The sequence below is a fragment of the Bacillus cereus group sp. BfR-BA-01522 genome (assembly GCF_022662635.1).
GTDB classification, from domain to species: domain Bacteria; phylum Bacillota; class Bacilli; order Bacillales; family Bacillaceae_G; genus Bacillus_A; species Bacillus_A cytotoxicus.
Genome location: NZ_JAKUDY010000004.1, coordinates 173,014 through 230,684 on the forward strand (window position 1 = coordinate 173,014; position 57,671 = coordinate 230,684).

Here is a 57,671-nt window from a genome sequence, read left to right on the forward strand (position 1 = left end):
TATAGGTGGGATACCATTATGATTGTGATTGGGCGTTCTATTGTACATCCTTATATCATGAATGAAAATGAACCGTTTGCTGCCGAAAAACAACAATTTTTATCGATAATGACCGGAAATCAAGAAGTATACTCCTTTCGAACAGCCGCTGAACTCAGCTTTGATTTAAATGTAAGGATGCATATTATTACCTCTGCATTAGAACTTTTTCAAAGTGGATTTCAGTTCCGTACATTCGTGACATCTTTTTGTAATGAAGAATATTGGCAACGAACAGCACTAGGAGGATTTCAATTGCGTCCCGGTGTATCATCTTCCATTGCAATACGAGATATTTTTAAAAATGGTAAAATGTACGGAACTGAATGTGCAACAGCAATGATTATTATATTTTATAAAGCATTGTTAGAACTATATGATGAAGAAATATTCAACCATTTATTTGCAAATCTTCTATTATATACATGGGATTATGATCGTGATTTAAAATTAATAACAAAGACATCTGGAGATATTGTTCCAGGTGATTTAGTCTACTTTAAAAATCCTCAAGTGAATCCTGCTTCTATCGAATGGCAAGGAGAAAATGCAATTTATTTAGGTAACTCTTTTTATTACGGTCATGGAGTTGGTGTAAAAACAAAAGAACAAATCATTTATCTGTTAAATGATAGAAGAATCCCCTCTGCTTTTATTTCAGCCTATTTAACCGATTTTATTACGCGTATAGATAGCCGCATCATGAGCCAATATGCTTCTCATACTCCACCACAAACCTCACTGGGATTTATCCCTATTAGAGACGATGCAATTGTAGCAACTATCGGACATACAACTACTATCTATTAAAAAAGCATCTGCATTCGCAGACGCTTTTTTTCTACTATTAAGCTTTTACATGTTTCTCATGGCCACATTCACAATGAGATCCACATTTTCCGTAAAGTACTGTTGTTTTTTCTTCTTCAAAGTATGCGATTGTACTTTCACAATCTTGACATACGATTGTTCCCATTTTTCTTTTCCCCCTAATTGAATGGTCCTAAAAACTTTTCTAGCTGCAAAATTTATATACTACTGGGCCTTTGTATGTTCCTTGTGACCACATCCGCAAGATCCACATTTTCCGTAAAGTATTGTTACCTTTTCATCTTCGAAGTGTGCGATTGTACTTTCACAATCTTGACATACGATTGTTCCCATTTTTCTTTTCCCCCTAAGTTTGTAATCCCAAAAACTTTTGTAACCGCTTAACTTTCTGACTCTATTTTAATATGTTATACTTTTAAAGTCAATAGGTTTTTTAGTATAACACATTTTAAATTTTTATTTCGCATTAGTATGAAACAATAATACAAAAAACAACCATATTTCATACGACTGTTTCTGTTTTTTCATTCTTCATGCTCAGCATGTACAGAGGAAGTTTGCGGAACAAGAAATTTAAAAAATTGGGCTAAATCATTTGCTTCTTCTTCTGATACCAATTTAAATATTTCTTGTAAATGTTGGGTATTTTCTACATCATCTGGTCCAAGAAGTGTTGCTCTCCCCGTCTGCATACAAACGACAAGTGGTTTTCCAAAAAACATATTTGTATAAATAACTCCAAAATCATAGCGATTTTCATGCGTCATAAACCCTAAAAAGCGTATATGGACATTCTCATGTTCATCATACAATTTCTCGAACATCTCATTACTCCTTTCAAAAGACCGTCTCCTTCCCGTATATATTAAACGAAAAAAAGAAATAACCTTTTAATTGTCAAAAAATTCAAAGCGATGTTACAATACAATTGTAACTGACATTAGGAGGGATCTTTTATGCAGCATGCCTTTATAAAACTTGTGTCTAAATCTAAAAAACAGTCTGTCTCATTAGATGACATCAAAGAATTTTTCCAATATTATAAAACAATCACTTCACAAACTGGCACGCAAATTCATTACGCATATGCAGACTTTGCCTTTCCTTATGAAATAGTAGATACTTCAGATTCGACGCTAGAACTAAAATCGAATCATGAGCGATATAACTGTATTTATGTAGGAGTTGACTCCGAAAATGACCAAACTTTTATTCAAATTTCTTTGCCTTCTACAGCAACATTCGGAGACAAAGGAAAAGCAAATGAATTTTGCCGTTTTTTAGCAAAAAAATTAGAGGGTGAACTACAACTATTTAATGGAAGAACAATGTATTTTTATAAGCGGTAAGATTTAAAAGAGGTAAGAGATGATTAAAAACACGATGCCATTTATACAAGTGAGAATGAATGCTTGTTTTCTTATAGGAAGCACAACATATGTAATTACATATGCAAGATAGAGAAACATAAAGAAGAGCATTATTTTATAATGAACCTTATCACCACTTGACAAGGATAACACAATAGAAAAACCACTCCATAAAAGAAAATGATAAAATATAACATGTATATATTTCATGGACCGTCTCCTTTGACATGCTCTATTTTATTATAATATATGGGATTGAAAGCAAATCAATTCCATAATAGAAACAAGTTTATTTTCTTAAAACCCCACTCCCTTATAGGGCAACTGCTTTCATTTCACATCTACAAGTTTGTCTCTATACAATTCTCCAATCAAGTGCAACTTTAATGAATAGGAAGGTCTTTCATCCCCCGCTGATTATGAGTCCTCACCAAGCAGGCTACTACTCCCCTAAAATAGCGGGATAAAGACCTTAAAAGTAAGAAAAAAACGCCTCTTACAGAATAAGAGACGTTTTTTTCTTACTTACTATATTATTTTACAATGTGAATTGGCATTCCAAGAGCAACTTCTGCTGCTTCCATTGTAATTTCACCTAATGTTGGGTGAGCATGGATTGTTTGTGCAATATCTTCTGCTGTCATACCCGCTTCGATAGCAAGTCCTAACTCAGAGATAATATCAGAAGCACCTGCACCTGCAACTTGTGCACCTACAAGAAGACCATCTTCTTTACGTGTTACAAGTTGTAAGAAACCGTCTGTGCTGTTTAATGATAATGCACGACCGTTTGCAGCGAATGGGAATTTAGATACAGCTACGCTCATTCCAGCTTCTTCTGCTTGTTTCTTCGTATAACCAACAGATGCTAATTCTGGATCAGTGAAGCATACTGCTGGAATTCCAATGTAATCGATTGCTGCTGCATGACCACTAATAGCTTCAGCTGCTACTTTACCTTCGTAAGAAGCTTTGTGCGCTAATGGTGGTCCAGGAACGATATCACCGATTGCATAGATGTTTGGTACATTTGTACGGCATTGCTCATCGATTTCGATTAGACCGCGATCAGTCATTTTAATTCCAAGTTGCTCAAGACCGATTTCTTGAGTATTTGGACGACGACCTACAGTTACTAATACGTAATCTGCTTCTACAGTTTGTACTTCGCCTTTTACTTCGAAGCTAACTTTTACGCCGTTTTCAGTTTCTTCAACGCCTTTAGCCATAGCTTTCGTATGGATTGTAACGTTTCCTTTTTTCTGAAGAGCACGTTTTACAACTGAGCTCATTGCTTTTTCGAAACCAGCTAAGATTTCGTCACCAGCTTCTACTACAGTAACTTCTGTACCGAAGTTAGCATAAGCAGTACCTAATTCCATACCGATGTAACCGCCGCCGATTACAACAAGTTTTTTAGGAATTTCAGGCAAACTTAAAGCACCTGTAGAGTTGATAACGCGTTTAGAATATTTGAATCCTGGAATTTCAATTGGTGTAGAACCAGTTGCAAGGATTGCATTTTTGAATGTATAAGTTTGTGCTGCATCTTCAGTCATTACACGTAATGTATTTGCATCTACGAAGTAAGCTTCACCGCGAATGATTTCAACTTTGTTTCCTTTAAGAAGGCCTTCTACACCGCCAGTTAATTTCTTAACTACGCCATTTTTCCATTCTTGAACTTTTGTGAAGTCCACTGTTACATTTTCAGCGATAATACCCATGTCATCAGAATGTTTTGCATGCTCAAAACGATGACCTGCATTAATTAACGCTTTAGAAGGAATACATCCAACGTTTAAGCATACGCCTCCAAGGTTAGCTTTTTCAATAACTGCTACCTTTTGACCTAATTGTGCTGCACGAATTGCTGCAACATATCCACCAGGACCTGCACCAACAACGACTGTATCTAATTCAATTGGGAAATCTCCTACTACCATTGTTATTACGCCTCCATTACTAATAATTGTGGGTCGTTTAATAGACGTTTAATTTGGTTTAATGCTTTTTGAGCAGTTGCACCGTCAATTAAACGATGGTCAAAGCTTAGAGATAATGCTAATACTGGAGCTGCAACGATCTCACCATTTTTCACAACTGGTTTTTCAGCGATGCGACCAATACCAAGGATTGCTACTTCTGGGTGATTGATAACTGGAGTGAACCATTGTCCACCAGCAGAACCAATGTTTGTGATTGTGCAAGAAGCACCTTTCATTTCAGCAGGAGCTAAGCGACCTTCACGCGCTTTTGTAGCAAGCTCATTAATCTCACTAGAGATAGCAAAGATAGACTTGCGATCAGCATCTTTAACAACTGGTACTAAAAGACCTTTATCAGTATCAGCTGCGATACCAATATTGAAGTAATGTTTATGAACAATTTCTTGAGTTGCATCATCTAAAGAAGTGTTCAACATTGGGAATTCACGTAATGCAGATGTTAAAGCTTTTACAACATATGGAAGGTAAGTTAATTTAATACCTTTGTCAGCTGCAACAGCTTTGAATTTCTTACGATGAGCAACAAGCTCTGTTACATCTACTTCGTCCATTAATGTTACGTGAGGAGCTGTATGTTTAGAGTTAACCATTGCTTTCGCAATCGCTTTACGGATACCGCTCATTTTCTCGCGAGTTTCTGGGTATTCACCAGCTGGGATTGGTTGTGCTTTTGGCGCTTCTTCTTGAGCCGCTGGAGTAGCTGCTGGAGCTTCTGCTGCAGCTTCAGTAGTCGCTGCTTGTCCACCATTTACAAATGCATCAATGTCAGCTTTTACAACGCGACCGTTTTTACCAGATCCTGCCACTTTATGGATGTCTACACCTTTTTCACGAGCATATTTACGAACAGATGGCATAGCGATTACGCGCTCATTTGTTGTTTCTGCTACTGGAGTAGCTGCTGCTGGAGCTTCTTCTTTTGCTTCCTCAGCTTTTGGAGCATCGTCATGCTCGTCACCTTTAAATTTAAGGTTTTCGTAACCAGGAGCATCAAATTTAACAAGAACATCTCCTACTACTGCAACTGTTCCTTCTTCTACAAGTACTTCAAGTACTTTACCTTTTACAGGAGAAGGGATTTCTACTACTGCTTTATCATTTTGTACTTCAAGAAGTACGTCGTCTTCGTTTACTTCATCGCCTGGTTTAATAAACCATTTTACGATTTCACCTTCGTGGATACCTTCACCGATATCTGGTAGTTTAAATTCAAATGCCACGGAATTCATCCCCCTGATTCATTTCATTATTATGGAATATGTACAAAAGAAATCAACATGTGCTGACTTCTTTTGCACATGAATAACTAAAATTAGAAGTTCATTACTTTTTTAGCAGCTTCAACAATATCTTTATGGTTTGGTAACCATACGCTCTCAGCTTGAGAGAATGGGAATACTGTATCAGCAGCTGCAACACGTAGAACTGGAGCTTCTAAGCTTAAGATTGCGCGGTCATTAATTTCCGCTACAACGTTTGCTGCAATACCAGCTTGTTTTTGAGCTTCTTGGACAACGATTGCACGGCCTGTTTTCTCAACAGATGCAATGATTGTTTCGATGTCTAATGGCTGAACTGTACGTAAGTCAACAACCTCTAAAGAGATACCTTCTTTTTCAAGCTCTTCAGCAGCTTTTAACGCAGCATGTACCATAGCACCGTACGCAAAAACAGATACATCTTTACCTTCGCGTTTTACCTCAGCTTTTCCTAATTCAATTGTGTATTCGCCTTCTGGTACTTCTTGGCGGAATGAACGATATAATTTCATATGCTCTAGGTAAATAACTGGATCGTTGTCACGAATCGCAGAAATTAAAAGACCTTTTGCATCGTATGGAGTAGATGGGATAACAACTTTTAAACCTGGTTGTTGTGCCACTAAACCTTCTAAGCTATCAGCGTGTAATTCTGGAGTATGAACGCCACCACCGAATGGAGAACGAACTGTGATTGGAGCATTCCAACGTCCACCAGAACGATAACGCATACGAGCCATTTGACCAGAGATTGAATCCATTACTTCGTAAACGAAACCGAAGAATTGAATTTCTGGAACTGGACGGAAGCCTTGAAGTGCTAAACCAATTGCAAGTCCACCAATACCAGATTCTGCAAGTGGAGTATCCATTACACGGTCTTCGCCAAATTCAGCTTGCAAGCCTTCAGTAGCACGGAATACACCGCCGTTTACACCAACGTCTTCACCAAAAACAAGTACGTTAGGATCATTTTTCATTTCAACGCGTAAAGCATCAGTGATTGCTTGAATCATTGTCATTTGAGCCATGGCTTACTTCGACTCCTTTTCTTTGTAAATTTCATATTGTTCAGCTAAGTTGTAAGGCATTTCTTCGTACATGATTTCCATTAAATCAGTTACTTTTTGTTTTGGAGCTTGGTCAGCCTTAGCAATAGCTTGTTTGATATCTTCTTTTGCTTCTTCGATTACTTTTTCTTCTTCTTCTTGAGACCATAGGCCTTTATTTTCTAAGAATGCACGGAAGCGTACGATTGGGTCTTTTTGTTCCCATTCATTTTCGATATCTTTTGTGCGGTAACGAGTTGGGTCATCACCAGCCATTGTATGTGGACCATAACGGAATGTTAAAGTCTCGATTAAAGTAGGACCTTCACCATTTACTGCGCGCTCACGAGCAAAAGCAGTTGCTGCGTATACAGCTAATGGGTCCATACCGTCTACTTGAATTCCATAAATACCTGCTGCTACTGCTTTTTGAGCTACAGTTTTTGCTGCAGATTGTTTTTCTACTGGAGTAGAGATTGCATAACGGTTGTTTTGAACAACAAAGATTGCTGGAGCTTTGAACGCACCTGCAAAGTTCATACCTTCATAGAAGTCACCTTGAGATGCACCGCCATCACCAGTGTAAGTAATTGCAACAGATTTTTTACCACGTAATTTCATACCTAACGCAACACCAGCAGTTTGGATAATTTGCGCACCGATAATAATTTGTGGAGGAAGTGCATTTACATTCTCTGGCATTTGGTTACCCATGAAATGTCCACGAGAGAATAAGAATGCTTGGTATAATGGTAGACCGTGCCATACTAATTGTGGAACGTCACGATATCCCGGTAAAATAAAGTCTTCTGCTTCAAGTGCAAAATGACTCGCTAATTGAGAAGCTTCTTGTCCAGCTGTTGGTGCATAGAAACCTAAACGTCCTTGACGGTTTAAAGAAATAGAACGTTGATCTAGTACGCGAGTATACACCATGCGGCGCATTAATTCTTTTAATTGATCATCAGTTAAATTAGGCATTGCTGCTTCATTCACAACTTCGCCTTTTTCATTTAAAATTTGTAATGTTTCAAATTGAGCTGCGATAGCTTTCATTTGCTCATCAACATTAAATAGGGTCTTTTTTGTTTTAGTACCCATTCCGTTCACCTCTTCCTCTCTTGAACCATATTCTGAAACGCTTTCACTAGCATACATCTAGAAAGAAAACGCAATCATGTAAACCGATAGGAATCCTTATCGGCTGAGAATAAATTTGTGTACCTAACAATCTGTACTAATATTTTTTTAGAAGCATATTAATACAATCTTGATTACGTTTTTTAGTTTACAACTATTCTAATCACGATGTCAATTACTTTAATTACGATTTTTTATGAATCACATTGAAGGTTTCGCCATATATACATGTTTTTATTTTCACATCTGTATTAGTAAGCATAAACCTACTGTTATATTATTCCCTGTTTCACTTGTTCTTGACCCTAGAATAATATGTAAACGATGTAATTCTCTTTAGTTTTTCTCTCTTTACAACAAAAATATGCAACCACTTCTTCCTTTTCTAGGTAAATGCCCATACATTTCCCTCTACTCTCCCATACATTATAAGTAACCGCAATATTAGCGGAAAATGATAAAGGAGGTCATATATATGTACGGATACACATATTGTTATCCAACTTGCTCATACCCTTCTTACGGCTACGGCGGTTCTTGCGGCGGATCTGGACGCGGTTTTGCTTTAATCGTTGTATTGTTTATCCTTTTAATTATCGTTGGTGCTGCTTGTATTCGTTAATGTAAGACACAACAACTATGAAAAAGAGGTGTCCCAAAAGTCAGTGAAACGTGACTTTTGGGGCCTTTTTTCCTTCAAGGAATTGAAGTTTTGAACAAGACACTCTGTTCGCAATGTACTACATATGCTTTACCATGACTTTTTTTATTTCCTTTGGTAGACTTAAGGAGAAAGGAGAGATTACAATGCTTACAATGAACGATGTAATTCGTGAAGGAAATCCGATTCTCAGAACAGTAGCAGAAGAAGTACAGCTGCCAGCTAGCGAAGAAGATACACAGACACTAAAAGAAATGATTGAGTTTGTCATAAACAGTCAAAACCCGGAAATGGTTGAAAAATATAATTTGCGCCCAGGGATTGGATTAGCGGCTCCACAAATTGGTATTTCGAAAAGAATGATTGCGATTCATGTTACGGATGCAAATGAAACATTATATAGCTATGCATTGTTCAATCCAAAAATCATTAGTCATTCCGTTGAACGTACATACTTACCAGCTGGCGAAGGGTGTTTATCTGTTGATCGTGAAGTACCTGGATATGTTCCTCGCTATGCAAGAATTACAGTGAAAGCAACAACTGTTGATGGAGAAGAAGTAAAATTACGGTTAAAAGGCTTACCAGCGATTGTCTTCCAACATGAAATCGATCATTTAAATGGCGTCATGTTCTATGATCATATTAATCAAGATAATCCATTTGCTGTTCCTGAAAACGCAAAACCTCTTGAACGCTAAAAAGCAGAAGCTACGCTTCTGCTTTTTCATTCTTATCCAATCGTTCTCTATGAAACAGTTTTTATCTCTATTTTAAATTAAACCAGCCCACTGTAACCCATGATGAATCCCGCCTTCACTCACATCTTTTGTTACATAATTTGCAAGTTTCTTCAGCTCTTCATGACCATTTCCCATTACAATTCCTGTTCCAACTGCTTCAATCATTTCTAAATCATTCAGTCCATCCCCAAAAGCATACACTTGTTCTCTCTGAAATCCTAATTTCTCAATAAACTTTTCGATTCCTTTTGCTTTTGAACCTCCATTAGGAATAATATCCATTGAATATGCGTGCCAACGAATAAAATGAAAATCTGGATAATCATGAATAAACTTTTCTTCTTCACCTGCTTGGCAGAAAACAAGCGTTTGATAAATATCACGATTTTCATGAAAATTAGGCTCATATACTGGGTGTTCAAATTGCAAACTCCCAAAACCTTCTTTTACATAATCATGATATTCTACCGTTGCTTTCATATCTTGATCGTCTAAATAAACAAGTGGATACCCTTCTTGTTTTGCAAATGTTGTAAATTTACGAAGCGTTTCTGAGCGTAGTGGATTTTTAAAGATGACCTCATCCTCAAATACAACATATTGACCATTAAAACTAACATAATTATGAATATTGAGCTCATGACGGATATCTTCAAACATAAACGGAGCACGTCCCGTTGCAATTGCTACATGGACTCCCTTTTCTTGTAAAGTACGCACTGCTTCTCTTGTAGATTGCGGAATTTTTTTATCATGATCTAACAATGTTCCATCAATATCAAAAAAGACAATTTTATCATTCATTTATCAAAACCCTTTCCACTTCTTATATACTTCTAACTTTACTATCACTTTTAAAATACTAAAAAAAAGTATAACATATTAACCATCTTTAAAGTAAGCATTCGTTTCCTAACTTTATCCCTGTCATACATATATATTAATGAGAACGAGTATCGAGGTTTTTCTAAATGAATTTTCTTTTCTCATCTTTCTCATACTATACACATAACGAGTGAAATGACTGTCAATCATGACGTACTATTCAAGCTAGCACTTAAACGAGAAACGATGAATAAGATAATGTAAGAAAACCCGATGAATATATGTGTATGTTTTACAATAAGGAAAGGAAGGAGCAGCTATGCTAAAAAAATTGAAGAAAAAGCTAAAACGCTATTTAAATGATTTAGTACGAAAAAAAACAATGGCTTAAATCATGCCCATTTCGGGCTTTTTCTTCATTCCCATTCGAAAAAACATGAAAAACATGACTATTTGCTTTATAATAGGTAATAGATTATGCAAAACATAGACAAGGAGAGGTTTTTCCAATGATTTTTAAAGTATTTTATCAAGAAAAAATGACTGAGGTTCCAGTACGTGAAAATACAAAAGTTCTATATTTAGAGGCTGACTCTGAAAGAGACGTTCGTGCAAAATTAAAAAAGTTCGCATATAACATTGAGTTTGTTCAGTCAGTGACTGGCGCTCATCTTGAATACGAAAAGCAAAATGCTGATTTAAAACTAACGGAGATTGTATAATTTATGAAATTTCTAAAAAACGATCAGGTTGCCGTATTCGCTCTTGGTGGACTGGGCGAAATCGGCAAAAATACATATGCTGTTCAATTTCAAGATGAAATTATTATAATTGATGCTGGAATTAAATTTCCAGAAGACGAACTTCTCGGGATCGACTATGTGATCCCTGATTACACTTATTTTGTACGAAACGAAGATAAAATTAAGGGCGTCTTCATCACACATGGTCATGAAGATCATATCGGTGGAATCCCTTACTTATTACGCCAAGTAAATGTTCCAATTTACGGAGGGAAATTAGCGATTGCCCTAATTAAAAATAAATTAGAAGAGCACGGTTTACTTCGTAAAGCAAAACTTTACGAAATTCAAGAAGATGATGTAATTAAATTTAAAAAAACGTCTGTTTCCTTCTTCCGTACAACACATAGCATTCCAGATTCATTTGGCGTTGTTGTGAAAACACCACAGGGGCAAATTGTTCATACGGGAGACTTTAAATTTGATTTCACACCAGTTGGTGAGCCAGCAAATTTAACGAAAATGGCTGAAATCGGTAAAGATGGTGTACTTTGCCTATTATCCGATAGCACAAATAGCGAAGTTCCTAACTTTACAATGTCTGAACGTCGCGTTGGTGATAGCATTCAAGATATTTTCCGCAAAGTAGAAGGACGTATTATTTTTGCTACTTTCGCATCTAATATCCACCGTTTACAACAAGTTGTCGAAGCTGCTGTTGAAAACAATCGCAAGGTAGCTGTATTCGGTCGAAGTATGGAAGCTGCCATTCAAATCGGACAAGACCTTGGTTATATTCGTTGTCCAAAAGATACATTCGTCGATGCAGCTCAAATCAATAAACTACCTGCTAACCAAATTGTTATTTTATGCACAGGTAGTCAAGGTGAACCAATGGCGGCACTTTCTCGCATTGCCAACGGCACACATCGTCAAATCCAAATTATTCCTGGGGATACGGTTGTATTTTCTTCTTCTCCTATTCCAGGAAATACAGTTAGTGTAAGCCGTACAATCAACATGTTATACCGTGCTGGTGCTGAGGTCATCCATGGTAAACTTACCAATATTCATACGAGCGGACACGGCGGACAAGAAGAACAAAAACTTATGTTACGTCTCATTAAACCGAAATATTTCATGCCTATTCACGGTGAATATCGTATGCAACGCATGCATATGAGCTTAGCAAATGATTGTGGTATTCCTGAAGAAAATTGTTTTATCATGGACAATGGTGATGTACTCGCCTTGCGTTCAGATGAAGCAAATATTGCTGGAAAAATCCCATCAGGGTCTGTTTATATTGATGGAAATGGAATTGGCGACATCGGAAATATCGTATTACGTGACCGTCGTATTCTTTCAGAAGAAGGACTTGTAATCGTCGTTGTCAGCATTGATATGAAAGAATTTAAAATTGCCGCAGGGCCTGACATTATCTCTCGTGGATTCGTTTATATGCGTGAAAGTAGCGATTTAATTAATGACGCACAAACATTAATTACAACACATCTAGAAAAGGTGATGGAACGAAAGACAACACAATGGTCTGAAATTAAAAATGAAATTACAGATACATTAGCTCCATTCCTATATGAAAAGACGAAGCGCCGTCCAATGATTTTACCAATCATTATGGAAATATAAAAAACATGTTCCAACAGAAATAGTCTTATTTTAATGGAACATATCATAAGAGTGAAAAGACCAATTTGTATAGCAAATTGGTCTTTCTTCATTTATGTTAAAATGATAACAATCCAATGAAACAGTCACTACAAAAAAAGAGTCTATCACCTATATAGAGGTGATAGACTCTTTTTATTATACAGTGGATTTTTTCGTGACCTTATCTACAGCCAAACCTTTTTTCATACGATTCTTTCTATCGTAAGAAATGCTTGAAACGATCTACTTCGTCATCATGGCCAATCACAATTAAAATATCCCCAGACTGGATATTTTCAGTAGCTCGCGGCGAGACAATCACTTCTTTACCTCGTTTTATCGCTACGATATTCAAGCCAAATTTCGCACGAATATCCAGTTCGATTAACGAATGACCATCGATTTTTTTATTAGCAATTATTTCTACAATACTATGTTCATCTGAAAGCTCTAAATAATCTAATACGTTGCTAGAAGCAATATTATTTGCAATACGTTTTCCCATATCACGCTCAGGATGAACAATATGATCTGCCCCTATTTTACTTAATACTTTTTCATGATAATCATTCTGAGCTTTTACAGTAATATTTTTTACTCCTAATTCTTTTAAAATAAGTGTTGTTAAAATACTAGCATTTAAGTTGTCTCCAATTGCTACAACAACGTGATCAAAGTTGCGGATACCAAGACTTTTTAAGACCATTTCATCTGTGGAATCTGCAATTACTGCATGGGACGCAATATTTGCAAATTCATTAATTTTATCTTCATCTAAGTCAATGGCCATTACTTCCATACCTAGTTGTGCTAATTCACGGCAAATGCTGCCTCCAAAACGTCCAAGTCCAATGACAGCAAACTCTTTCTCTTTTTCACTCACACGAATTCCTCCAATAACATCAAATCCAACTTCATTTTATTGTAGCATACTTTATTTTCACTAGCGAACCTTGCCCACTACTACTGCTTTTGTATGTAAAAATATTGTTGTACATACAATGAAATACTACAGACTAGCATTCCAAATACAAAAATATTCCCAAACGAACTAAACGTTTGAAAAACGAATACTAATGTTTCTTGACCAAAAAATGCAAACAACAGTTGCGCAAAAGCAAATAAAAGTGCCCACATATAGTGATGTTGATGAAATAAATAATGTGTCGCTCCTAAAAAAGCCAAAAAGGAAATGATAAATATCCACCATGTTCCGAAAAATAGTTGCCATCCTTCAAAATGATGACCGTTCATAATTACTGCAATAACCACTATTACAAACATTGTTGGCACACTCCAAAATAGTGCTCTCCTTCTAAAAAAGCGAACACCCTTTTGATCCCCTTTTTCATTTGCACAGTACGTCAAAAACGCAGTGCTTATATATAAAACAGAGAGAATTGTTAAAACAATAATTAACCAAAAATGAAGCTGGTAATATTCATGTTCTATATTTGTAACGATAGCAGCAAGCATACATGGAATAAACATCCCTGTCCAACCATCAATTTTCTGTTCATTCCAAAACACAGCATTCCCAATTCGAACCCCTAACAGCATAAAAATAATAATACCGATTCCAAATAAAGTTGCCTTATTTCCGACGAAACTTGTTGAAAACGCAACTAATCCAATAAATAAAAAAAGAACAAAGCCATTCATAATTTCTAGTACAGGGGATAAGTATTTCTTCACCCACTGGTATGTTTCTTTATATTCAACTTTATTAGCTAAGCGATATGCGTAAAAGCTGATACCGAAATATATCGCAGCAATAATAACGTATGTATACAGAAAGAAACATAATATTGCACTACTGATTTGCACCTGACTCCCCACCCTTTTTCAATGTATCACATTGATTTTACACACGTTTTATATAAAAAGTAAAGTAAAGCAAAACATATCGCTTCTTTGCTAACTAATATACCGAATTTACTCCCATTCTAATTTTTCATAGAACATATTTTTAAAATCCTTTATCTACTTCACCGAGGATCGCTCTTTAAAATCGTGCCGTAAAAAAAGAACAGGTCTACCTCCTGTTCCCTTTCCATTTGACATATTGATTTAAAAATTCAATTGCTCGATCAATTGCCGCTTCATTTGGCTTTAGTTTCGCATGATGCAAACCATATTCAGAATCGACACCAAGCCAAAACATAAATCCTGGAATATCGCGAAGCATGTATCCGAAATCTTCTCCCGTCATAGCCTCCTTGCAAGTAACCACATTCATATTCGTATCTTTTAAAGCGAACTCCATAAATTCTTTTGTTAATGCTTCATGATTATATACTTGATGATACATTGCACCATAATCAATAACCGCCTCACATTGGAATGCAGCCTCAATCCCAGCAACAATCGCTTCGATTCTATCTTTCACTCGCTTCATTGATTCAACAGATAATGTTCGAATTGTCCCCTCTAAACGCGACTTTTCTGCAATTATATTTTGAACGGTTCCACCTGTAATTTTACCAATTGTAATCACTGCACTATCCAATGGATTCACATTACGACTAATTACAGATTGAAGCTGGGTCACAAGATGACTAGCTGCAACAATCATATCATTCGCCATATGTGGGTATGCCGCATGTCCACCTTTTCCCTTTAAATCAATATACAATTCGGATGTATTTGCAAAGAGTAACCCTTCTTTTGTAGCAATCGTTCCGACTGGATATTCTGGTGCAATATGAAGCCCAAGAATCATATTTGGTTTCCATTCTTTTAATTCTTCGCTTTCTAACATAGGAAGTGCTCCGCCAGGCCCTTCTTCAGCAGGTTGGAATAGAAAAACAAGGTCATCATCTATTCTGTCATTTACAGTGGCGGTAAGCAATCCTAAACCAATTGTAGTATGAAAATCATGACCGCACGCATGCATCATTCCTTCATGAGTCGAAGCGAATTCATATCCTGTTTCCTCTACAATTGGCAAACCATCCATATCCGCGCGGTAACCAATTGTTTTTAACGGATTCTTTCCCTTGACTTTAACGATAACCCCTGTTTTCCATGTCTTTACTTCAATATGTTCGTTAGGAAGCGTCTCAATATAATTTAAAATATATTGCTGTGTTTTCCACTCTTGAAATCCTAATTCAGGAATTTGATGTAAATCCCTACGGATTTGTACAAATTTACTGATTGTCATGTCTACACCGCCATTTATAAAAAGCGTAAGGGCCTCTTCATTCCCTTACGCTTTTTGCTTTTTTATTTTTCTGGGTTTAATTGACGAAGCTCTTGCTTAATTTCTGTTTTTGCCTTTGTCTTCTCATCAATTTTTTTAATGACACGTGCTGGCGTCCCTGCAACTACTGTATATGGAGGTACATCTTCTGTTACAATCGCACCCGCTGCAACAACCGCACCTTTTCCTACTGTCACACCTTCTAAAACAACTACATTGGCACCAATTACAACATCATCTTCAACGATAACTGGTTTAGCAGAAGGTGGCTCAATAACACCTGCAAGAACTGCACCTGCACCTACGTGACAGTTTTTACCTACTGTTGCACGTCCGCCTAATACAGCATTCATATCAATCATAGAACCTTCACCGATTACAGCACCGATGTTAATTGTTGCATTCATCATAATAACCGCATTATCACCAATTTCGACATGGTCACGAATAATCGCACCTGGCTCAATACGAGCTTTAATACCTTTTAAATCAAGCATTGGAATTGCAGAATTACGACGGTCATTTTCCACAACATAATCTGCAATGTGCTTTTTATTTTCTTCAAGAATCACCTTAATTTCAGACCATTCTCCAAATAACACACCCGCTTTTTTGTTCACAAATGCTTGTACAGTTCCAGGGAATGTTACCTCTTTTAAATCCCCTTTTATGTATACCTTCACAGGAGTTTTCTTTTCACTTTTTTGAATAAATGAAATAATTTCATTTGCATCCATCATTTTCATGCTTGTTGCCTCCTAAATCCATTTATATTGTTACTCTATCAAACGAAAGAGCTAGTAGCAAGATAAGAATCTTATTTTTCCTTTTGAATTTCTTCCATAATTTCTAAAAATGCTTGCACTTGCTTTAATTGTCTAGCAGAATCACTTGTTAATAGCCAAGTTTCTCTTGTTAATTGTACAGGTGTTTTATATGTATTTGTCTTTACTTCTTTTAATACTGTAGAAGGCAACAAAGCATAGCCAATGCCATTTAAAACAAGTTGCTTACACGTTTCAATCTGATCTACAACGATTGTACGTTTAGGCGGATTCGAAAATAGCCCGTACCACCAATTTTGAATTTGTCCATAGTATGTTGAATCACTTTTAAATTGTATAAAAGGTCTATTTGTATCCTTCAGCATAGAAATATCTTTTATTTCTGTATCAACTAAGTATAATTCATCCTCAAATAATTGTTGTTTGTGCCCTTTATATTCTTGCGTTCCTCTTAAAATAGCAACATGGACGTCTCCTTCATAAAAATGCTTTTGCACTTCGCTACTCCAACCTGTAAAAAGCGAAATCTTCACAAAAGGATATTTTTGTACAAATTTTTTCAAAACAGGAGGTAACCAATATTGTCCAATTACAGAAGCAACAGCAATTTTCAATGTTCCATATGTCTCAGTGTGGTAGATTGCTAACTCACTCTTAATCGCTTCTTCTCTTTCTAACATCTCCTTCGCATAACTAGCTACTTTTTCCCCTTCTGGTGTAATTGTCAATCCCTTTTGCGAGCGAATAAAAAATTTCATTCCCCATTGTTTCTCCATAGATTGTAATCGTTGACTTAGTGCAGGCTGCGAAACAAATAAACGCTCTGCCGCTCTTCTCATATTGGATTCTTGCGCTAAGACAACCATCATTTGAAAATCATCGATTTGCAACTTTCTCCCTCTTTCCTTGTCCTACATATAAAACAAACATTAAGTCAATGGAGAATATCCAAGCTGACCTTTCTAACATAAAATCCCTATCGTATTGTCATTACATGACGAAACACTCATCTACCCTCAATATATATGCATTATGTTTATTAACATGCACAGTCTAACTTGTATTTTTCATGGTGAAATAAGTGTAAAGTTTGCTTACTCTTTCATCTTTATTTCTTTTTAAATATAATACATCATTAACAGAGATGCACGATAAAAAAGCGACTTCTTTTTTGTCTACGAAGTCGCTTGCCCTTCACTACCGATTATACTGCCTTACTTTCTTATTTAACAGCTTTAAAATAGCTCGTCGCGTTAAAATGCCTTCAAAGTACTCCTCATCATTTACAACACAAATAAAAGGATGATCAATCGTCATTCCTAATGCTTTCGTAAATGAATCATCTAACTTAAGAAATGGAATATCTCTTTTCATGACTTCTTCCACTTTCATATTCTCAAGTTTCTCAAATTCAATGCGCTCTAATCCTAAAATTCCATCTAAAATCATGGCAGTACTAATGAGCCCATGCAATTTATACATCGGATCTAACACAGGAATTGCAGAATATCCGGACTTCACTAAAACAAGTAACGCATGCTCTAAACTGTTACCAATTTGAACGTGTGCTACCTTTTCTGATGAAATCATTAAATCCTTTACAAGAACTTGTTGAAACTCATCTTTCGGAATACTAATCATTTTACATCCCCCATTTTTATCCCTTTTTCCTGTTCATAACACTTTCCCGTACAGCCTGAAAAACCTTCTATTTCCTTTTTTATCCTGCTATTTTAGGACAGTTAAGATTCCCACTTCAAGATTCAGAGAGAAGCAAAGAAGATAGGTGGGAGTAGGGCTGCCCGTAACATCCTGATTGGTGATGGCTCATAATCAATCGGGATGAAGAAAATCCCTCCTACTGATTAAAGTTTCACTTTATTTCCCACTGTTATTTACATATCATGACAGCGTTTTCACATCATTATGTTATCCGTATCGAATTCCTATAAAATATAATATACATACACCATTTTATCATAGAACTCAAAAAAAAAACTACCTTTCTGGTAGTCCTTAATAACCTTCATTTTTTAATCTATAAAATAACCTTGCGATTCTTTTATATTGGGAAATATTTGTTTTCTTAAGACCGCTTTCAATATCTGACAGCTCAACAGCTAAAATTTCACTTGCATAATTTTGTTGAAATAAAACTTCTAACAGTAACTCTTTTTCTTCATTTGTTAACCCGAATTCTTTTCGCATGTACTCCTCTCCTTACAATCATTTCCTTTTGTTTATTATATAAAATATTTATTTAATTTAATAGACAAAAAAATCATTTTTATTTTGTATATCGATTTGCATAACTAAAGGCCGCATAAGAATCTGGTTTGATTTTAGCGGTCAATCCCATCTCTCTTATTTTTCTTGTCATATCAGAAATAAATTCTTTCGTTAACCCATCATTTCCTATATCCAAGTGAATTTCCATTACAAAACCAGCACCTTCATGAGCATAAGGATGCAATAAATCCCAGATTTTCTGCATCCGTTCCGCTGTAAATAAACATGCAATCTCTTGGCTTAGCTGTGTCTCTAAATATATTTTTTCGCGTAATGTTGGTAATTTTTGATGTATAGCTTTATAGTGCAAGCATCCCCATGCTCCCTTACCAACACGATGAATATGTATCGCTGTCACAAAACGAGTTTCCTTTTGATGTGCTTGTGAATCAGTTCCAATTGATAACCGGTATAAATTCCTCGGATCTCTTTTAATAAAATGACAAATACGAGTAAACACTGTTTCAAAGTCCATGTATCTTTCGGATACATTATAAAATTTATGCTCCCCGTCCATATAGTCACGCCCCCCAATTAGACAGACTTTTTCGTCATTTTATTATATGGGACAAAAATAAAAAATATAACGCTTCTATCCGTACTCGTCTCAATATTTCTTCTAATGCATTGACACGATGAACATGTGTATCTTATAGTCGCCGACGAAGAGGATTGAACGGACGAAGAAGAACGCGTCTCGTTATTAATAGAGAATATTTATGCTTACTTAGGATTTATTGAAAGTAGAGCGATATATGAAATGTATCCTGACGCTAAGGGACGACAATTTGTTATTAGCGTACACGGAAAATATCGTTGTACTGAACACGGTGAAAATTTTTTTTTGAAAAGACCAAGGAAATAGTTACGAAATCTAGATGCAGTTTCCAATATATATATAAGACCCATGAAGAAGGGGAAAATGTAGCGGAATAAAACACAAAGAAAAACACCTTATCATAAGGATTAGCGTTCTTCTTTTACTGTAAATGTATTTAAATTTCTTTTGCTACAATTCCTCCACCGTTTTCATACGCATTAGAATGCGAACCCCCATCGCCTCGATTCATTACTTGTGGAGTAAACATATTTAAACTAACTGTTAAAATACACGCAATTGCTAATCCTGCTATGATTGTACTAATTTTGGAATCTATTTCTTCTTTTCATGATTTTGATTGAATAAAATCTTGTTTTGACATTAATTATACTAACTATCTAATGAGTATTTAATTTGTTCTTTAGTCACTATATACACGCTCATAATAATCCATCTTTTTTTCTAAACATTAACATAATTCTATATATCACCTATCTTTCTCCTTTTAAAACTATTTGAAAAACAATTATCAGAATATTTTCTTGGGAGTAAAAACAAAAAAACAGCCTTCCGTTGGCCATAACCATCAACTTAAGAAAATGAATAAATGGATTAGATTCTAATGGCTTTCTAAAAGAAATGCCATATGAAGTTCTGTTCGAGTATGCCCAAAATACAGGAGTGTATTCAAAGGTTGTAAAAAAAAGTGCCTCCGATGCTTTTAGCATCGGAGGCACTTCTCTAAAGTTGATGGCTATGCCCCTTGGCGATACCTTTTTATATGTATCAAGAAATGATATCGTAAATCTCAATCGCAACCATATCAATGTTATCAAATTGATATACTTGTGGTTTTTCACCTTGTTGATACACTTCTAGCTCATACATTTCACTTTTATCAAAAAATTTCACGCTACATTTGCGTTCACCGTTCACTTCGAAATAGCGTTGTGCTACTTCACCGCTTTCAGCTTGTTCTTGTAGACTAACAAGTCGAGTTAAAATTCCTTGGAGTAGAGACATGAAATCTCTCCTTTCTCTAATCTTCCTATCAATTATGTTTTACAGCTATATTCATTCTATCCGTCATAACAGAAAAAATGTCCCACACTCTAGGATAAAGGTTATTAGCAAGAAACTCAACTAAAATTTGTCGAAATAAGAGGTAAAAAGCAGAAAGAATATCTTTTGTCTTCTTTGTTGCGGTTTTTTAAACTGGAGAATATAATAAAAAACAGAAAATAGGAGGAATCATTATGAAAAAAGTCGAGGTCTATACTCAAACTGATTGCCCACCATGCGCAATTGTAAAAGAATTTTTAAAACATAATAACATAACATTTGAAGAATTTAACATAAAAAAGGATGCAGCTGCTCGTGATCGTTTATTATATGATTACGATTCCTACTCAACACCTACTGTTGTTGTCGATGGAGAAGTAGTCGCTGGCTTTCAAATTGAGAAATTACAACAGTTATTAAACATAGAACAGGAATAGGCAACATGCACTATTCCTGTTCTTTTAACTCTTGTGATTTTGTTATTTCTGTCAAAAGTTCCTGACTTTCATGGTAGCCAGCTAACTTCCATCTTCCATCATCCTTTTGTAACGTAACAATTTGATATTGCTTATTTTTTCCGCGCTCATATACATATAAAAGACGGTACTCTTCATTATAAGCTAGTTTTGTTTGAGAAGAAAAACTAAACGGAGCTTCTTTTGTAGGAAGTAAATATTCACCACTTTGTTTGTCATGATTACTATTTTCATCCGTAAATACTTGTAAGAAGTTATTTGTAAAATATGGTGACAGTACTTCATACATTTTTTCCATTGATAAATGTTTTCCACGAATCGAAAATTGTGCTTCATATCCTTTTTGAATTGTTGTAAATATTTCTTTTTGATTTACTTTTACTTCTTCTTTCCCAAGAACCGTTGTAACACTATACCCAACTAGAAAGGCAACACACAAAAATAGAACAAACCATATTCCATATTTCCTCATTCTCTCACCTTCCTTTACAAGAGCTTGTCTCTGTAGTATTCATTGTAACAATGATTATGCAAAGAAAGTGATGATTTCGTTCGTAAAATCTTTACAATGATAGACAGCATTTTCATCACCATTTTCACTATTACCAATTTATGATAAAAACAAACAAAAAATGCACGAATTGCTTCGTGCATTAAAATAAAACATCTTCTTCATATAAAAATTCATACGATAAATCAATAAATAAGAAATGTTCGTCGTCAATCGGAAAGGAAAATGTTCGCACCATTTCTCCTGTTTCAATATCTGCATATAAATCGGAAAGTCTCGCTTTATTCTCAAATCGCATTTTCATTATATTTTCTAAAAAGTATGGGCGCCAACTCCAATTTTTCATATAATATTCAGGCATAACAATCCATTCCTCATCTTTTTTCATAACGTTTCCTGATTGCTGAAAACCATCTTCATTGCAGATAAAGATCCGGAAGCTAAAATGTGATACATGTTGACTAAAATGTAATAGCCACTCATTCACATTTCCATTCTTTTTTTGCTTTAATAAAATATTTCCAACTTGCTCACGCAACGTTTCGGTGAGCTGATAAATCTTTTGTAACTTCTTCTTTTCCTGTTGAATAAATTGATGACACTCATTACCAAGACGTTCTTTCAAAATAGTTGCTTCAATAAAATCTGGCAAACACTCTTTCAAATAATCCCCTTGATAATATCTTCCTCCATTTTTCCATGCATATTGCAGTTGGTAAAACGCATCAATTTCTTCATATAATAAAGTTGCACCAATTCTTCTTGCAAGTAGGGATAGAGAGTACAAAATATCTTGGTATGATTGTAAAAGGGCTGTTTGTCTTAAATTTGTTAAATCTATTTTTAAAATATCAGGTGCTAACACACTAATTCGTTCCAAATTACTCATACCTGTCCCTACTTTATTGATTGCAATTCGAATGCCATATGTACGATAATACATTAACAAATGATTAAATTGTTCAATGTCTTCCTTACACTCATGCTCCGTTATTTCTAAAACAATATTACTTAAGTTTAATCCTTTTTTTTCGTACATCAATAAAAGCTGTAGTAAACTTTCTTCCTCATCATTCATTAGTACATTTACATTTCGGTGTATAAACAATAAAAAAGATTGATCTGTTTTTAAATATCGATTTAAAGCTTTTGCCACAATATTATTATCTACTTCAAGCTGAAACTCACTTGGAACAGAATCATCATGAAAGAAAGAAGACAGGCTTTGTATCCCTTCTTCTGTTTGGATACGTCCTACTACTTCATATCCAACTACTGTATGTTCATCAGCACTAAAAATAGCTTGATAATAAGGAAGGACTTTATCCAAATTACTCATTACATCTAATGCATCTATCAAACTGCTTCCCTCCCTTTACTTTTCAAAAAATTATAACACGGTATGTATAGAAAAATAATAAAAAATCCCTTCAGTTTTCCTGAAGGGATTAGAGGGGTAAAATGCTAAGGGGAATTAGCAATTCTACTATGAAGAAAAAAGAGGTCTTAAATATACCTCATATAAGCTCTTCTGTAAATACTTTTTCTGATATGTCACAAATTCGTCACATTTTACGATACATAGATCACGGTTCATATCTATGTCCCCATCCCTTTAAAACGGATACTGATGTAAATGTTGTCCACCATCCATTGTCATGCATGTTCCATTTATGTACGCTGCCTCATCAGAGCATAAATAAAACGCTAAGCTTGCGATTTCTTCCGGTGTTCCCAATCTTCCTAGTGGAACACTCTGCACGGTACGCTTTGCCATTTCTTCTGAAATCCATAATTTATCTGCACCACCTGTTCTTTCAATCGGGCCAGGAGCAATCGCATTAACGCGAATACCATATTTACGCCCCCATTCTACAGCTAACGTTTTTGTCATTGCTAGCACTCCAGCTTTCGCTGCCGCAGAATGAATTACACCAGGGCCAGCATCCCATGCATATGTAGCTACCATGTTAATGATATTTCCTTTTATCCCTTTTTCAATCCAATACTTTCCTACTGCTTGACTACAATAAAACGTTCCATTCAATACAATATTAATCACAGCATTCCATCCATTAATAGATAAATCTTCTGCCGGACAAATAAAATTACCTGCCGCATTATTAATCAAAACATCGATACGTCCAAATTCCTTATCAATGGATTCAATCATACGCTGAATATCCTCCGTGTTTCGAACATCCATTTGCACTGTTAAAACCTGTCCGTCAAATTGTTCAATTTCTTTTTTTGTTTCGTCCAGCTTTTCTTTCGTACGCCCTGTAATAACAACTCTTGTGCCTTCCTTCGCAAATTTAGTTGCCATTCCTTTCCCCATTCCACTTGAACCACCTGTTATCACGACTACTTTACGTTCCAACCCTATCCCCTCCTCCAAAAATGAATACAAATTCATTTTACCATTTTATCGGATAGAATTCTTTATATTTTTATTTTTTTCTGATATCTTTATGTACAAGAACTTACTAGAAAGGATAATGAGGTGACCAATTATGAATTTTATTCATATTCCTTATTTCAAAACATGAAACCTATCCGTGATTCTATGAAACAAATGACAAGAAGACATTTTATGAAAACGGGAATACGCACTTGCCTTTATACTTGTATTACAGCTAGTATTGGCTATTACTATGCAAAATATATAGAACCCAATTTTCTATCTTTTACACACTATACACTTCAATCTCCCCTTATCCCTAACAGCTTTCATGGTATGAAGATTATACAGTTTAGCGACCTACATTTAGGTTATTATTTCTCTCTTCAACGTTTATCCAGCATTGTTTCTAAAATAAATGATGCTACACCCGATATCGTCCTGTTTACCGGTGATTTAATAGATAATTATCAAACATATGGCGAAACGCCTTTCGTCTCTGCTATTTTACGTAATATTAGAGCACCATTTGGAAAATTTGCAATCTATGGAAATCACGATCACGGCGGTTATGGCACGGAGTACTATCAGCAAATTATGAATGAATCTGGCTTTGAACTGCTTCAAAACAAAGAAAAGAGAATTCGATTATTCGATGGTACCGAAATCTCTATTGTTGGAATTGATGACATGCTCCTTGGAAAACCAAAAATTGAAGAAACTTTACAACATATCAAACATAATATTTATACAATTGTTCTTGTTCATGAACCCGATATAGCATCAAAAGTCGCCAAATTCCCAGTAAATGTCCAACTTTCTGGACATAGTCATGGCGGCCAAGTTCAAATTCCGTTTCTAGGAGCCGTTGTTACTTCAACACTTGCCAAACAATATATTGAAGGGTTTTACCATATCGATGACTTAGTTCTCTATGTGAACCGTGGTCTTGGCAGAACTAGAATTCCCTTTCGATTTATGGCTCGCCCTGAAATCACCCTTTTCACATTACAGCATACGGAAAGGTAACGCCCTTACGCCTATTTTCATATATCCTTTCTTGTACTCGCTCATCCACGTTTTTCTCCCATATGATAACAATGAGTCCAATAAAGGAGGTTGTTACATGTATTCCTACTATCAGCCCATACCAGTTCGTTCAGCACCTGTTGGTCCAGCAGGCGACTCACGCTTTCTACCGTTTTTTGGTGTTCCGTTTTTAGCTGGAATTGCTGGTGGATTACTTGGCGGGGCATTGGCCTTTGGGCCTCGGCCATTCTATCCACCTTATCCACCAGCACCATATCCTTGTTACGGAGCTTCTTGTCAACCGTACTATTATTAATAACCATCTCCCGTTCATTTCTAAACATAACCGTATTTATGAATGAACCATGCAAGTTTAACAAACTATTTTCTCCATCCACATTTTTAACTAACGATATGGAAAGGAGAAAATAAAAAAGGGTACCTTAAAAGTTATAGGATACCCTTTTTTCAGTACTATATATGTACAACGACGAACTTATATATGATATTTTATTCCGCATCCATCTCTTGATAAGCTAACTTAAATAATTTCACTTGACTATCAATTTTTTCAGCTTTGTTATTTATTACGTAATAATATTCACCGTCTTTATTTTGTTCACGAGTTTTCACATTATCAGCTAAAATAAGCTGCAAAATTGCCTTTATTCTAGCTTTCATTTCAAACTCTAGTATTGGAAAAGATATTTCAATTCTTTTTTCCATATTCCGTGTCATCCAGTCCGCTGAAGATAAGTAAACTTTTTCATGACCATTATGATGGAAATAATAAATGCGACTATGCTCCAAGTAACGTCCAACAACACTAATTACACGAATATTTTCACTTACTCCTTGAATACCTGGACGCAAACAGCATATTCCTCTAACAATGAGTTCGACCTGAACCCCAGCTTGTGATGCTTCATATAACTTTTTAATTAGGGGTTTATCTGTTAAAGAATTCATCTTTGCAATAATACGTCCATTCCCATAGTGTTTATGGTAACGAATTTCTTCATCTATCAAGTCCATAAATTGTTTACGAATATCAAAAGGTGCTACTGAAATCTGATGAAAATGTGGTTTTGTTGTATAGCCACTTAAATAGTTAAAGAAATTTGTTGCATCTACTCCGAACTCTTTTCTAGATGTAATATAGCCAAAATCCGTATATAATTTCGCAGTAGCATCATTATAATTCCCAGTTCCTAAATGTACAAATCTTTCGATTTTTCCGTTTTTTCTCCGGACAACAAGGGTAATTTTACTATGTGTCTTCAAGTGACTCACACCATAAATGACATGACATCCCTCTTGTTCCAGTTCCTTTGCCCAATGCACATTATTTTCTTCATCAAATCGAGCTTTCAATTCAACTAATACCGTTACTTGTTTCCCTTTTTCAGCCGCTGTCTTCAATGCTTGAATAATGGGAGAATCTCCGCTTACACGATAAAGTGTTTGTTTTATCGCTAATACATTCGGATCATTTGCTGCGTCACGTATAAACTCAACAACAGGTTGAAACGATTCAAACGGATGATGCAATAAAATATCATGCTCCGCCACTTTCTCAAACACATTCTCTTCATCAGCTAAATCTCGTGGCGGTTGCGGAATCAGCGCTGGATATACAAGATGTTCATGTAAAGGCGCTAATTCTTTATAAAGTGAAAATAAACATGTTAAATCCAGTGGTCCATCTATCATGTACACATCTTCATCTTTTACCTCTAATACTTCATACAAAAGAGTTAACACTCTTTCATCAACATGATCTTCTCCAACTTCTAAGCGAACAGCCGCGCCCCATTTCCGTTTTTTCAGCTCTTTCTCAATTACTTTTAATAAATCTCGTGCCCCTTCTTCATGTATTGTTAAATCCGCATTTCGTGTAATACGAAAGCGTGTAACAGATGATACTTTATATCCTGTAAATAATTTATGAGTAAAACTACTAATAACATCCTCTAACAAAATAAATTTCTGCTTCTGGCCTTCACTTGGTAAAAAAATAAAACGTTCCAGCAATGATGGCACTTGTACAATGCCAAGTTTCGTCCGATTTTCCTCTTCGACTTGCTTTTCATCATAAAGAATAGTAGCTAAGTTTAAGCTTTTATTTAAAAGCATCGGAAACGGACGGTACGCATCAATCGCTACAGGTGTTAGAACAGGAAAAATTTGTTCGTCAAAATATTCTTCAATAAACGCACGTTGTTCCTTTGTTAAATCTTGAAATTTCAAAGGTTCAATTCCCTCTTCTTTAAGTGCAGGTAATATGACATTTTTAAATGTATCATACTGAACTTCCATTAATTCATGAGCCTTCATAGCAATCTTGTTAAGCTGTTGCTTCGGCGTTAATCCCGCTTTATTTTCCGGTTGATTAAACCCAGCCTTTACTTGATCTTTTAATCCGGCAACACGCACCATAAAAAATTCATCTAAATTTGAACTAAAAATACTGATAAACTTCAATCTTTCTAAAAGTGGATTCCCCTCATCTTTTGCCTCTTCTAATACACGCTCATTAAAAGCTAACCAGCTTAACTCTCTATTATTGTAATAAGCAGTATCATTTAAATTTACTCTATTCCCCTTCAATAATTCCATTCTATTCACACTTCCCCTTGAAACTTTTTCAATATAATTTATGTACATTTATTGTACCAAATTTCAATTTGTTAAAGTGTAAAATTTTTGTAAAGACATCCGTACTTCTTAACATTCCTTTGTAAATATCAACTGAATGTTCATTTTTAATATTTTTTCTAACTGCTTTTTTTGTTTCTCTGCTTCCACTATTTCCGCTAAAACAGCTTGCTTACAAAAGACTTGAAATACAAGTGCATCTTTATTTCGTTCTATGTGTATGTTTTCGATAAGCTGGCTCTGCCTTACATTTAAAGCAGCTGAAAATTGCAATACCGCTCCTAAAAGGCGCATTTTTTTCTGTTCATTTTTGTCAAACCAATCTTCAAATGGTGCTAAATGTTGCTTAAATAACACCTTCGACTTATATGAAGCAATAAGCGCTAATCTAATTCGTTCTTTATGCATCATACCGTCAATCGTTTTATTCGCTAACAAATAAAATGTATGCAAACAGCTTGCTTCTTCATCAATATATTTCCCAATATTAAATACTTTAGCTGCTTGATAAAACGCTTTCCAATCTTGTTCTGATAAAGAAATAAGTCCAGCTTGCTCAAGCTGCTTACAAATAACCGCTCCTTGTTTCATAAGCTGAATAACAAAACCCATATTTATTTCATATTCATGTGACAATAAATATAAGCTTTCTTCTATCACATTTGGATAATAAAAAATTCCAAATCCCCTTGTTAATTCTTCATAAAATACACCTTCTCGCAAACCTTTCCTACTTAATACAAATGCTGGTGCTTCAATTATATTTGTGAGAATATGAAAGACTTCAACCGCTGGAATGATTGTATCTGCTCTGTCTTTTGCTAATCCATCTAACTTTTGTAAATCAGCAAAAGAAAGCTTCATCAACTCTTCTTGTACATCCTTTATATCCTTTTCTTTCATCTTGTATAGATGTAGGCCTGCTAAAGGATAGGAAATTAAGTTTTGATGAATTTTGACCAAATTTCTAGCACTACCACCAATCGCAATAAGGGGTAGTTTTTTTCCTCTTAACCACGGCAATGTTTGAAATTGATCATATAGATAGTTTCTCAATTTCTTCAATTCTTCTGTAGTTGGTATCTCATGCTGAATAAATTGTTGTTTCAAAGAAAGAGCTCCAAATGAAAAACTATAATATTCTACAATTTCTCTATCTTTAAAATATGTAACTTCTGTACTTCCTCCGCCAATATCAACAGTAATCCCTTCACAAAATGAAGTGGAGTTCATGACTGCTAAATACCCATAACGAGCTTCTTCATATTCAGACAAAATCCGAAGTGTAAAGTCTGTTTCTCTCGCAACAACCCTTTTTATTTCCTCTTGATTTTTAGCTTGACGAATAGTCGCTGTAGCAACACAAAGTACATTTTGTATATGATAGAACCTTGTACTTTCTTGAAATTGGCGCAATGTTTGAAGTAATATTTTTGTGCCTTCTTCTATCAATAGACCGCCTCGCAAATAATTTCTTAGACGAGCAACAACTTTTATATTTTCAATCTCCTTATAAAAGCCACCATTTTGCCTTTCATAAATTACCAACCTCATCGTATTCGAACCGATATCGATAATGGCATATTGCTGTTTCAATATATCTTTCATTTTTTTCACTCTTTCATAATCAAATTTCTAAAACCCCTTCCTATCACTATTATACAAAATAGTTGTTTTTTGGAACAAGATTGCTTTAATATTAAGCATATACACAATCATTTTTTGTATATAATAATGACTTATTCTATTTATGCTATAATAGTGAAAAACTAGAAAGGAGATCCATACAATGAAACAATCCCACCCTCAATCTCATTCACCAAAACAATATTCTGTTAATCAATTAGCTCAATCTATTTTTGTTGTAAATCGTCATGCAAAGGCAGCTACAAATCCTAAATATTTATATTGGTTAAAAAAAGTTGCTTTAGAGCGACTAATTGCTGAAAAAAAGGCGATTAAAGAAGGTCTACATTTTTCTCGAAATCCACGCTTCAGTCAACAACAGTCTGACGTCTTGATCCGTCTAGGTGATTACTTTTTCCATATCCCTCCCACAAAAGATGATTTTCGTACTCTCCCACATCTTGGTGCTCTTGAATCTTCCTATCGTAATCCCAAAACTACCCTTTCTTTAACAACAGCAAAGAAGACTCTTCAAAATTTCATCGGTCCTGAAGCCTTAACACAAGAAAAAAAATTGAGCGAAGCTATTCCGTGGTATCGACGTACGTACACAAAAAAATAAGGTTTGGCCATATGGCCAAACCTTATTTTTCTTCTTTAATTTTAATTTTTGCCTCTTTATAGAAAGTGACTTTTTCTTTATTATATGATTTCGTATATTCATTAAACTTATCTTTTTCAGTATCGATATCTTTATAAGATTGATTTACTGTTTTCACTTTATCACTAATCGCTTTTAATTTTACATTTTTATCTTGTAACATTGTATATAATTCTTTTTCTAATTTTAATGATTTCATGTAGCTGTCATACATCTTTTTAAATGATTCATGTCGTTTTTCATATGTACGATTCACTTTATCCGCTTTTTCTTTTAACTTACTATCCTCAATTTTTTTTACATATTTATCAACTGACTTCATCTCTTCTTGCGCTTTCTTTAACGCTTCTTTTTCTTTATTAATGATTTTTCCACGCTCTTCTGTATTTTTAATAGCTTGGGTAAGCTTTTCTTTCACAGCTTGATTATTGTCCTTTCCTTCTTGCACAATTTGTGTGTATAATGCTTGTCCTTCTTTTTCCATAGCTTCTAATTTTTTCGCGTCTTCAAACATCGTTTTTTCTTGCTTTGCAGCATTTTCAAATGCTACATATAGTTCTTCCTCTGGTTTTGGGCCAAAACACCCTGCTAATAAAATCGTAGATAATGCCGTTACAATTGCTATTTTATTATACTTCAACGTATTTTCCTCCTACTTAAATGCGATTATCATGCCAAAAATTTAATGGGAAATGAGCTGATTCCTCATATGTTTCAAACTCATATCCTTTTTTACGAAGATCATTAATAATTGTTTGTAAAGCTTGTACAGTTTGTTTCTTCTCGTGCATTAAAATCACTTCTCGGTCTTGATTAGCTCCTGAGATTACATTTTGCACTACACCATTTGGATTTCCTGGTAATTTCCAATCCAAAGAATCAATCGTCCAATCCCATTCCTTCATACCTGCGACTACCATTTGATCACGTAACCTTTGATTTAATCCTGGCATACTACCATATGGACAACGAACAAGTTTTGGATGAATCCCGGTAATATCTTTCACCATATTTTGTGCTTGTTTCATCTCTTCTACAAATTGCCCTTGTTTATACAATTTCGCATAATTATGTGTCATGCTATGAACACCGGGATAATGTCCTTCCTTTACTAAACGTTTCACACTCTCACTATGAGATGAAATATTACTACCAATCATGAAAAAGGTCGCTTTTATTTCATTTTTCTTTAAAATATCTAAAATTTCTTTTTGAAATTCACTCGGTCCATCATCAAATGTTAGATAAGCGACTTTACGTACTTGTCCATTAAATTTCACCGGTGCTTGCTTAGCTAATTCAACTTTAGACTGTTCACTAGCCATTTGAACGATGTTCACTTGATTTGCTACAGCCTTCGCAGGCGATGTAAAGGAGTGAAACAAGAAAAATCCTGCTGCGAGAGTACTCATTGCGAGAGCAATTATTACCAGTCGCCTGACGAAAGGCGCTCGCTGGCTCTGACTCCTTACGTCTATCATTGTACCATTTCCTTTCTCCCTTTCTTTCTACCAATCTACTTGTTCATTTTACACATTGTAAAGGTCGACTTGCAACAACTTACAATTTTTCTTTTCTTTCCCTTAAAAGGAAAAGTGTAGAGTTTTCCCCTCTCTACACTTTCAATTAAAAAACAATGTGCAAAATAGCTTGATACATCCATCACAATTATATGCTGATTGCATGTATTTTTAAAGGCTTTTGTTACAAAAAAGTCATTTTTTTGTAACAAAAGAGATGAAATTGTTACGAAACACCTTCTTATTATTTATCCTACTATTTTAGGGCAGTAAGACTCCCACCTTAAGATTCAGAGAGAAGCAAAGAGTATAGGTGAGAGCTCATAATCAGTGGGGGGATGAAGAAAACCCCACTGATTAAAGTTTCACTTTATGATTTTTTAAGTCCCTATTTTTATATAGATTCGCTTTTGCCTTATTTAATAATTCTTCTATTGTTCTTCCTTCTATCGGATAACTAGCAGCTCCAAATAAAAATGTAATATTCACCATATCATTTTCTAATTCTTTCGTTATATTATTTAAAAATCGATTGATTATACTAGAATTTTCATATCCATTATCAACCGCTATAATTACATATTGATTTTCTTCCCAACATGCCACAACATCACTTTTTCGAACTGTATTTACAAGTATATTTTCTACTTTTTTTACTAACTGATTTATTTTTTTCTCTTGTAAATTGCTTATTAATTCGCTCCATTCATAAATGGAAATCATGTATACAGTAACTTTGTGGGTATTCCTTTCTGACAAGGCGGCCATTTTCCCAAAAAAATCTATCATAAATTCATTGCTTTTTATTCCTAACCGTTCATGGATCTCCCCTTGCTTTTTATCATAGCGATACCCAAAATAATAACTGAGTATCATTTGTATAATATAAATAATAAGTACAGTCCAAAAAGAACGAGCATCCATTTTGGCAATTACATCCTGCAAAGCAATCCACTCTGTAACTGCAACTGTATTTCCTAATAACAACCCACTAATTTTCCCTTTGTGCTTCATGTATAACCTCCTTTACTCATACTATATGTTTTTTATGATAATAATGTTTTTTTGCCTCAAAAAAATGTACAAATTCGCACCTTTTCTTTTTATAAGCTTGTATTCGTTTTTCATTCTATTTCATATATATAGTATATAAGCTTGATAAAAAGGAGGGATATCATGTTCAAAAAAGAAAATTTATCGGACATTATACGCTTTATTGCAGGATTTCTTTTATCTTTAAAACTACTATTTGAATCATTTGGATTAACCTTTATTACACATGATCAAATTGATGCTATTATAAATGTCGCGTCATTCTTATTCATTCTATATTTTGGATACAAAAACCACTATGTTGGTAAAAAGGGAATAGAACAGAAAGAATTACTAAAAAAACACAATCTTCACTAAAAAAAAAGAACCAATGAAACGGTTCCTTTTATCGTTTTATTATACGCGCTTCTGTCGTTTGCAAAGGCCCGTAAGTTATTCCTGCAAACTGAAATGTATATGTAGCGCTTAATGACATCGTATCAGGAATATTAGGTCTTACTATTTTGATCTGACAAACTAACCGAGCTTTTTCGTTAGGAAGCAATTTTTCAATTCGCCATCTAACAAGTTGAAATAAAAATTCTCCTGTCCCTTTATTCATCTCTAATGTATTAGGTACATACAAAAAATGATCTCGAATCATGTGACTTACAATTATGTGAGAAATTTCCTCCTCTCCCTTATTTTCAATTTCAAGCTGCATATAGAGAATGCCATCTAAATCAGAAATAAATTGATATGAAAAATTCTCTTCTTCCATGCCACGAATTTGTAAAGTTGCTGTTACATTTGGAACAGCTGTACTCTCCTGTTCTCCTTTTCCCCCTCCTTCTATCCATAAAATAGGTTGCAGGGGCATAAGAAACATTTCTTGATTTGAAATACACTTCCATACTCTCATAACTCATTTCACCTCATTCTAGATCTATCAACTGTACATCTCTACTTCACACGTCCCAGCCCACTTACGTATTCTTCTCCAACTGCTTATCATTACATCCGTTCAATACATATCACCATTTTTCTCTCTTCTCTATTCTTATTCAACAATGAAAAGAAAAACCATTTTAAATAATAGAAAAGCATATGATTTCCTACTTCCTTATATCTTCAAATTTCAAATTCTTATTTATAGCGTGAAGATTTTGGTATAAGAAAAAAGTTTGCCTTTTAGTCAAATTTTACTATAATATGTTTTATGCTTTTTGCGAAATCCTCATGGTACAATTCAAACTGTATATAACAATATTCTTTATGAATTGTACTTCGATTTCTTAAACAAAATAGCTTTGAGAGATAAGACCATTTCATTTTCACACTAAAGGAGGGCTATATTTGGAAACACAGATAACACAAAGCAAAATAAGAAAAACAAAATTTGTTGTTACTGGATTGTTACTTGGTATTTTAATGGCAGCAATGGATAATACCATCGTTGCAACTGCCATGGCAACCATTGTAGGTGATTTAGGAGGATTTGATAAGTTTGTTTGGGTTACATCCGCTTATATGGTAGCTACAATGGCTGGAATGCCTATTTTCGGGAAATTGTCGGATATGTATGGACGCAAACGCTTTTATATCGGAGGACTATTAATCTTTTTACTCGGCTCTATTCTTTGTGGTACAGCATCAAGTATTGAACAATTAAGCGTTTATCGAGCAATTCAAGGAATTGGCGGCGGCGCTCTTATGCCAATTGCTTTTACCATTATGTACGATATCTTTCCACCTGAAAAACGTGGAAAAATGACTGGACTATTTGGTGCCGTTTTTGGGACATCAAGTGTTTTCGGTCCTTTATTAGGTGCCTATATCACTGATTATATAAGCTGGCACTGGGTTTTCTATATTAATATTCCATTGGGTATTATTTCTTTCTTCTTTATTTCGAATTATTATAAAGAATCATTACAACATAGAAAGCAAACAATTGATTGGGCTGGTGCAATCACACTTGTTATCAGTATCGTCTGTTTAATGTTCGCACTAGAACTTGGCGGTAAAGAATACGCATGGAATTCAAATGTAATCATCGGTTTATTTACAATATTCACTATTATGCTTATACTCTTCTTTTTTGTAGAGAAAAAGGCAACAGAACCTATCATCTCTTTCCATTTATTTAAAAAACGGTTATTTGCAGCAAGTCAAGGAGTTGCATTTTTCTATGGCGCAACTTTTATTATTTGTACCGTTTATATTCCTATCTTCGTACAAGGCGTTCTTGGTGGCTCTGCTTCCAACGCTGGGTTCATTTTAACCCCAATGATGATTGGTTCAGTAATTGGAAGCCAAACAGGCGGACAACTTGCTTCACGAATGAGCTATCGTAACATTATGATGATCTCAGGAGTATTTTTTATCGGCGGCATTTATTTACTTAGTACATTAACAATGGAAACATCGCGAACACTTGTAACAATCTTTATGATTCTTACTGGCTTAGGTGTTGGGTTCTCATTCTCAGTTTTAAGTATGTCTTCTATTCACGACCTAGGAATGAGAGAACGAGGAGCTGCCACATCTACAAATTCATTCTTCCGCTCTCTTGGAATGACTCTTGGTGTAACTATTTTCGGTACGATTCAAAATCATATTTTTACGAATCAATTAAAAGTCGTTTTCCCGCCTGAATTTGCAAAACTAGCCCCAAAAGGTGGAGATACAAGCTTTTTATTAACGCCGCATGCTACGGAAAAAATCCCACCTGAAGTACTTAGTTTAATTAAACAATCGCTTACAACATCGATTGCTGATACATTTCTTTGGGCACTTATTCCCGCTTCTTTAAGTATGATTTGTATTTTATTAATGGGTAAAGAACGGCTTTTCACAGGCGAAAAGAAGAAACAAAAACAAGTAAGTTAAGATACAATAAAACTTTAATCAGTGAGGGTTTTCTTCATCCCCCCACTGATTATGAGCTCTCACCTATATTCTTTGCTTCTCTCTGAATCTTAAGGTGGGAGTCTTACTACCAAAGATGACCTAGCATACCCTTCACACTACATAATATATTTTCCTAGATCATAAGAAATAAAGAATTTTAAAAAATAAGAATTTTGTCATTTTAAAACAGTAGACAAAATTCCAAAAATTATGTTAGAATTTGTTTCAATATCATATTCGCTTGTTAAATTCCTTTCAATGAGGAAAATAGGTACACAAATACAACTATTTGTGTTGAAAAGGGAAGATTGGTGAAATTCCAACGCGGTCCCGCCACTGTAACTGCTGAGATTTTTTTCTATGCCACTGTGAAAACGGGAAGGTGAAAAAATTGTATAAGGCATAAGCCAGGAGACCTGCCTATTTTAACAACACTGATAGACTCACGGATGATGATTAGGTGTTACAAACAATAAGCTAAGGTGATTTTATATCCTTTTATGCTTATCGTTAAACGCATTTCCTAGTAAACCGAAATGCTTACTTATAATTGAGGAGGAAATTTAAATGGCACTTCACACAAGTAATTTAGGTTATCCACGAATTGGATTACAGCGAGAGTGGAAAAAAACATTGGAAGCCTTCTGGGCACAAAAAATTGACGAACAACAACTTATAACAACAATGAAAGAAATCCATCTTGAACATTTAAATGTTCAAAAAGAAAAAGGAATCGATTTCATTCCAATTGGTGATTTTACATATTATGATCACGTGCTAGACACTGCTTATATGCTTGGTTTTATTCCATCACGTTTTTCAAACTTCACATCTTACCTTGATATATATTTTGCCATGGCACGTGGTTCCAAAGATCATGTGGCCTCTGAAATGACAAAATGGTTCAATACAAACTATCATTATATTGTTCCTGAGTATGAAGAAGGACTAAATATTTCTTTGAAAGATAATCGTCCACTTCGCTTATATGAAGAAGCAAAGCGAGAATTAGGAATAGACGGAAAGCCTGTTATATTAGGCCCTTATACATTTTTAAAATTAGCAAAAGGATATACACAAGATCAATTCCCTACCATTTTACATAAACTCATCGCACCATATGTACAATTATTAACTGAGCTTCATAAAGCTGGAGCACGACTCATCCAAATTGACGAACCTATTTTTGTTTCCTTAACAAAAGAGGAAATGATAGAGGCGAAAAAACTTTATGAAGCTATTCAAAAAGAAGTTCCAAGTGCAAACTTAATCTTACAAACATATTTTGATAGCGTTGAAGAAAACTATACAGAACTCATTACATTCCCAGTATCTGGCATCGGTCTGGACTTTGTTCACGGTAAAGAAGGAAATATAAAATCAATTGTAGAACATGGATTTCCGGCCGAGAAAACATTAGCTATCGGCTGTATAGATGGCCGTAACATCTGGAGAGCCAATCTTGATGAGGTCTTCGCTTTATTTGAAACATTAAAGGCACACATTGAGCCGAAAGATTGGATTATTCAGCCTTCGTGTAGTTTATTACATACACCAGTTGATAAGACAGAAGAAACACATTTATCACCGGAACTATTTGATGCGCTTGCATTTGCAAACCAAAAATTAGAAGAACTTACTCTTATAAAACGCGGCCTTTCTGAAGGTGTGAACAGTATCGAAATAGAGATTACTACTTATCGTAACTCTCATGAAGCAGTCCGCTCTTCCGCTGCAAGAAATCGGAAAGATGTTCAAACAGCGAGAGCATCTCTAAAAGAAGAAGACTTCTCTCGTCCTCTTCCATTTGAACAACGTTATGATTTGCAACAAAAAGCTTTACAATTACCGCTACTTCCCACAACGACAATCGGTAGTTTTCCGCAAACTCCTGAAGTTCGTCAAACGCGGAAACAATGGCGAAATGGCGAGATTACAAACGAACAGTATGAACACTTTATTGAACAAGAAACCGAAAAGTGGATTCGCCACCAAGAGAATATTGGTCTTGATGTACTTGTTCATGGCGAATTCGAAAGAACTGATATGGTGGAATACTTCGGCGAACGGCTTGCTGGATTCTCCTTTACTAAAAATGGTTGGGTGCAATCATACGGTTCGCGCTGTGTGAAACCGCCAATCATTTTCGGTGACGTTGCATTTATTAGCGACATGACAGTTAAAGAAACTGTATATGCACAAAGTCTTACAAATAAAGTAGTAAAAGGTATGCTAACAGGTCCCGTAACAATTCTAAATTGGTCATTTGTTCGAAATGATCTCCCTCGCAAAGAAGTATGTTATCAAATTGCACTAGCGCTTCGTCATGAAATTGAGCGACTTGAATCATCAGGTATTAGAATCATTCAAGTTGACGAACCAGCTCTTCGCGAAGGTATGCCCTTAAAAGAAAAAGACTGGGATTCATATATTGAGTGGGCAGTTCAGTCATTCCGCTTAGCAACAGCTTCTGTGGCAAATGAAACCCAAATTCATACGCATATGTGCTATAGCAATTTTGAAGATATTGTCGATGCGATTCGTGCGTTAGATGCTGATGTGATTTCAATTGAAACATCAAGAAGTCACGGAGAATTTATCCATACACTCGAACAGACGACATATGAAAAAGGAATTGGTCTAGGAGTCTACGATATTCACAGTCCACGTGTACCAAGTAAAGAAGAAATGTATACAATTGTAGAGCAATCTTTAAAAGTTTGTAACCCAAAATACTTCTGGATTAACCCAGACTGCGGATTAAAAACAAGAAGAACAGAAGAAGTTCTACCCGCTTTAGAACATATGGTTGAAGCTGCAAAAGAAGCTCGTACACTACTAAAAACAAACGCCTAACAAAAATAGGTATCCCTTCTCAATAGGGATACCTATTTTTTATTTCACTTGCTTTCGTCTCAAATTGTGGTGTCGTAACTATTCTTCGCTTTCAAAATATAACTCATATCGCACTCTGTACAGTTCATCATCTCTTGACTCTTCAAGTGGAATCACTTGCAACACTAACATATAATTTCCTTTTGGAACGTCAATATGCACTGTATTAGAAAGAATACTTTTCACAAAAACTCCCTCATCTTTTACAACAAAAGGAACGGATACCTTTCTTACAATTCCTTCTCTCTCTCTATGCTGACCGACATATCCTGCTACTTCACATGTATAATCAGAGATTGCTTCAAAAATAACCGCATCATCCACTTGCACATATCTTCTCTCAAACGCCTCATCCGTCCACTCTATATCCGGCGGTGGTCCATCATAATTCATCACAATGAGCTGTGCATAGGAAATTGTTAATTCCACAAATAACACTCCCGTCTTCCGTTATTTCACTACAAATTTCACACGTGTACCATCTTGGTATTTATCCAATTTATTACCGACCCATGATCCAGCTCCTCTATTATCAGCCGGACTAATATATTCAATATGAGCCCCCTTGCCTCCTTCCTTACACATTGCCATCGGCCATTCATCACGATCGTATCCTTTTTTTGGTGGATATGGAGCTAAAGATTGCTTTCGTCTGTCACCAGCTCCATTTCTATCAATCGTACAGATTTTAGAATGTCCTTCCTTTATTGCATTTTCTATATGCTTTCCGGTTTCTGGATAACGATCTTTCGGAAATTCTAGAACTTGATCATATGTACCGTCCTTTTGTTTTGCTTGTTCTGTCGGTATAAGCGCTTCATAAACAGCCACTAAAATAGAAAGAACCGCAATGATTGAAATAATAATGCCTTTCAATTGTTTCATACGTATGCCTCCGCTTTTTAAATTCTTTTCTTTGACTAGGCTATTATAACAAACTTTTTGTCCATTTGTTTTCAGACATTATTTTCATTCCCTCTCTTATTTGCGTCAAAAAACATTCATTTTCCTTCAAAATTCCACTAATCATGTAGAATTTTTCTAGACTTACGACATTCTTTTTCAAAGGAAGTCCACATAAAATATGGAATTGATATATACGATACTTTTTGGGGAGGAAATGTCATGGAGACGATCTATAAAACGAAAGATGTCACAAATAAAACAGGAATCCCAAAACATATAGTCCGAAAATATAGTCAACTTCTAGAAGAGTATGGCTATAACATTGCAAGAACTGCCGATGCTCGTATATACAAACTAGATGATGTAAAGCTATTAAAATTAATTCATGAACGAGCAGCTACTTTACAAGAAGATATTACAGAAACGATTCCGATTATTTTAAAGGAAAAAGATTATCCGCCCGTAAAAATCAATGTTACAAAAGAACAGCAAGACATGCAAAAGAAAGATGAAAATCGCAACTTTGAAGAATTCATGTTAAAACTTGAAATGTTAGCTCAATTGAATGAAGCAATTATTCATCAAAACTCTACACTCATTACGCAAAACCGTTTAAAAGATGAAAAACTTGATGAATTAATGCAACAAGTATATGTAAAGGAAGGAAAACAAGAAAAAATGCTACAAGAGCTTGTCGATCATGCAGCTCAAACCGATGCTTTACAAAAAGAAAAAATGGACTTATTAATGAATCATATGTATAAACGTGAATCCAAACAAGAAGAAAAAATGAATAAACTAATCCAGCAAATTTATAATAAAGACAATAATCGTGATGCTCAACTGATGCAAGTCATTCGTGAAATTCAAGAAACAAAACGCATGATTGCCGCATCAAAGGATCAAAGTCTATTTCAATCCTTTAAAAATCTATTTGTTCGTGTAAAACAAGAAAAAAATCCATGAGTGTTACCTTGTCACAATTTACTATCTAATAATCAAGTTTTCATATAAAAAAAGTTACCTTTTACGGTAACTTTTATTCCTTATTTTTAACTGCTGGTAATGTAATAATTGCTTCTGTCCCCTTCCCACTTTCACTACTATATTCCAGCGTACCGTTATGGGCTTGTAAAATACGATATGTTACCATAAGCCCTAGGCCCGTTCCTTTTTCTTTCAAAGAATAATAAGGCTGTCCAAGTCTTGCTAGTTGCTCTTTCGTCATGCCAATTCCACTATCTTTTACTCGCACAATAATGGTGTCACCTTTCTGAATAGCAGTAACCTTTAGATAGCCTTTGTTTTCTTGAATCGCTTCGATTCCATTCTTTACAACATTCATAATCGCTTGCTTCAGCTTCGTCTTATCACCTATCGTATAAAGGTTTTCAGAGATTTCAACCTGTAAATACACACCTTGCATTGCTGCAAATGAAGACATTAACGTAGTCATTTCAATTAATTGTGCAGATAAACAAATATGTTCTTTTTGTTCAATTTGTGGTCTGGCTAAATTTAAATAATCAGAAATAATTTGTTCTGCTCGGTCTAATTCAGCTAATACAAGACGCATATACTCTTTATTTTTCACATCTTCTGTGCTATCGAGTAATTGAATAAAACCACGCACAACAGTAAGAGGATTTCTAACTTCATGTGCGACACTTGCAGCTAGCTCACTAACGATATTTAATTTTTCTGACTTTTGCATTTCTGCACGCAGTAATACATTTTCATATAAGTACTCCGTTAAATATACTTGAAATACCATTGTCATCACCATAATAAATAAAGCAACGATATACCCGCTATATACATGTGAAGTAGAAGAAGTAAATCCAGTTCCTAATAACACATTAAATATTTCTATCACGAGACAAATTAGCACATATAAAGACGCCACAATAAATGATAAAATAAGCTTTTTATTTCTTGGAAAGACGGTCCACTTTTTGGATAATAATAATGGAATAACGACTAACACAATGACCTCTATGATCCGAAACCAATTTAAACCATGTAAAAACCATTCATATATAAGAAAAATCATAGTTGGAATCAAACCAATCATTCCACCATATAAGAAACTACTCATAATTGGAATCGCATGAAAATTAAAATTACAAATCTCTCCAAAACAAATTGGATATGTCATCGAAAGCACAAGTGTAACACTGGACAAAAATGTAATAAAATAATAATTGGGCTTTGGAAGCATATTTTGATAATGATTGAGACGGATTGCTTCATATAAAAATAGAGGCAAAATAATAATCGCAACTTGGATCATTAAATCACGGATTAGCTCCATAGCCTTTCATCTCCTATATGTATTTTGATTTGATTATATCATTTTAAAGTCTACTTTGTTTCAAAATTTAGATTTTTCTATTTATATTTGTAAATCATTTGTGAACAAACAATAAGAAATGTTACAACTTTCCGAAATGATTGTAAACCATGTATCAAATTACTATGATGCAGTATACAATGAATACGGATTAAAAATTAAAGTACAACAAGCCAAATATACGGACAACTATAACAACAGCAAACATATAATCCATACTATCTATGTTTATAAATAAGTAATCATTATTTTAGTAGGAGGAGATAAATATGGCAGGAACTACCCTTGTTTTAAAAGAGGAGAATCTGGTCGTCCTCGAAAATGTTGAAAAATCAGTGTATGAAGAGTTACAAAACAAAGCTGGAGAAGAAAATTGTACTTGCTCTGTAAATGAAACGGTTATACACCTTGGAAAGGTTTCTTCCGTACTTTGGAATGAAGATGAAATAGATTGGGAATATGGGTATTAAAAAGTCGCTTTTCAGCGACTTTTTTTCGCTGAAAAGCGAAAAATTTAAAAATATGATAAAATAAATGTAATTTTTCAAGCCGAGGAAAGGGAGTCAACATGGAACAATTTATTAATCCAAAAGTGAAGGATATTAAAATTTCTGGTATCCGTCAATTCTCTAATATGATTCAAAACTATGACAATATTATCTCTTTAACAATTGGACAACCTGATTTTCCAACTCCTTCTTTAGTAAAAGAAGCTGCTAAGAGAGCGATCACAGAAAATTATACAAGCTATACACATAATGCTGGTTTACTAGAGTTACGCAAAGTAGCTTGCGACTTTCTAAAGGAAAATTACAACCTACACTATACACCTGAAAACGAAACCATTATTACAATTGGGGCTAGCGAAGCGATTGATATTGCATTCCGTACTATTTTAGAGCCTGGAACAGAAGTTATTTTACCCGCACCTATTTATCCTGGCTATGAACCAATCATTAGACTTTGTGGTGCAACTCCTGTTTTTGTAGATGTTCGTCCAACAGGATTTCGCTTAACAGCAAAAGCGATTCAAAATGCAATTACAGATCGAACAAGATGCATCGTTCTACCTTATCCTTCTAATCCGACCGGTGTTACACTATCAGAAGAAGAACTAACGGATATTGTAAATGTATTAAAAGATAAAAATATATTTGTTTTATCGGATGAAATTTACAGCGAACTTGTCTATGAAGAAAGTCATCGATCTATCGCTCAGTTTCCAGAAATGCGTAATAAAACAATTGTTATTAACGGATTATCTAAATCACATTCGATGACAGGATGGCGCATTGGTTTTTTATTTGCTCCACAATATTTAGCAGAACATATTTTAAAGGTTCATCAATATAATGTAACTTGTGCAACTTCGATTGCTCAATATGCCGCAATTGAAGCATTAACAGCAGCAAAAGATGCACCGAAAATGATGCGCCATCAATATAAAAAACGTCGTGATTATGTCTACAATCGACTCATACAAATGGGACTCTCTGTCGAAAAACCAACGGGTGCCTTTTATTTCTTCCCGTATGTTGGGCATCTTACTTCTTCATCATTTGACTTTGCTATTGACCTTGTGAAAAAAGCTGGCGTTGCTGTTGTTCCTGGAACTGCATTTTCAGATTATGGTGAAGGATATATCCGTCTTTCCTACGCGTATAGTATGGAAACGTTAAAAGAAGGCTGTGATCGTTTAGAAAATTTCTTCAAACAAACAACGAAGAGATAAATGAAGTGCACCTCCAATTGTTAGACTATGTCTAACAATTGAGGTGCACTTCATGAACATTCTTAGCTTTTTTCACAACCCTCACAAGTCTGACGTTTCAATAATTTATGTGGAATCACAATACATTTTGAACTTGATTCTGAATGTTCCACTTTATCGACTAATGCTTTTGCAGCTTCATAACCTAATTGATAAATATTGACATCTACTGTTGTCAAAGGTGGACTCGCAATCTCGGATAACAACACATTATTAAAGCTCACTAACGAAACATCTTTCGGTACGGAAATCCCTTTTGCTGTAAGGGCACTTAATACACCAAGACCAATTAGATCGTCTGTAGCCATAATTGCTGTTGGTGGTTCTTTTAGTCCCATTAATTCTTCTACAGCTTGCTGACCACTTTCCCTTGAGAAATCTAAATGGAAAATATATTCACTCGGTAACTGAATATCCGCTAACTTTAAAGCATCACTCATCCCAGCTAAACGATCTTTTGTTACGAGTAAATCGGAACCACCGCCGATAAACGCAATTCGTTTATGCCCTAAAGAAATAAAATATTCTGCAACTTCTCTTGCAGCTGTATAGTTATCATTATCGACATATGTAATTTTGTCTTTTTTGTCATATGGTTTTCCAATTAAAACAAACGGGAAATTTTTCTCATTTAAATATTGAATAATCCGGTCATTTTCACGTGAATACAGTAAGATAATGCCTCCGATTTGACGTCCTTGCACCATTTTGATGACCCCGTTAAAAATCTCTTCTTCCGTCTCCCCCGTTGACATATATAAAGCATACCCTTCAACATGAGCAAACGAACTAATCCCACGAATAACTTCTGGAAAAAACGGGTTTTGAAATGCTTTATTTGCAGAACTTGGCATAACAAGACCAATCGTTTTCGTCGTTTGATTGGCAAGGCTTCTTGCATTTAAATTCGGATGATATCCGAGCTCGCTCATGACTTTACGAACTCGCCGCTTCGTCTTTTCACTTATACTTGGATTATCAGCAATCACACGAGACACCGTTGATGGCGCAACATTCGCTTTTTTCGCTACGTCTTTAATCGTAACTGTCATAACCTCTCCTCCTCTCTGCATCATTCTTCATCTATTTTGATTTTGCAAATTTGTGGGTTATAGAAAAAAGTCCCATTTCTTTCGCGTTTTACTAAATTATATCAATGTAAAAGAATATTCTCCCACTTCATGTATTGTAAAGGATATAGGCTTATTTTCCTATACTATAATATACTATTTTTCGCTATCATTTCATATAAGCTAATGACGAATAATTTTCACTTGTAGCTAGCTACATCATATTTAACGTTATCTTTGTAAACAATAACTCTGTCATCCAATCTATTTTTTAACTGAAATAAAACTAATATTGATTATCCACTGTACGGAATGATTCATAAAACATATACAAAAAAATAAATACGAATGAAAATAAAAATCCTACTCCTATAAACAACGTTATACATAAAAAAACAATCGTTTGTAATAGATTACTGTTTTATAAAAAATGAAAGGGGATTTTTCTCTATGTTGCAAGAAGCAATATACCATCGGCCTAAAGAAAATTATGCATACGCTTACAACAAACATATACTTCATATTCAACTCCGCACAAAAAAGAATGATGTAAATGAAGTCCTACTTGTTCATGGCGACCCTTATGAATGGAAAGATAAAAAGTGGATTACAACTCAAACTCCTATGAGAAAGACTGGATCTTGCGCTTTATTTGATTATTGGTTCGCTTCAGTCACACCAAAATTTAAACGTTTACGATATGGATTCAAACTACACAATAACGACGAAGCACTTATTTATACCGAGCGAGGCTTCTTCTCTGAAATTCCAGATCATGACGTTGGAAATTTCTTTTGTTTCCCTTTTATTCATGAAAAGGATGTCTTTACAGCACCATCATGGGTGAAGGATACAGTATGGTATCAAATTTTTCCAGAACGTTTTGCAAACGGAGATATTACACGGAATCCTAAACATACTCTTCCATGGGGGAGTACAGATCCAACACCAACGAATTTCTTCGGTGGAGATTTCACTGGCGTCATTGAACATCTTGATTATCTCGTAAAACTCGGTATTTCTGGTATATACTTTACTCCAATCTTTACAGCACATTCCAATCATAAATATGACACAATTGATTATATGGAAATTGATCCGCAATTTGGTACGAAAGAAACTTTTAAAAGGTTAATAAACGAGTGTCATAACCGAGGAATTAAAGTCATGCTTGATGCCGTTTTTAATCATAGCGGATACTTTTTCGATAAATTCCAAGATGTTATAAAGAAGGGTGAGTGCTCTCTATATAAAGACTGGTTTCATATCCATGAATTCCCGATTGTAACCGATCCACGTCCGAACTATGATACATTCGCATTTACACCGCAAATGCCAAAATTCAATACTGCTCATCCTGAAGTGAAAGAATATTTACTGGAAGTAGGACGCTATTGGGTAAAAGAATATAACATTGACGGTTGGCGCCTTGATGTAGCAAATGAAATTGACCACGCATTTTGGCGAGAATTTCGTAGCGAAATTAAATCGATTAATCCCGAAGTCTACATTGTAGGTGAAATTTGGCATGATGCACTACCATGGCTGCAGGGCGATCAATTTGATGCCGTCATGAGTTATCCAGTTACAAACGCTCTTCTTTCTTATTTTGCATATGAAACAATAGCACCGAGTACATTTATGGAGCAAATTACAGCTTTTCTTCATTCCTATCCCATGAATGTAAACGAGGTAGCTTTTCACTTGTTAGGTAGCCATGATACACCTAGAATTTTAACAATATGTGGCGGTAACAAAGACAAGGTAAAACTTCTTTACATATTTCATCTTTCGTTTATCGGCTCACCATGCATTTATTATGGAGATGAGATTGGGCTGGATGGCGGCATGGATCCCGATTGCCGAAAATGCATGATTTGGGAAGAAGACAAGCAAGATAAAGCCTTATTTGAACATGTACAAACATTAATTTCATTACGAAAACAATATAAAGCATTCGGTGGTCATGGAACCTTTCAATTTATTGAAGCAAACGATAAGCAAGGTTATATTTCTTATACAAAAACATATAGAGATGAAACGATTTTGTTTGTTTTAAATCCAACAACTCATGAGATTTCGGCTCCTATACCTTTTCCTATTTCTAGTAAAAAAATCATTAATCTATATACAAATGAAGAATTTGCAGCAGAAACAAATTCATTACAAGTTACAATTCCGCCATATGGATTTTCTATTTTAAAATGGTAAAATATAGAACAAACACAAATAATCAGCTTCTTATCTCCGCTGATTATTTGTGTTCACCAACTATTAGCTCAGCACCGTTTATCCCGCATTAACGAGCAGTAAGACTCCCACCTCAAGATTCACAGAGAAGCAAGGAAGATATGTGGGAGTAGGGCTGCCCGTAACAGCCCGATTAGTGAGGGTTCATAATCAGTGGGGGATGAAGAAAACCCCACTGATTAAAGTTCAACTTTATATCCTTCTTTTTCTTACATCTTACTCTCGCTTCCCCCGCCTCGTACATAATAATCCAATTCACTAGCATGTTTACATACATCAAAAAAGCTACTCATATAAGTAGCTCTTTATTTATCCAATGATTCTACATTTCATCTAACTCTTTATTCATTTGACCAATTTTAAAATTAAAAAATAAGTTTTTTTGCTACCTCAAGACTTTTTATGATTTTAATTTATACACTCTTGCTTCATACGGCTGTAAAACAAAACTTTCAAGCGTTCCATCTTGCACATCATAATTGTGAATGACTAATTCTGAAAGATAATAAGTTATCTCTTTCGGGAGTTCAAACAAACACTCATTCTCAGTAAAATTCGCAATGACAAGTAATTGTTCATCTTTCCATGTTCTTACATAAGCAAAAATTGATGGATGGTTCTCTAATATTAAATCATATGTACCATACACAATGATTTCATGTTTTTTACGAAGCTCAATCAATTTTTTATAGTAATAAAAAATTGATTCTGAATCTTGTAATGCTTGTTCTACATTAATCTCTTTATAATTAGGATTGACTCTAATCCATGGTTCCCCAGTCGTAAATCCAGCGTGCTTATCCTGATTCCACTGCATTGGAGTACGTGCATTATCTCGCCCTTTTACATAAATAGATTGCATCACTTGTTCTTCATTTTCACCGCGCTCAATTACTTTTTCACGATACATATTTAATGTTTCAATATCACGATATTCATTAATGGAATCAAAACGAACATTTGTCATTCCAATTTCCTCTCCTTGATAAATGTAAGGAGTACCTTTCATCATATGAAGTACCGTCGCCAACATTTTCGCTGCTTCTATGCGATAGGTTGTATCATTGCCAAAGCGAGAGACAACGCGAGGTTGGTCATGATTATTCCAATACAAGCTGTTCCATCCTGTATATTCAAGAGCTTTTTGCCATTTTGTTAAATTTTGTTTTAGCGTAAGAAGAGAATATGGCTTTATATCCCATTTTCCACCTTCTCCAGAATCTAAGTCCATGTGTTCAAATTGAAATACCATCTGTAATTCTTGACGTTCTTCCGCTGTATAAAGTTTAGCTTCTTCTGTTGTGACACCAGGCATTTCACCAACGGTCATAATATCATATTTTGATAATACTTCTCGATTCATTTCATGCAAATACGTATGAATATTCGGCCCATTCATAAAATATTGATGCCCAGATACATACCCCTTTTCCTCTGTTTCCACAGTTGGTAATCCTTCTTCTTTGGAGATAAAGTTAATGACATCCATACGAAAACCATCTATCCCTTTTTCAAACCAAAATTTCATCATATCATAAACATCTTTTCGTACTTGTTCATTATCCCAATTTAAATCCGGTTGCTTTTTAGAAAATAAATGCAAATAATATTCATCCGTTGTTTCATCATATTGCCAAGCAGATCCGCTAAAAGCTGATTCCCAATTATTTGGCTCTTTCCCCTCTTTTCCTGATCGCCAAATATAGTAATCCCGATATGGATTATCTTTGGACTTACGTGACTCTATAAACCAATTATGTTCATCAGAAGTATGATTAACCACTAAATCCATCATTAATTTTATATTACGCTTATGCATTTCATGTAATAACTCTTCCCAATCTTCCATTGTCCCAAACTCAGTCATAATTTTACGATAGTCACTAATATCATAACCATTATCATCATTGGGAGATTCATAGACTGGAGATAACCAAACAACATCTATCCCTAATTTCTGTAAATAATCTAACTTTGAAATAATCCCTCGAAGATCACCAATTCCATCACCATTGCTATCCATAAAACTACGTGGATAAATTTGATAGACAACACTTTCTTTCCACCATTGCTTTGTCATCTTGCTACCTCCATTTCTCTTTAATAAAATGATTTTTTAACGCAAGCGTTTTCATTAATGAATGATATCAAATTCCAGAAAAAATGAAAACGTTTTATTTCTGTCTTTTTTTATTTGATTTTCTCTTCTATTCGTTTATAATAAAAAAAGAAAACGTTTGCATTTTTCTGAGGGAGGAAAAGTCATGGCGGAGCTTAAATTAGAAAACATTTATAAGATATATGATAATAATATAACGGCAGTAACAGATTTCAATTTACATATTCAAGACAAAGAATTTATTGTATTCGTCGGTCCATCTGGATGCGGAAAATCAACAACATTACGCATGATAGCTGGACTGGAGGACATCTCTAAAGGTAAATTTTTGATTGATGAGAAATTAATGAATGATGTTCCTCCAAAAGATCGAGATATTGCAATGGTTTTTCAAAACTATGCACTCTACCCACATATGAGCGTTTATGATAATATGGCATTTGGTCTTAAATTACGTAAAATACCAAAAGCAGAAATCGACCGTCGTGTAAAAGAGGCCGCTCAAATTTTAGGCCTTGAACAATATTTAAATCGAAAACCGAAAGCGTTATCAGGAGGACAAAGACAACGTGTTGCATTGGGACGTGCAATTGTTCGTGATGCAAAAGTCTTTTTAATGGATGAACCGTTATCTAATTTAGATGCAAAATTACGTGTAGCTATGCGCTCAGAAATTTCTAAGTTACATCAACGTCTTGGCACAACAACAATTTATGTAACACATGATCAAACAGAAGCGATGACAATGGCATCTCGCCTCGTTGTTATGAAAGATGGAAAAATTCAACAAATCGGTTCACCAAAAGAAGTATATGAAACACCAGAGAACATTTTTGTTGGTGGTTTTATTGGCTCACCTGCTATGAATTTCTTCCGTGGTAAGCTCACAGAAGAAGATTTTGTTATAGATCATACAGTAAAAATTAAAGTACCAGAAGGAAAAATGAAACAATTACGTGAACAAGGATATGTCAATCAAGAAATCGTTCTTGGAATTCGCCCAGAAGATATTCATGATGAATTATTATTTTTAGAGGCTTCACAAAAAACAACCTTTATAAGTACAGTTGAAGTTGCAGAATTACTAGGAGCAGAATCTATTTTATATATGAAACTAGGAAATCAAGACTTTGCTGCACGCGTCGATGCAAGACATACCTTCAAATCTGGCGACCAAATTAAACTTGCCTTTGATTTAAATAAAGCACATTTCTTTGATTGCAAAACAGAAAAACGCATTCGCTAATATACAAAAAAACCGTCCACGCACAAATCGAGGGCGGTTTTCCACTATTATACCAGGGCTTCAACTGTATGAAATGATTGCTTCTTTGCACTAATAACACCAAAGATAGGCAAATCCGTTAGCATCACTTCTTCTTGCTGTTTCATAAATGATGACGTCAATTGTTTTATTTCTATCGAAACGTCATTCATACAAAGTACATTGGAATCGTTTCCTTGTTGATCAAAGAAAATAGCGTCAATTTTATATAGCACAGCATTATGAAATAACATATCAATGCGATGATATGTAGCAATGGCGACATCAATAACATGTTGCCAATCCCTCTGTCTGTCCATATTATGGGATACAAATCGTGCTTCTCCACCTAAATTTACTATCTCTTCTGCTGTCGCTTGTCCGCTTTCTCTATTAATATCCGTTACAATCACTTTGGCACCGTTTGATGCCAATAAAAGAGCTGTACTACGTCCAATACCAATACCACCACCAGTTACAACGATGACCTTTCCTGCAAGTTTCATTGTCATTACCCCTTCTAAAAGTCCTACCGTCCTTCAGTATACTCCTTTCCTAGATAAATCCGCAAGCAGGAACAGCCATTCCCTCGACAGCAACTTTGAACTAGTTTTCTTTTCCTAACTCATATAAGACCCTCACAAAACCTGTGTAAAGTGAAATGTTTTGTGAGGATTTTCTTCATCCCCACTAACGATAAGTCGTTACCAATCGAGCTGCCCTAAAATAGCGAGATAAATTGTAAATTGATTAAAAAATAAGGATGTACGAATGTTAGAAAAACTAACGCTCATACATCCTTCCTCCCTATAGAGGGAGGATCACATAGATTGCTTCCTTATATTCATTCTATACTTGTCTTCCATTCTTTATTCTCTCTTAAACGAGACTCATTACTTTCGTCTTTGTAACTAAATCATGGAATCCACAATTATCTTGACGAAATAGCATCATATATACATTACATATCGCTGGGATTCCAAGAAATACTATGTTCGGTACTAACAATACAAAAAAACGTACAAGTAGCATTCGTATCGTTAACGTTTCCCTTGTTAATGATATAAGTTTTATTCTAGTGATTTTTTTCCCAATGGTACAACCATTCCAAATAAAGGGGAGAAAAATAAAATAAATGGCCATTAATATAAAAACAAGTGTAAGATCATATCGATAATCACCCAAGCTAACATTAAAACGATTAAAAATCGCACTGTAGTTTCCGGTTAAGATAGCTACAATCACCCCGTATAAAACAGAGATGAGAAACATATCAATTATGGAAGCACCAATGCGATTCATTACCACCGCTGGGCGATGCATCTTTAACTTCATCTTATGTCGACTCCTTCGTATCCTTCTTTACTCGTTTCATCGTATCATTTCTAAAAAACATTGTAAACTAGCGTTTCCTTCTCATTTCTTGTACAATGTGTTACAACAGCATTGTAAGGAGGTACTCATATTGAGACGATGGATCATTCTATTTGTCACTATATTACTCACAGGTTGTACAGAAAGCGCACATCATCCAGCTTATACTATTAATGAGGAATATGAACTGATTAATACTTCCGGGAATGCATTTGAACTGTTCCCAACGCAAGATGCTGTATATGCGACACAATATGTCCCCGCAAACATAACAGAAGTTGCCTGGGATGATAGATATATTATCGCAAAACAAATTGAGGAAAAATCAGATCCACATAACCCTGAGTCAACATTAACGAATAAACAAAACGAGTACTATTGGATTATTGATATCAAACAAAATAAACGATTTGGACCGTATAATAAAAAACAATTTCAAGAACAAAAAGATGCTTTTAAAATAAAAAAACAGTTTCAAAAGGTAGATACGTACGTAAAAGAAATAGAAAAACAATCAGCTGAAACATAAAGCTGATTGTTTTTTGTATTCATGATATTTCATTTGGATAGCGCCATGTTGAACGTTTGTGGTTCTGAGATTGTTTCATGCGTATCCTTATTTACGAGAACATCTGTTGTAAATGAAATGTTTGTAACATCTGTTTTTCCATCTTCAAGTATCAGCCCAATCATACCATCCCTCGTTTCACCTGGGTTATACTCCTCTCTTGATACACTTTCTGCTCCAGCGATTGTATTCTCTTCATATAAGAAATTCTGCTTTGTTACATTGAATTGCTGTGTTTCATTAATCACAACATCATTTATAGCGGAAAACTGCATAGCTTTATCTCCACTGTTTTCTACTTTATATGAAATCTCAACATAGCGTATAGTGTCCTTAATTTCTTGACCACTTAAAGAAGCATATAATTCAGCGTCTTCTTGACTCACTTTATCTCCAAGTCTGCGCTGCACTTCCTCTGGACTTAAAGCTGTATAAACTTTCAATGTATCCTTTGCCTCTTTACTCATTTGTGATAGCTCAATAACTTTCACATCTTGTACATGAATTTTCACTGGCGCTACTTCGAATGTTTGATTTACATGTTTCAATTTTTGTAATTTAAATGTTCCCCATCCTTTTTCTTTTACAGCTTGTCCAACTTTTTTCAATTCTTTACCACCATATTCAGCCGTCTCTGGAATTGCTTCTACCTTCTTCTTCGGTTCTTTCTTTTCTTCCTTTTGAAAGCAACCACTTAATATCAAGAGACAACTACATAAAATACCAATACTTTTCCATACTTTCATCTTCTATTACTCCTAACACTTTCATTCATTTAACAAAATACTGTTTTCATTTTATATAGAACGGAAACAGTGAAAATCCTGTAAACAACACTTGTAAACCTGGATACTATTATACTCTCTATTTGTAAAATATGAAAACAGAAGTCTACTCTACTTTGGCACCATACTGTATGAAACAAAGTAAGAGAATATCTCCTTTTTTTCATAGCTAACGCATGAATTCATATGTATATTTATCCGCCATTTTAGGCCAGTAACAGCCCGATTGGTGAAAACTCATAATCAGTAAGGGATGAAGAAAACTCCCACTGATTAAAATTTAACTTTATCATACCGATTCCCTTCATTTCTATGCAATATTTATTTTCACATTGGTATATCTACACATTCAATGATAGAATTTTTATAATAAGGAATAAAGAGAATGGAGAAATATTTTGTCCATAACACTCGTCTTTTTTCTGATTTTCATGCCGCTTTTCATAAGTACATATCTCTGCTTTTCTTTTGGAAGCATTTAAAAATAATAAAATATATTCCCGCACTAGTTGGTCTTTTTTTCTACAGTGTTACTTTTCCTTTTCAAGAGACATACATATGGATGGGAAGGATTAGGATTTGGAGTTTTATAATTTATTCTTTTACTTGCAAGCTGTCTTACTCTCGTATTCGCTGCTATACTAGAAACAAAATCTTCGATGAATTGAGATTTATATATGGAATGAACACGACCCTTTTCTAAAAAGCATCTCTTTACCAAAAGAGCAAATTCATAATTTCACGGTTTATCCTTATTACTTACCTGTTATTCAGACATTACCATCACTTCATTTCCATCCAAATGTAACATTAAGAAGAAACTGAACATGATCAAAGAATGAAACTCTTTTTCGAAAATCGTGAGCGATTATTTCAACCATAAAAAAGAAGCGGTCACCGCCGCTTCTTTTTTATAATGCTTCTATAAATAATGCTACGCCAATACCGCCACCAACACAAAGGGAAGCAATTCCCTTTTTAAGACCTCGCCTTTTTAATTCATGAATTAAGCTTACCGTAATGCGTGCTCCTGTGCATCCAATTGGATGACCAAGACCTACACCACTACCATTCACATTTACTTTTTCACGATTTAAACCGAGTTCCTTTTCGACCGCCAAATATTGAGCCGCAAAAGCTTCATTAATTTCTAGTAAGTCGGCATCTTCCAGCGACCAATTCACTTTTTTTAATCCTTTACGAATTGCTGGCGCTGGACCAATTCCCATAATTTTAGGATCTACTCCGGCTACTGAATATCCTACAACTTTCGCTAATGGTTGCAATCCTTTTTCTTTCGCTTTCTCTTCACTCATTACTACTAAAACGGCGCTACCATCATTAATACCTGATGCATTTCCGGCCGTTACAGAACCGCCTTTACGAAATGCTGGTTTTAAATTTGCTAGCTTTTCCGCTGTAATATCAGCACGCGGATGTTCATCCTTCGAAAACACAACTTCTTTTCTTCGTTCCTTTATTGTAATCGGCACAATTTGTTTATCAAAATAACCAGATTCAATAGCTTGAAGAGCTAGCCGATGGCTACGCAGCGCAATTTCATCTTGTTCCTCTCTTGTAATGTTATATTGTTCCACTAAATTTTCTGCCGTTTCACCCATCATCATATGATGAAGAGGGTCTTCTAAAACTTCCCACACCGTATCACGAATTTCGCCGTGCTGAAGACGCTGTCCCCAGCGGTGCTGTTTTAACGCATAGGGGCTAGAGCTCATCGCCTCTACTCCGCCTGCAACGACAACATCACTAATACCTAACTGAATTTGCATTGCTGCAGACATAATCGCTTGCATCCCTGAAGAACATTGACGCTGAATCGTATAGCCTGTAACTGTTTCTGGAAATCCTGCTGCTAATGCAGCTGTTCGCGCTGTATTTGCCTCATCCGTTCGTTGAATGCAGTGTCCTAAAATGACTTCATCCACTTCATGTGGCTCTACTCCACCTTGCTTTACAGCTTCTTGAAGTACAGGAACCACTAATTCTACTGGTGTTATATTTTTGAGCGCTCCTCCGAAAGTTCCGATTGGTGAACGAACTGCTGCTGTAATCACAACATTCTGCATCTTATACTTACCCCTCTCTTATGTATCCTCATAAATTTTTAGATGGAATAACATAAGATGCCTATCTGTATGTATTATACTATAAACACCTCATAAAAATCAAAATATTCAAAATGAATTAAATATCAGACTTCTATTCTGTTAGCACATAGAAAAACCTTTGTAATTTTTTTGTTATCTTATTTAAATTGGACAATTCTCGTATTATTTTTTCCTATTTGAAACAAAGAATGCTGTAAACATTACAATTTATCAAATTGACCCATCAAAAAGGGAAGCATCCGCTTCCCTTTCTTTTGACTATTTTTGAAAACTTTCATATTTTACTGCTTCAAATGCCTGTTCAATTTCTTCGTTGCGGTAATGAACATATGTAAACCGCCCTAATTCTACTAATCTTGCAATTTCCTTCAGTGCCTTTTCATTGTCATATGTTGCTTGAATTGCAATATGTACATAAAATTTCATCAGTGGATGTTCATATAAAGGCTCCCCTACCTCTACATATACGTTCTCTACCCCTTGAACAACTTTTACATAACTGGCAAACTGATAGACCGCTTCTCGGTCTGAAACAATTTTTAATGTATACATACATTTCCCCCCTTGTTTTTACTATATCAAAAGGAAGTGCCACTCACTTCCTTTAACTATGAATATTTTCTGAATTCTAACTACACTTGTTGATCTGTAAAAAACAGCTGTTAATAAGCAACTTCACAAAAATCTCTCCTTAATAATCGCAGTTTCTATTGACATAGCGCAACCAGTACACAAAAAAGCGAGGCTTTATATGTACCCATTTCATAAATATTTTCCCTAACTTACCTAAAATCTAAATAGGTTGAACTTATTTTTTCCAATCGCCGTATAAATGCAAAGAATCTTGCTAACGACAATCAGGGGATAAAGTGAAGCTTTAATCGCTGGGGCTTCATCCCTCACTGATTATGTCTTCTCATTAACCAGACCATTATGAGATAAAATTACTTCTTACTTATAGTGATTCCATCTATACACATACTAGCTTTCTGTCATACTGTATAGCACTACTTTGTTTTCTTTTGAGGTGTTTTCCATGTCCCCGTATATAAACATATGCATCTGCATTACACCAGGGTCGAACATTACAAATAATCGTATCGCGAAAGATATAGCCGTTGCTGAATTTATCTGGCATCCTATATCGTTTCACATTCAAGATGTCCTTATATTAGACGATTCTTTCCGCTTTGATGATTATGAAATTAGCTATATTGCCTCTATTCAAGAACAACCAAAAGTTTCATCTTTTTTTCATACATGCGCTTCACAAGCTCCAAATTGTGACATTTATATTTGCTATATTGGGAGCAACTACTTTCAAGAACAATCGGTCATCGCCTGTGCTTATTCTTTAGCAAAACAAAAGCATCTTACCGGTTATATTATTTTGACAAATTCAGCTGCACCCATGCGAAACATTTATACACTCGCTCATGAAATCGGACATATTTTATTTACAAGACGCATTCATGGAAAACTTACCCATGCTGATCCTCATTCTCCCAATGGCTCTGAACATCACCCTTCAGCAAGTAACCTTATGCATAAAATTGTTCCGCGACCAGATAAGGTTCCCCTCGATGCTCTCCTAACAAAAGAACAAAAACAGTTAGCTTTACAGAGCATTTTATTGCATAAAGAAAAACAGTAACTCGAGAATACGTTACTGTTTAAATTAAAACGTCCCAATCTAAAAAACATATACATGTAGCACAGAAAAGAAATAAGCAACTAAAGGAGCATGTAATCACACGAAATACAATCTTATAATATTGATTCGAGAATATTCGCTTACACATCCAAAGTATCCCTTTTCCTATTAAGCCGCCCCGAAAAATATCCGGATGTATCTTCAAGCAAATTTCCAAAATACTCTTCATCTATTTTTTAACAAAAGTAGTATATAGACCTAAACTAGCAAATAAGAGAAAACAAGAGCGATTGACATATTAATGTACCTCCTCTCTCCTTCATTTATGCGTTTATTTCTTTTCTTGTCCTTTTTAAATCTATTTTCATTAATACAATTAAACTACCGTATAAAAAGATTGGTTCTAAAGCACTCAAATTCGTATCTTTCACCGCTGTACATTGAAATATAAACATAACGGTAAACAACACAACCACTTGAAGTAATCCCATCCAGCTTGCTAAACACATATTCATAATCGCCAATATGAATAGAAGTAACCCTCCTAATATATAACTTTGCACCGAAGATAAATAAAAGAGCGGTGGCTCATACCATTTGTTAAGTAGCATAATAAAAACAATCAAGCCTATTGGTAAAAGTATGATACCTATATATAATATCGAAAATTCTTTTAATTTACTTTTAAGAAATGCAGACTTACGAAAGCTAATGATTCCTAGAAGAATACTAATAGCCAATATAATCGGATAACCAATTATACTAATAAACGATATAGATACTGGCTCGTTCACACTATGAAATAACAGATTTGGAATCGACCAGTACGCAAATACACCTATTACAAGTGCGATTAATAACTTTCTATCCTTTTTTGTATCCCGTTCCATTTCTTTCGCCAATTCATCCGCATACTCTTTTGGTGAATCCCCAAAAATATCCTTAGCCGTCTTCTCTTCCTTTGCTCCCTCTATCAAATGAAGTTCAGCATCTTCTATAAAAGAATCAATATCTTCCTTCTTGATTCCCTTCATTACTAAATATACGGTCGTATCATCTAGAAATTGTTGTGCTTCTTTTGAGAGCATGTGTGCACCTTCTTTCCTTTCTCTCATTTGTTGTTTTTCTTTTTCTCTTCCAGCTTTATATGCAATCGCATGAGTACATATAAACTGATATACAAAAGCAGAATTTCTAATATCCCC

Annotated in this window: 58 protein-coding genes, 2 pseudogenes and 1 riboswitch (1 of these 61 running past the window's edge); of the genes and pseudogenes, 21 read left to right on the forward strand and 39 right to left on the reverse strand. The window is 35.0% G+C overall.

Annotated features, from left to right (window positions below; genetic code table 11):
- Positions 1–18 precede the first annotated feature (18 nt).
- Positions 19–849: a protein-glutamine gamma-glutamyltransferase gene (locus tag MR059_RS07895; RefSeq protein ID WP_210351760.1), complete on the forward strand. Its 831-nt coding sequence runs from the start codon at positions 19–21 to the stop codon at positions 847–849.
- Between the two features lie 37 nt (positions 850–886).
- Here MR059_RS07895 and MR059_RS07900 read toward each other — a convergent pair whose 3' ends face one another.
- From MR059_RS07900 to MR059_RS07910, 3 genes are all read right to left on the reverse strand, one after another.
- On the reverse strand, positions 887–1,015 hold the full coding sequence (locus tag MR059_RS07900) for a GapA-binding peptide SR1P (protein WP_012095123.1): 129 nt from the start codon (positions 1,013–1,015) through the stop codon (positions 887–889).
- 59 nt (positions 1,016–1,074) lie between these two features.
- Positions 1,075–1,203, reverse strand: a complete 129-nt coding sequence (locus tag MR059_RS07905; protein WP_012095124.1) for a GapA-binding peptide SR1P — start codon at positions 1,201–1,203, stop codon at positions 1,075–1,077.
- A 191-nt stretch (positions 1,204–1,394) separates the two neighbouring features.
- On the reverse strand, positions 1,395–1,694 hold the full coding sequence (locus MR059_RS07910) for a DUF3055 domain-containing protein (RefSeq protein WP_012095125.1): 300 nt from the start codon (positions 1,692–1,694) through the stop codon (positions 1,395–1,397).
- Between the two features lie 132 nt (positions 1,695–1,826).
- On the opposite strand from MR059_RS07910, the gene MR059_RS07915 reads away from it, so the two are divergent.
- Complete coding sequence (locus tag MR059_RS07915; protein WP_048721857.1) at positions 1,827–2,219, forward strand: DUF1885 family protein; 393 nt, start codon at positions 1,827–1,829, stop codon at positions 2,217–2,219.
- A gap of 3 nt (positions 2,220–2,222) precedes the next feature.
- Here MR059_RS07915 and MR059_RS07920 read toward each other — a convergent pair whose 3' ends face one another.
- From MR059_RS07920 to pdhA, 5 genes are all read right to left on the reverse strand, one after another.
- The gene (locus MR059_RS07920; RefSeq protein WP_012095127.1) at positions 2,223–2,450 is read right to left on the reverse strand and encodes a hypothetical protein; all 228 of its coding nucleotides are present in this window, start codon (positions 2,448–2,450) and stop codon (positions 2,223–2,225) included.
- Positions 2,451–2,773: 323 nt separating this feature from the next.
- Positions 2,774–4,186 (reverse strand): dihydrolipoyl dehydrogenase, encoded by a 1,413-nt coding sequence (gene lpdA / locus MR059_RS07925; RefSeq protein ID WP_012095128.1) that lies wholly within the window; start codon positions 4,184–4,186, stop codon positions 2,774–2,776.
- Between the two features lie 5 nt (positions 4,187–4,191).
- Positions 4,192–5,469 carry a dihydrolipoamide acetyltransferase family protein gene (locus tag MR059_RS07930; protein WP_048721852.1) on the reverse strand — a complete coding sequence of 426 codons (1,278 nt, stop codon included), beginning with the start codon at positions 5,467–5,469 and terminating at the stop codon, positions 4,192–4,194.
- Positions 5,470–5,561: 92 nt separating this feature from the next.
- Positions 5,562–6,539, reverse strand: coding sequence for a pyruvate dehydrogenase complex E1 component subunit beta (pdhB, locus tag MR059_RS07935; protein WP_012095130.1), 978 nt, complete (start codon positions 6,537–6,539; stop codon positions 5,562–5,564).
- 3 nt (positions 6,540–6,542) lie between these two features.
- Complete coding sequence (pdhA, locus tag MR059_RS07940; protein ID WP_012095131.1) at positions 6,543–7,658, reverse strand: pyruvate dehydrogenase E1 component subunit alpha; 1,116 nt, start codon at positions 7,656–7,658, stop codon at positions 6,543–6,545.
- A 514-nt stretch (positions 7,659–8,172) separates the two neighbouring features.
- On the opposite strand from pdhA, the gene MR059_RS07945 reads away from it, so the two are divergent.
- The gene (locus MR059_RS07945; RefSeq protein WP_000274566.1) at positions 8,173–8,319 is read left to right on the forward strand and encodes a YjcZ family sporulation protein; all 147 of its coding nucleotides are present in this window, start codon (positions 8,173–8,175) and stop codon (positions 8,317–8,319) included.
- A 185-nt stretch (positions 8,320–8,504) separates the two neighbouring features.
- Positions 8,505–9,059 (forward strand): peptide deformylase, encoded by a 555-nt coding sequence (gene def / locus MR059_RS07950; protein WP_048721844.1) that lies wholly within the window; start codon positions 8,505–8,507, stop codon positions 9,057–9,059.
- A 72-nt stretch (positions 9,060–9,131) separates the two neighbouring features.
- On the opposite strand, the gene MR059_RS07955 is transcribed toward def, so the two are convergent.
- Positions 9,132–9,905 (reverse strand): Cof-type HAD-IIB family hydrolase, encoded by a 774-nt coding sequence (locus tag MR059_RS07955; RefSeq protein ID WP_012095133.1) that lies wholly within the window; start codon positions 9,903–9,905, stop codon positions 9,132–9,134.
- A gap of 530 nt (positions 9,906–10,435) precedes the next feature.
- On the opposite strand from MR059_RS07955, the gene MR059_RS07960 reads away from it, so the two are divergent.
- Both MR059_RS07960 and rnjA read left to right on the forward strand, forming a co-directional pair.
- Positions 10,436–10,648 carry a DNA-dependent RNA polymerase subunit epsilon gene (locus MR059_RS07960; protein ID WP_012095134.1) on the forward strand — a complete coding sequence of 71 codons (213 nt, stop codon included), beginning with the start codon at positions 10,436–10,438 and terminating at the stop codon, positions 10,646–10,648.
- Positions 10,649–10,651: 3 nt separating this feature from the next.
- Entirely contained in the window at positions 10,652–12,319 is a 1,668-nt protein-coding gene (rnjA, locus tag MR059_RS07965; protein WP_012095135.1) for a ribonuclease J1, read from the forward strand.
- 238 nt (positions 12,320–12,557) lie between these two features.
- On the opposite strand, the gene MR059_RS07970 is transcribed toward rnjA, so the two are convergent.
- The 8 genes from MR059_RS07970 to MR059_RS08005 all read right to left on the reverse strand — a co-directional run bounded on the left by MR059_RS07970 (position 12,558) and on the right by MR059_RS08005 (position 19,136).
- On the reverse strand, positions 12,558–13,223 hold the full coding sequence (locus MR059_RS07970; protein WP_012095136.1) for a potassium channel family protein: 666 nt from the start codon (positions 13,221–13,223) through the stop codon (positions 12,558–12,560).
- 80 nt (positions 13,224–13,303) lie between these two features.
- Positions 13,304–14,167, reverse strand: coding sequence for a cytochrome c oxidase assembly protein (locus tag MR059_RS07975; protein WP_012095137.1), 864 nt, complete (start codon positions 14,165–14,167; stop codon positions 13,304–13,306).
- Between the two features lie 208 nt (positions 14,168–14,375).
- A complete protein-coding gene (locus MR059_RS07980) occupies positions 14,376–15,506 on the reverse strand; it encodes an N-acetyldiaminopimelate deacetylase (RefSeq protein WP_242161694.1) in 1,131 nt (376 codons plus the stop codon).
- A gap of 62 nt (positions 15,507–15,568) precedes the next feature.
- Positions 15,569–16,291, reverse strand: a complete 723-nt coding sequence (gene dapD / locus MR059_RS07985; RefSeq protein ID WP_012095140.1) for a 2,3,4,5-tetrahydropyridine-2,6-dicarboxylate N-acetyltransferase — start codon at positions 16,289–16,291, stop codon at positions 15,569–15,571.
- A 71-nt stretch (positions 16,292–16,362) separates the two neighbouring features.
- Positions 16,363–17,220 carry a LysR family transcriptional regulator gene (locus MR059_RS07990; protein ID WP_242161695.1) on the reverse strand — a complete coding sequence of 286 codons (858 nt, stop codon included), beginning with the start codon at positions 17,218–17,220 and terminating at the stop codon, positions 16,363–16,365.
- A 307-nt stretch (positions 17,221–17,527) separates the two neighbouring features.
- Positions 17,528–17,971 carry a cyclic-di-AMP-binding protein CbpB gene (gene cbpB / locus MR059_RS07995; protein WP_012095142.1) on the reverse strand — a complete coding sequence of 148 codons (444 nt, stop codon included), beginning with the start codon at positions 17,969–17,971 and terminating at the stop codon, positions 17,528–17,530.
- 375 nt (positions 17,972–18,346) lie between these two features.
- Positions 18,347–18,538: an antirepressor AbbA gene (gene abbA / locus MR059_RS08000; RefSeq protein ID WP_012095143.1), complete on the reverse strand. Its 192-nt coding sequence runs from the start codon at positions 18,536–18,538 to the stop codon at positions 18,347–18,349.
- 79 nt (positions 18,539–18,617) lie between these two features.
- Entirely contained in the window at positions 18,618–19,136 is a 519-nt protein-coding gene (locus MR059_RS08005) for a ribonuclease H-like YkuK family protein (protein ID WP_012095144.1), read from the reverse strand.
- A gap of 174 nt (positions 19,137–19,310) precedes the next feature.
- Between MR059_RS08005 and MR059_RS21985 the strand changes: the two are divergent.
- Positions 19,311–19,484, forward strand: a pseudogene (locus MR059_RS21985) (DUF6572 domain-containing protein); the annotation flags it as partial.
- A gap of 741 nt (positions 19,485–20,225) precedes the next feature.
- Here MR059_RS21985 and MR059_RS08010 read toward each other — a convergent pair.
- Positions 20,226–20,462 carry a YkuJ family protein gene (locus MR059_RS08010; RefSeq protein ID WP_000055151.1) on the reverse strand — a complete coding sequence of 79 codons (237 nt, stop codon included), beginning with the start codon at positions 20,460–20,462 and terminating at the stop codon, positions 20,226–20,228.
- A 233-nt stretch (positions 20,463–20,695) separates the two neighbouring features.
- Here MR059_RS08010 and MR059_RS08015 point away from each other — a divergent pair, with 233 nt between their 5' ends.
- The gene (locus MR059_RS08015) at positions 20,696–20,938 is read left to right on the forward strand and encodes a glutaredoxin family protein (protein ID WP_012095146.1); all 243 of its coding nucleotides are present in this window, start codon (positions 20,696–20,698) and stop codon (positions 20,936–20,938) included.
- A 10-nt stretch (positions 20,939–20,948) separates the two neighbouring features.
- On the opposite strand, the gene MR059_RS08020 is transcribed toward MR059_RS08015, so the two are convergent.
- From MR059_RS08020 to fadH, 3 genes are all read right to left on the reverse strand, one after another.
- Positions 20,949–21,449, reverse strand: a complete 501-nt coding sequence (locus tag MR059_RS08020; RefSeq protein ID WP_012095147.1) for a DUF3993 domain-containing protein — start codon at positions 21,447–21,449, stop codon at positions 20,949–20,951.
- 181 nt (positions 21,450–21,630) lie between these two features.
- Positions 21,631–22,848, reverse strand: a complete 1,218-nt coding sequence (locus MR059_RS08025) for an EAL domain-containing protein (RefSeq protein WP_012095148.1) — start codon at positions 22,846–22,848, stop codon at positions 21,631–21,633.
- Positions 22,849–23,103: 255 nt separating this feature from the next.
- Complete coding sequence (gene fadH / locus MR059_RS08030; RefSeq protein WP_012095149.1) at positions 23,104–23,868, reverse strand: 2,4-dienoyl-CoA reductase; 765 nt, start codon at positions 23,866–23,868, stop codon at positions 23,104–23,106.
- 186 nt (positions 23,869–24,054) lie between these two features.
- Here fadH and MR059_RS08035 point away from each other — a divergent pair, with 186 nt between their 5' ends.
- Positions 24,055–24,918, forward strand: coding sequence for a metallophosphoesterase (locus MR059_RS08035; protein WP_012095150.1), 864 nt, complete (start codon positions 24,055–24,057; stop codon positions 24,916–24,918).
- A 97-nt stretch (positions 24,919–25,015) separates the two neighbouring features.
- On the forward strand, positions 25,016–25,234 hold the full coding sequence (locus MR059_RS08040; protein ID WP_012095151.1) for a hypothetical protein: 219 nt from the start codon (positions 25,016–25,018) through the stop codon (positions 25,232–25,234).
- A gap of 194 nt (positions 25,235–25,428) precedes the next feature.
- On the opposite strand, the gene MR059_RS08045 is transcribed toward MR059_RS08040, so the two are convergent.
- Both MR059_RS08045 and MR059_RS08050 read right to left on the reverse strand, forming a co-directional pair.
- The gene (locus MR059_RS08045; RefSeq protein ID WP_012095152.1) at positions 25,429–27,537 is read right to left on the reverse strand and encodes an RNA degradosome polyphosphate kinase; all 2,109 of its coding nucleotides are present in this window, start codon (positions 27,535–27,537) and stop codon (positions 25,429–25,431) included.
- A 108-nt stretch (positions 27,538–27,645) separates the two neighbouring features.
- The gene (locus MR059_RS08050; RefSeq protein WP_012095153.1) at positions 27,646–29,184 is read right to left on the reverse strand and encodes a Ppx/GppA family phosphatase; all 1,539 of its coding nucleotides are present in this window, start codon (positions 29,182–29,184) and stop codon (positions 27,646–27,648) included.
- A 181-nt stretch (positions 29,185–29,365) separates the two neighbouring features.
- Between MR059_RS08050 and MR059_RS08055 the strand changes: the two genes are divergently transcribed.
- Positions 29,366–29,824, forward strand: a complete 459-nt coding sequence (locus tag MR059_RS08055; RefSeq protein WP_012095154.1) for a YkyB family protein — start codon at positions 29,366–29,368, stop codon at positions 29,822–29,824.
- Between the two features lie 22 nt (positions 29,825–29,846).
- Here MR059_RS08055 and MR059_RS08060 read toward each other — a convergent pair whose 3' ends face one another.
- From MR059_RS08060 to MR059_RS08070, 3 genes are all read right to left on the reverse strand, one after another.
- The gene (locus MR059_RS08060; protein ID WP_012095155.1) at positions 29,847–30,503 is read right to left on the reverse strand and encodes a YkyA family protein; all 657 of its coding nucleotides are present in this window, start codon (positions 30,501–30,503) and stop codon (positions 29,847–29,849) included.
- A gap of 16 nt (positions 30,504–30,519) precedes the next feature.
- A complete protein-coding gene (locus MR059_RS08065; protein ID WP_012095156.1) occupies positions 30,520–31,344 on the reverse strand; it encodes a peptidoglycan-N-acetylglucosamine deacetylase in 825 nt (274 codons plus the stop codon).
- 396 nt (positions 31,345–31,740) lie between these two features.
- Positions 31,741–32,397 carry a GGDEF domain-containing protein gene (locus MR059_RS08070; RefSeq protein ID WP_012095157.1) on the reverse strand — a complete coding sequence of 219 codons (657 nt, stop codon included), beginning with the start codon at positions 32,395–32,397 and terminating at the stop codon, positions 31,741–31,743.
- 162 nt (positions 32,398–32,559) lie between these two features.
- Between MR059_RS08070 and MR059_RS08075 the strand changes: the two genes are divergently transcribed.
- Positions 32,560–32,793 carry a phage holin gene (locus MR059_RS08075; protein ID WP_242161696.1) on the forward strand — a complete coding sequence of 78 codons (234 nt, stop codon included), beginning with the start codon at positions 32,560–32,562 and terminating at the stop codon, positions 32,791–32,793.
- Positions 32,794–32,821: 28 nt separating this feature from the next.
- On the opposite strand, the gene MR059_RS08080 is transcribed toward MR059_RS08075, so the two are convergent.
- Positions 32,822–33,337, reverse strand: a complete 516-nt coding sequence (locus MR059_RS08080; protein WP_012095159.1) for a hypothetical protein — start codon at positions 33,335–33,337, stop codon at positions 32,822–32,824.
- A 434-nt stretch (positions 33,338–33,771) separates the two neighbouring features.
- Here MR059_RS08080 and MR059_RS08085 point away from each other — a divergent pair, with 434 nt between their 5' ends.
- Both MR059_RS08085 and metE read left to right on the forward strand, forming a co-directional pair.
- On the forward strand, positions 33,772–35,307 hold the full coding sequence (locus MR059_RS08085; RefSeq protein WP_012095160.1) for an MDR family MFS transporter: 1,536 nt from the start codon (positions 33,772–33,774) through the stop codon (positions 35,305–35,307).
- A 273-nt stretch (positions 35,308–35,580) separates the two neighbouring features.
- A riboswitch (cobalamin riboswitch) is annotated at positions 35,581–35,766 on the forward strand.
- A gap of 129 nt (positions 35,767–35,895) precedes the next feature.
- Positions 35,896–38,184, forward strand: a complete 2,289-nt coding sequence (gene metE, locus MR059_RS08090; protein ID WP_012095161.1) for a 5-methyltetrahydropteroyltriglutamate--homocysteine S-methyltransferase — start codon at positions 35,896–35,898, stop codon at positions 38,182–38,184.
- 78 nt (positions 38,185–38,262) lie between these two features.
- Here the strand turns inward: metE and comJ are convergent, their stop codons facing one another.
- The gene (gene comJ, locus MR059_RS08095) at positions 38,263–38,652 is read right to left on the reverse strand and encodes a competence protein ComJ (protein ID WP_012095164.1); all 390 of its coding nucleotides are present in this window, start codon (positions 38,650–38,652) and stop codon (positions 38,263–38,265) included.
- Positions 38,653–38,673: 21 nt separating this feature from the next.
- The gene (locus MR059_RS08100) at positions 38,674–39,108 is read right to left on the reverse strand and encodes a NucA/NucB deoxyribonuclease domain-containing protein (RefSeq protein WP_012095165.1); all 435 of its coding nucleotides are present in this window, start codon (positions 39,106–39,108) and stop codon (positions 38,674–38,676) included.
- Positions 39,109–39,348: 240 nt separating this feature from the next.
- On the opposite strand from MR059_RS08100, the gene MR059_RS08105 reads away from it, so the two are divergent.
- Positions 39,349–40,095: a DUF3967 domain-containing protein gene (locus MR059_RS08105; protein WP_012095166.1), complete on the forward strand. Its 747-nt coding sequence runs from the start codon at positions 39,349–39,351 to the stop codon at positions 40,093–40,095.
- A 73-nt stretch (positions 40,096–40,168) separates the two neighbouring features.
- On the opposite strand, the gene MR059_RS08110 is transcribed toward MR059_RS08105, so the two are convergent.
- A complete protein-coding gene (locus MR059_RS08110) occupies positions 40,169–41,443 on the reverse strand; it encodes a sensor histidine kinase (RefSeq protein WP_012095167.1) in 1,275 nt (424 codons plus the stop codon).
- 308 nt (positions 41,444–41,751) lie between these two features.
- Between MR059_RS08110 and MR059_RS08115 the strand changes: the two genes are divergently transcribed.
- Both MR059_RS08115 and MR059_RS08120 read left to right on the forward strand, forming a co-directional pair.
- Positions 41,752–41,952, forward strand: coding sequence for a hypothetical protein (locus MR059_RS08115; protein ID WP_048721818.1), 201 nt, complete (start codon positions 41,752–41,754; stop codon positions 41,950–41,952).
- Between the two features lie 98 nt (positions 41,953–42,050).
- The gene (locus MR059_RS08120) at positions 42,051–43,214 is read left to right on the forward strand and encodes an aminotransferase A (protein WP_012095169.1); all 1,164 of its coding nucleotides are present in this window, start codon (positions 42,051–42,053) and stop codon (positions 43,212–43,214) included.
- 62 nt (positions 43,215–43,276) lie between these two features.
- Here MR059_RS08120 and MR059_RS08125 read toward each other — a convergent pair whose 3' ends face one another.
- Positions 43,277–44,305: a LacI family DNA-binding transcriptional regulator gene (locus MR059_RS08125; RefSeq protein WP_012095170.1), complete on the reverse strand. Its 1,029-nt coding sequence runs from the start codon at positions 44,303–44,305 to the stop codon at positions 43,277–43,279.
- A gap of 468 nt (positions 44,306–44,773) precedes the next feature.
- Here MR059_RS08125 and MR059_RS08130 point away from each other — a divergent pair, with 468 nt between their 5' ends.
- Positions 44,774–46,534 (forward strand): alpha-glycosidase, encoded by a 1,761-nt coding sequence (locus MR059_RS08130; protein WP_242161697.1) that lies wholly within the window; start codon positions 44,774–44,776, stop codon positions 46,532–46,534.
- A 439-nt stretch (positions 46,535–46,973) separates the two neighbouring features.
- Here the strand turns inward: MR059_RS08130 and MR059_RS08135 are convergent, their stop codons facing one another.
- Positions 46,974–48,653, reverse strand: coding sequence for a glycoside hydrolase family 13 protein (locus MR059_RS08135; RefSeq protein WP_012095175.1), 1,680 nt, complete (start codon positions 48,651–48,653; stop codon positions 46,974–46,976).
- A gap of 184 nt (positions 48,654–48,837) precedes the next feature.
- On the opposite strand from MR059_RS08135, the gene MR059_RS08140 reads away from it, so the two are divergent.
- Positions 48,838–49,938, forward strand: a complete 1,101-nt coding sequence (locus MR059_RS08140; protein WP_012095176.1) for an ABC transporter ATP-binding protein — start codon at positions 48,838–48,840, stop codon at positions 49,936–49,938.
- A 47-nt stretch (positions 49,939–49,985) separates the two neighbouring features.
- Here MR059_RS08140 and MR059_RS08145 read toward each other — a convergent pair.
- Both MR059_RS08145 and MR059_RS08150 read right to left on the reverse strand, forming a co-directional pair.
- Positions 49,986–50,492: pseudogene (locus MR059_RS08145) on the reverse strand (SDR family NAD(P)-dependent oxidoreductase); the annotation flags it as partial.
- Between the two features lie 343 nt (positions 50,493–50,835).
- Positions 50,836–51,291: an RDD family protein gene (locus tag MR059_RS08150; protein ID WP_012095178.1), complete on the reverse strand. Its 456-nt coding sequence runs from the start codon at positions 51,289–51,291 to the stop codon at positions 50,836–50,838.
- A gap of 130 nt (positions 51,292–51,421) precedes the next feature.
- Here MR059_RS08150 and MR059_RS08155 point away from each other — a divergent pair, with 130 nt between their 5' ends.
- Positions 51,422–51,859 carry a DUF3997 domain-containing protein gene (locus MR059_RS08155; protein ID WP_012095179.1) on the forward strand — a complete coding sequence of 146 codons (438 nt, stop codon included), beginning with the start codon at positions 51,422–51,424 and terminating at the stop codon, positions 51,857–51,859.
- Between the two features lie 29 nt (positions 51,860–51,888).
- Here MR059_RS08155 and MR059_RS08160 read toward each other — a convergent pair whose 3' ends face one another.
- From MR059_RS08160 to MR059_RS08175, 3 genes are all read right to left on the reverse strand, one after another.
- Positions 51,889–52,644: a hypothetical protein gene (locus tag MR059_RS08160; RefSeq protein WP_048721810.1), complete on the reverse strand. Its 756-nt coding sequence runs from the start codon at positions 52,642–52,644 to the stop codon at positions 51,889–51,891.
- Between the two features lie 950 nt (positions 52,645–53,594).
- On the reverse strand, positions 53,595–54,770 hold the full coding sequence (locus tag MR059_RS08170; protein WP_012095181.1) for an acetyl-CoA C-acetyltransferase: 1,176 nt from the start codon (positions 54,768–54,770) through the stop codon (positions 53,595–53,597).
- A gap of 300 nt (positions 54,771–55,070) precedes the next feature.
- Positions 55,071–55,364, reverse strand: a complete 294-nt coding sequence (locus MR059_RS08175; protein WP_012095182.1) for a DUF3928 family protein — start codon at positions 55,362–55,364, stop codon at positions 55,071–55,073.
- 484 nt (positions 55,365–55,848) lie between these two features.
- On the opposite strand from MR059_RS08175, the gene MR059_RS08180 reads away from it, so the two are divergent.
- A complete protein-coding gene (locus tag MR059_RS08180; RefSeq protein WP_012095183.1) occupies positions 55,849–56,466 on the forward strand; it encodes an ImmA/IrrE family metallo-endopeptidase in 618 nt (205 codons plus the stop codon).
- A gap of 323 nt (positions 56,467–56,789) precedes the next feature.
- On the opposite strand, the gene MR059_RS08190 is transcribed toward MR059_RS08180, so the two are convergent.
- Together MR059_RS08190 and MR059_RS08195 are read right to left on the reverse strand one after the other, a co-directional pair.
- The gene (locus MR059_RS08190; RefSeq protein ID WP_012095184.1) at positions 56,790–57,554 is read right to left on the reverse strand and encodes a DUF1129 domain-containing protein; all 765 of its coding nucleotides are present in this window, start codon (positions 57,552–57,554) and stop codon (positions 56,790–56,792) included.
- Positions 57,555–57,577: 23 nt separating this feature from the next.
- Positions 57,578–57,671: the 3' end of a DUF1129 domain-containing protein gene (locus MR059_RS08195; RefSeq protein ID WP_041810518.1), read on the reverse strand. 671 nt of this gene lie beyond the right edge of the window; the window shows 94 of its 765 coding nt (coding positions 672–765); the start codon falls outside the window, past its right edge; its stop codon occupies positions 57,578–57,580.

Excerpts from the sequence above, each read along its gene's own strand:
- MR059_RS07895 (WP_210351760.1), top strand. The coding sequence starts at position 19 with ATGATTGTGATTGGGCGTTCTATTGTACATCCTTATATCATGAATGAA.
- MR059_RS07900 (WP_012095123.1), bottom strand. The coding sequence starts at position 1,015 with ATGGGAACAATCGTATGTCAAGATTGTGAAAGTACAATCGCATACTTT.
- MR059_RS07905 (WP_012095124.1), bottom strand. The coding sequence starts at position 1,203 with ATGGGAACAATCGTATGTCAAGATTGTGAAAGTACAATCGCACACTTC.
- MR059_RS07910 (WP_012095125.1), bottom strand. The coding sequence starts at position 1,694 with ATGTTCGAGAAATTGTATGATGAACATGAGAATGTCCATATACGCTTT.
- MR059_RS07915 (WP_048721857.1), top strand. The coding sequence starts at position 1,827 with ATGCAGCATGCCTTTATAAAACTTGTGTCTAAATCTAAAAAACAGTCT.
- MR059_RS07920 (WP_012095127.1), bottom strand. The coding sequence starts at position 2,450 with ATGAAATATATACATGTTATATTTTATCATTTTCTTTTATGGAGTGGT.
- lpdA (WP_012095128.1), bottom strand. The coding sequence starts at position 4,186 with ATGGTAGTAGGAGATTTCCCAATTGAATTAGATACAGTCGTTGTTGGT.
- pdhB (WP_012095130.1), bottom strand. The coding sequence starts at position 6,539 with ATGGCTCAAATGACAATGATTCAAGCAATCACTGATGCTTTACGCGTT.
- pdhA (WP_012095131.1), bottom strand. The coding sequence starts at position 7,658 with ATGGGTACTAAAACAAAAAAGACCCTATTTAATGTTGATGAGCAAATG.
- MR059_RS07945 (WP_000274566.1), top strand. The coding sequence starts at position 8,173 with ATGTACGGATACACATATTGTTATCCAACTTGCTCATACCCTTCTTAC.
- def (WP_048721844.1), top strand. The coding sequence starts at position 8,505 with ATGCTTACAATGAACGATGTAATTCGTGAAGGAAATCCGATTCTCAGA.
- MR059_RS07955 (WP_012095133.1), bottom strand. The coding sequence starts at position 9,905 with ATGAATGATAAAATTGTCTTTTTTGATATTGATGGAACATTGTTAGAT.
- MR059_RS07960 (WP_012095134.1), top strand. The coding sequence starts at position 10,436 with ATGATTTTTAAAGTATTTTATCAAGAAAAAATGACTGAGGTTCCAGTA.
- rnjA (WP_012095135.1), top strand. The coding sequence starts at position 10,652 with ATGAAATTTCTAAAAAACGATCAGGTTGCCGTATTCGCTCTTGGTGGA.
- MR059_RS07980 (WP_242161694.1), bottom strand. The coding sequence starts at position 15,506 with ATGACAATCAGTAAATTTGTACAAATCCGTAGGGATTTACATCAAATT.
- dapD (WP_012095140.1), bottom strand. The coding sequence starts at position 16,291 with ATGAAAATGATGGATGCAAATGAAATTATTTCATTTATTCAAAAAAGT.
- cbpB (WP_012095142.1), bottom strand. The coding sequence starts at position 17,971 with ATGATTAGTATTCCGAAAGATGAGTTTCAACAAGTTCTTGTAAAGGAT.
- abbA (WP_012095143.1), bottom strand. The coding sequence starts at position 18,538 with ATGCGAAAAGAATTCGGGTTAACAAATGAAGAAAAAGAGTTACTGTTA.
- MR059_RS08005 (WP_012095144.1), bottom strand. The coding sequence starts at position 19,136 with ATGGACGGGGAGCATAAATTTTATAATGTATCCGAAAGATACATGGAC.
- MR059_RS08010 (WP_000055151.1), bottom strand. The coding sequence starts at position 20,462 with ATGTCTCTACTCCAAGGAATTTTAACTCGACTTGTTAGTCTACAAGAA.
- MR059_RS08015 (WP_012095146.1), top strand. The coding sequence starts at position 20,696 with ATGAAAAAAGTCGAGGTCTATACTCAAACTGATTGCCCACCATGCGCA.
- MR059_RS08020 (WP_012095147.1), bottom strand. The coding sequence starts at position 21,449 with ATGAGGAAATATGGAATATGGTTTGTTCTATTTTTGTGTGTTGCCTTT.
- MR059_RS08035 (WP_012095150.1), top strand. The coding sequence starts at position 24,055 with ATGAAACAAATGACAAGAAGACATTTTATGAAAACGGGAATACGCACT.
- MR059_RS08040 (WP_012095151.1), top strand. The coding sequence starts at position 25,016 with ATGTATTCCTACTATCAGCCCATACCAGTTCGTTCAGCACCTGTTGGT.
- MR059_RS08045 (WP_012095152.1), bottom strand. The coding sequence starts at position 27,537 with ATGGAATTATTGAAGGGGAATAGAGTAAATTTAAATGATACTGCTTAT.
- MR059_RS08050 (WP_012095153.1), bottom strand. The coding sequence starts at position 29,184 with ATGAAAGATATATTGAAACAGCAATATGCCATTATCGATATCGGTTCG.
- MR059_RS08055 (WP_012095154.1), top strand. The coding sequence starts at position 29,366 with ATGAAACAATCCCACCCTCAATCTCATTCACCAAAACAATATTCTGTT.
- MR059_RS08065 (WP_012095156.1), bottom strand. The coding sequence starts at position 31,344 with ATGATAGACGTAAGGAGTCAGAGCCAGCGAGCGCCTTTCGTCAGGCGA.
- MR059_RS08070 (WP_012095157.1), bottom strand. The coding sequence starts at position 32,397 with ATGAAGCACAAAGGGAAAATTAGTGGGTTGTTATTAGGAAATACAGTT.
- MR059_RS08075 (WP_242161696.1), top strand. The coding sequence starts at position 32,560 with ATGTTCAAAAAAGAAAATTTATCGGACATTATACGCTTTATTGCAGGA.
- MR059_RS08080 (WP_012095159.1), bottom strand. The coding sequence starts at position 33,337 with ATGAGAGTATGGAAGTGTATTTCAAATCAAGAAATGTTTCTTATGCCC.
- metE (WP_012095161.1), top strand. The coding sequence starts at position 35,896 with ATGGCACTTCACACAAGTAATTTAGGTTATCCACGAATTGGATTACAG.
- MR059_RS08100 (WP_012095165.1), bottom strand. The coding sequence starts at position 39,108 with ATGAAACAATTGAAAGGCATTATTATTTCAATCATTGCGGTTCTTTCT.
- MR059_RS08105 (WP_012095166.1), top strand. The coding sequence starts at position 39,349 with ATGGAGACGATCTATAAAACGAAAGATGTCACAAATAAAACAGGAATC.
- MR059_RS08110 (WP_012095167.1), bottom strand. The coding sequence starts at position 41,443 with ATGGAGCTAATCCGTGATTTAATGATCCAAGTTGCGATTATTATTTTG.
- MR059_RS08115 (WP_048721818.1), top strand. The coding sequence starts at position 41,752 with ATGGCAGGAACTACCCTTGTTTTAAAAGAGGAGAATCTGGTCGTCCTC.
- MR059_RS08120 (WP_012095169.1), top strand. The coding sequence starts at position 42,051 with ATGGAACAATTTATTAATCCAAAAGTGAAGGATATTAAAATTTCTGGT.
- MR059_RS08125 (WP_012095170.1), bottom strand. The coding sequence starts at position 44,305 with ATGACAGTTACGATTAAAGACGTAGCGAAAAAAGCGAATGTTGCGCCA.
- MR059_RS08130 (WP_242161697.1), top strand. The coding sequence starts at position 44,774 with ATGTTGCAAGAAGCAATATACCATCGGCCTAAAGAAAATTATGCATAC.
- MR059_RS08135 (WP_012095175.1), bottom strand. The coding sequence starts at position 48,653 with ATGACAAAGCAATGGTGGAAAGAAAGTGTTGTCTATCAAATTTATCCA.
- MR059_RS08140 (WP_012095176.1), top strand. The coding sequence starts at position 48,838 with ATGGCGGAGCTTAAATTAGAAAACATTTATAAGATATATGATAATAAT.
- MR059_RS08150 (WP_012095178.1), bottom strand. The coding sequence starts at position 51,291 with ATGAAGTTAAAGATGCATCGCCCAGCGGTGGTAATGAATCGCATTGGT.
- MR059_RS08160 (WP_048721810.1), bottom strand. The coding sequence starts at position 52,644 with ATGAAAGTATGGAAAAGTATTGGTATTTTATGTAGTTGTCTCTTGATA.
- MR059_RS08170 (WP_012095181.1), bottom strand. The coding sequence starts at position 54,770 with ATGCAGAATGTTGTGATTACAGCAGCAGTTCGTTCACCAATCGGAACT.
- MR059_RS08175 (WP_012095182.1), bottom strand. The coding sequence starts at position 55,364 with ATGTATACATTAAAAATTGTTTCAGACCGAGAAGCGGTCTATCAGTTT.
- MR059_RS08180 (WP_012095183.1), top strand. The coding sequence starts at position 55,849 with ATGTCCCCGTATATAAACATATGCATCTGCATTACACCAGGGTCGAAC.
- MR059_RS08190 (WP_012095184.1), bottom strand. The coding sequence starts at position 57,554 with ATGCTCTCAAAAGAAGCACAACAATTTCTAGATGATACGACCGTATAT.